The sequence below is a fragment of the Actinacidiphila oryziradicis genome (assembly GCF_005047355.1).
Classification (GTDB): Bacteria; Actinomycetota; Actinomycetes; order Streptomycetales; family Streptomycetaceae; genus Actinacidiphila; species Actinacidiphila oryziradicis.
Window position 1 is genome coordinate 168349 of sequence record NZ_SUMC01000008.1, and the last position, 57671, is coordinate 226019.

General features: G+C 68.8%; 51 protein-coding genes, 3 tRNA genes and 1 pseudogene (2 of these 55 only partly in view). 36 read left to right on the plus strand and 19 right to left on the minus strand.

Annotated elements, in window-relative coordinates:
• From dnaA to FCI23_RS11765, 11 genes and pseudogenes are all read left to right on the plus strand, one after another.
• Positions 1-1537, plus strand: partial view of a chromosomal replication initiator protein DnaA gene (gene dnaA, locus FCI23_RS11715; RefSeq protein WP_407645948.1) — the 3' portion only. The gene continues 137 nt to the left of window position 1, outside the view; the window shows 1537 of its 1674 coding nt (coding positions 138-1674); the start codon falls outside the window, past its left edge; the stop codon is at positions 1535-1537.
• 790 nt (positions 1538-2327) lie between these two features.
• Positions 2328-3458 (plus strand): DNA polymerase III subunit beta, encoded by a 1131-nt coding sequence (gene dnaN, locus FCI23_RS11720; protein WP_136723441.1) that lies wholly within the window; start codon positions 2328-2330, stop codon positions 3456-3458.
• A 91-nt stretch (positions 3459-3549) separates the two neighbouring features.
• Positions 3550-4452: pseudogene (gene gnd, locus FCI23_RS11725) on the plus strand (phosphogluconate dehydrogenase (NAD(+)-dependent, decarboxylating)); the annotation flags it as partial.
• A 28-nt stretch (positions 4453-4480) separates the two neighbouring features.
• Complete coding sequence (gene recF, locus FCI23_RS11730; RefSeq protein ID WP_136723443.1) at positions 4481-5623, plus strand: DNA replication/repair protein RecF; 1143 nt, start codon at positions 4481-4483, stop codon at positions 5621-5623.
• Entirely contained in the window at positions 5620-6183 is a 564-nt protein-coding gene (locus FCI23_RS11735; protein WP_136723444.1) for a DUF721 domain-containing protein, read from the plus strand. Before recF ends, FCI23_RS11735 begins: the two co-directional genes overlap by 4 nt.
• A gap of 246 nt (positions 6184-6429) precedes the next feature.
• Positions 6430-8463, plus strand: coding sequence for a DNA topoisomerase (ATP-hydrolyzing) subunit B (gyrB, locus tag FCI23_RS11740; protein ID WP_136723445.1), 2034 nt, complete (start codon positions 6430-6432; stop codon positions 8461-8463).
• A 52-nt stretch (positions 8464-8515) separates the two neighbouring features.
• Positions 8516-11113 (plus strand): DNA gyrase subunit A, encoded by a 2598-nt coding sequence (gyrA, locus tag FCI23_RS11745; RefSeq protein ID WP_136723446.1) that lies wholly within the window; start codon positions 8516-8518, stop codon positions 11111-11113.
• A 3-nt stretch (positions 11114-11116) separates the two neighbouring features.
• Entirely contained in the window at positions 11117-11836 is a 720-nt protein-coding gene (locus FCI23_RS11750; RefSeq protein ID WP_246143645.1) for a DUF3566 domain-containing protein, read from the plus strand.
• Between the two features lie 70 nt (positions 11837-11906).
• Positions 11907-11980: transfer RNA gene (locus FCI23_RS11755), tRNA-Ile, on the plus strand.
• A 163-nt stretch (positions 11981-12143) separates the two neighbouring features.
• Entirely contained in the window at positions 12144-12284 is a 141-nt protein-coding gene (locus FCI23_RS11760; RefSeq protein ID WP_211265287.1) for a DLW-39 family protein, read from the plus strand.
• A gap of 146 nt (positions 12285-12430) precedes the next feature.
• Positions 12431-13771, plus strand: a complete 1341-nt coding sequence (locus tag FCI23_RS11765; protein WP_136723447.1) for a hypothetical protein — start codon at positions 12431-12433, stop codon at positions 13769-13771.
• A 4-nt stretch (positions 13772-13775) separates the two neighbouring features.
• Here the strand turns inward: FCI23_RS11765 and FCI23_RS11770 are convergent, their stop codons facing one another.
• On the minus strand, positions 13776-14954 hold the full coding sequence (locus FCI23_RS11770) for a serine/threonine-protein kinase (RefSeq protein ID WP_136723448.1): 1179 nt from the start codon (positions 14952-14954) through the stop codon (positions 13776-13778).
• A gap of 27 nt (positions 14955-14981) precedes the next feature.
• The gene (locus FCI23_RS11775) at positions 14982-15530 is read right to left on the minus strand and encodes a helix-turn-helix domain-containing protein (protein WP_136723449.1); all 549 of its coding nucleotides are present in this window, start codon (positions 15528-15530) and stop codon (positions 14982-14984) included.
• Positions 15531-15630: 100 nt separating this feature from the next.
• Between FCI23_RS11775 and FCI23_RS11780 the strand changes: the two genes are divergently transcribed.
• Positions 15631-15703 (plus strand) — tRNA-Ala (locus FCI23_RS11780).
• A 464-nt stretch (positions 15704-16167) separates the two neighbouring features.
• Here the strand turns inward: FCI23_RS11780 and FCI23_RS11785 are convergent.
• Entirely contained in the window at positions 16168-16455 is a 288-nt protein-coding gene (locus tag FCI23_RS11785; RefSeq protein ID WP_136723450.1) for a hypothetical protein, read from the minus strand.
• 163 nt (positions 16456-16618) lie between these two features.
• Between FCI23_RS11785 and FCI23_RS11790 the strand changes: the two genes are divergently transcribed.
• Positions 16619-19453, plus strand: coding sequence for an ATP-binding protein (locus FCI23_RS11790; RefSeq protein WP_246143646.1), 2835 nt, complete (start codon positions 16619-16621; stop codon positions 19451-19453).
• A gap of 80 nt (positions 19454-19533) precedes the next feature.
• A complete protein-coding gene (locus FCI23_RS11795) occupies positions 19534-19815 on the plus strand; it encodes a hypothetical protein (RefSeq protein ID WP_136723452.1) in 282 nt (93 codons plus the stop codon).
• Positions 19816-19932: 117 nt separating this feature from the next.
• Here FCI23_RS11795 and FCI23_RS11800 read toward each other — a convergent pair whose 3' ends face one another.
• Positions 19933-20661: a DUF5324 family protein gene (locus FCI23_RS11800; protein WP_136723453.1), complete on the minus strand. Its 729-nt coding sequence runs from the start codon at positions 20659-20661 to the stop codon at positions 19933-19935.
• 206 nt (positions 20662-20867) lie between these two features.
• Between FCI23_RS11800 and FCI23_RS11805 the strand changes: the two genes are divergently transcribed.
• A complete protein-coding gene (locus tag FCI23_RS11805; RefSeq protein WP_136723454.1) occupies positions 20868-21395 on the plus strand; it encodes a peptidylprolyl isomerase in 528 nt (175 codons plus the stop codon).
• Between the two features lie 119 nt (positions 21396-21514).
• Positions 21515-22369, plus strand: a complete 855-nt coding sequence (locus FCI23_RS11810) for a rhomboid family intramembrane serine protease (RefSeq protein ID WP_136723455.1) — start codon at positions 21515-21517, stop codon at positions 22367-22369.
• A 286-nt stretch (positions 22370-22655) separates the two neighbouring features.
• On the opposite strand, the gene crgA is transcribed toward FCI23_RS11810, so the two are convergent.
• On the minus strand, positions 22656-22910 hold the full coding sequence (gene crgA / locus FCI23_RS11815) for a cell division protein CrgA (RefSeq protein WP_136723456.1): 255 nt from the start codon (positions 22908-22910) through the stop codon (positions 22656-22658).
• A 116-nt stretch (positions 22911-23026) separates the two neighbouring features.
• Between crgA and FCI23_RS11820 the strand changes: the two genes are divergently transcribed.
• The 6 genes from FCI23_RS11820 to FCI23_RS11840 are packed head-to-tail and all read left to right on the plus strand — an operon-like array spanning position 23027 to position 27559.
• Positions 23027-23815 carry a DUF881 domain-containing protein gene (locus tag FCI23_RS11820; RefSeq protein WP_136723457.1) on the plus strand — a complete coding sequence of 263 codons (789 nt, stop codon included), beginning with the start codon at positions 23027-23029 and terminating at the stop codon, positions 23813-23815.
• Positions 23816-23847: 32 nt separating this feature from the next.
• On the plus strand, positions 23848-24534 hold the full coding sequence (locus FCI23_RS11825) for a class E sortase (protein ID WP_136723458.1): 687 nt from the start codon (positions 23848-23850) through the stop codon (positions 24532-24534).
• A gap of 32 nt (positions 24535-24566) precedes the next feature.
• Complete coding sequence (locus FCI23_RS56325; protein ID WP_169316769.1) at positions 24567-24743, plus strand: hypothetical protein; 177 nt, start codon at positions 24567-24569, stop codon at positions 24741-24743.
• On the plus strand, positions 24740-25408 hold the full coding sequence (locus FCI23_RS11830; RefSeq protein WP_136723459.1) for an aminodeoxychorismate/anthranilate synthase component II: 669 nt from the start codon (positions 24740-24742) through the stop codon (positions 25406-25408). The genes FCI23_RS56325 and FCI23_RS11830 overlap by 4 nt, the downstream gene beginning before the upstream one ends.
• Positions 25405-26787, plus strand: a complete 1383-nt coding sequence (locus FCI23_RS11835) for a class E sortase (protein ID WP_136723460.1) — start codon at positions 25405-25407, stop codon at positions 26785-26787. The genes FCI23_RS11830 and FCI23_RS11835 overlap by 4 nt, the downstream gene beginning before the upstream one ends.
• A 34-nt stretch (positions 26788-26821) precedes the next feature.
• Positions 26822-27559, plus strand: coding sequence for a class E sortase (locus FCI23_RS11840; RefSeq protein WP_136723461.1), 738 nt, complete (start codon positions 26822-26824; stop codon positions 27557-27559).
• Positions 27560-27714: 155 nt separating this feature from the next.
• On the opposite strand, the gene pknB is transcribed toward FCI23_RS11840, so the two are convergent.
• From pknB to FCI23_RS11870, 6 genes are all read right to left on the minus strand, one after another.
• Entirely contained in the window at positions 27715-29742 is a 2028-nt protein-coding gene (gene pknB, locus FCI23_RS11845; protein ID WP_136723462.1) for a Stk1 family PASTA domain-containing Ser/Thr kinase, read from the minus strand.
• Positions 29743-29906: 164 nt separating this feature from the next.
• Entirely contained in the window at positions 29907-31367 is a 1461-nt protein-coding gene (locus FCI23_RS11850) for a peptidoglycan D,D-transpeptidase FtsI family protein (protein WP_136723463.1), read from the minus strand.
• On the minus strand, positions 31364-32764 hold the full coding sequence (locus FCI23_RS11855) for an FtsW/RodA/SpoVE family cell cycle protein (RefSeq protein ID WP_136723464.1): 1401 nt from the start codon (positions 32762-32764) through the stop codon (positions 31364-31366). Before FCI23_RS11855 ends, FCI23_RS11850 begins: the two co-directional genes overlap by 4 nt.
• Positions 32765-32792: 28 nt before the next feature.
• Complete coding sequence (locus tag FCI23_RS11860; protein WP_211265291.1) at positions 32793-34355, minus strand: PP2C family protein-serine/threonine phosphatase; 1563 nt, start codon at positions 34353-34355, stop codon at positions 32793-32795.
• A 60-nt stretch (positions 34356-34415) separates the two neighbouring features.
• Positions 34416-34940, minus strand: coding sequence for an FHA domain-containing protein FhaB/FipA (locus FCI23_RS11865; RefSeq protein ID WP_136723466.1), 525 nt, complete (start codon positions 34938-34940; stop codon positions 34416-34418).
• A 10-nt stretch (positions 34941-34950) separates the two neighbouring features.
• The gene (locus FCI23_RS11870; protein WP_136723467.1) at positions 34951-35808 is read right to left on the minus strand and encodes an FhaA domain-containing protein; all 858 of its coding nucleotides are present in this window, start codon (positions 35806-35808) and stop codon (positions 34951-34953) included.
• Positions 35809-36209: 401 nt separating this feature from the next.
• Between FCI23_RS11870 and FCI23_RS11875 the strand changes: the two genes are divergently transcribed.
• A tRNA-Leu gene (locus FCI23_RS11875) sits at positions 36210-36293 on the plus strand.
• 229 nt (positions 36294-36522) lie between these two features.
• Here FCI23_RS11875 and FCI23_RS11880 read toward each other — a convergent pair.
• A complete protein-coding gene (locus FCI23_RS11880) occupies positions 36523-37167 on the minus strand; it encodes a TetR/AcrR family transcriptional regulator (RefSeq protein WP_136723468.1) in 645 nt (214 codons plus the stop codon).
• A 182-nt stretch (positions 37168-37349) separates the two neighbouring features.
• On the opposite strand from FCI23_RS11880, the gene FCI23_RS11885 reads away from it, so the two are divergent.
• Positions 37350-38087 (plus strand): SDR family oxidoreductase, encoded by a 738-nt coding sequence (locus FCI23_RS11885; RefSeq protein WP_136723469.1) that lies wholly within the window; start codon positions 37350-37352, stop codon positions 38085-38087.
• 220 nt (positions 38088-38307) lie between these two features.
• Entirely contained in the window at positions 38308-38883 is a 576-nt protein-coding gene (locus FCI23_RS11890; RefSeq protein ID WP_136723470.1) for a TerD family protein, read from the plus strand.
• A gap of 122 nt (positions 38884-39005) precedes the next feature.
• Here the strand turns inward: FCI23_RS11890 and FCI23_RS11895 are convergent, their stop codons facing one another.
• Complete coding sequence (locus tag FCI23_RS11895; RefSeq protein WP_136723471.1) at positions 39006-39650, minus strand: FMN-dependent NADH-azoreductase; 645 nt, start codon at positions 39648-39650, stop codon at positions 39006-39008.
• 134 nt (positions 39651-39784) lie between these two features.
• On the opposite strand from FCI23_RS11895, the gene FCI23_RS11900 reads away from it, so the two are divergent.
• Entirely contained in the window at positions 39785-40195 is a 411-nt protein-coding gene (locus FCI23_RS11900) for a winged helix-turn-helix transcriptional regulator (protein WP_136723472.1), read from the plus strand.
• Here FCI23_RS11900 and FCI23_RS11905 read toward each other — a convergent pair.
• Positions 40120-40620 carry a MarR family winged helix-turn-helix transcriptional regulator gene (locus tag FCI23_RS11905; protein ID WP_136723473.1) on the minus strand — a complete coding sequence of 167 codons (501 nt, stop codon included), beginning with the start codon at positions 40618-40620 and terminating at the stop codon, positions 40120-40122. The genes FCI23_RS11900 and FCI23_RS11905 overlap by 76 nt on opposite strands.
• Before the next feature lie 115 nt (positions 40621-40735).
• Positions 40736-43312 (minus strand): ATP-binding SpoIIE family protein phosphatase, encoded by a 2577-nt coding sequence (locus tag FCI23_RS11910; RefSeq protein WP_136723533.1) that lies wholly within the window; start codon positions 43310-43312, stop codon positions 40736-40738.
• A 342-nt stretch (positions 43313-43654) separates the two neighbouring features.
• Here FCI23_RS11910 and FCI23_RS11915 point away from each other — a divergent pair, with 342 nt between their 5' ends.
• The 3 genes from FCI23_RS11915 (at position 43655) to FCI23_RS11925 (ending at position 46519) form a co-directional block, all read left to right on the plus strand.
• Entirely contained in the window at positions 43655-45043 is a 1389-nt protein-coding gene (locus tag FCI23_RS11915) for a DUF2252 domain-containing protein (protein WP_136723534.1), read from the plus strand.
• Between the two features lie 201 nt (positions 45044-45244).
• Positions 45245-46054 (plus strand): hypothetical protein, encoded by an 810-nt coding sequence (locus FCI23_RS11920; protein ID WP_246143648.1) that lies wholly within the window; start codon positions 45245-45247, stop codon positions 46052-46054.
• A 132-nt stretch (positions 46055-46186) separates the two neighbouring features.
• Positions 46187-46519 (plus strand): rhodanese-like domain-containing protein, encoded by a 333-nt coding sequence (locus tag FCI23_RS11925; protein ID WP_136723475.1) that lies wholly within the window; start codon positions 46187-46189, stop codon positions 46517-46519.
• Between the two features lie 45 nt (positions 46520-46564).
• Here FCI23_RS11925 and FCI23_RS11930 read toward each other — a convergent pair whose 3' ends face one another.
• Positions 46565-47659: an acyl-CoA dehydrogenase family protein gene (locus tag FCI23_RS11930; RefSeq protein ID WP_136723476.1), complete on the minus strand. Its 1095-nt coding sequence runs from the start codon at positions 47657-47659 to the stop codon at positions 46565-46567.
• Between the two features lie 316 nt (positions 47660-47975).
• Here FCI23_RS11930 and FCI23_RS11935 point away from each other — a divergent pair, with 316 nt between their 5' ends.
• From FCI23_RS11935 to FCI23_RS11945, 3 genes are all read left to right on the plus strand, one after another.
• A complete protein-coding gene (locus FCI23_RS11935; RefSeq protein ID WP_136723477.1) occupies positions 47976-48569 on the plus strand; it encodes a DUF5819 family protein in 594 nt (197 codons plus the stop codon).
• On the plus strand, positions 48566-49837 hold the full coding sequence (locus tag FCI23_RS11940) for an HTTM domain-containing protein (protein WP_246143649.1): 1272 nt from the start codon (positions 48566-48568) through the stop codon (positions 49835-49837). Before FCI23_RS11935 ends, FCI23_RS11940 begins: the two co-directional genes overlap by 4 nt.
• 116 nt (positions 49838-49953) lie before the next feature.
• The gene (locus FCI23_RS11945) at positions 49954-50724 is read left to right on the plus strand and encodes a TrmH family RNA methyltransferase (protein WP_136723478.1); all 771 of its coding nucleotides are present in this window, start codon (positions 49954-49956) and stop codon (positions 50722-50724) included.
• Positions 50725-50800: 76 nt separating this feature from the next.
• On the opposite strand, the gene paaN is transcribed toward FCI23_RS11945, so the two are convergent.
• Positions 50801-52483, minus strand: coding sequence for a phenylacetic acid degradation protein PaaN (gene paaN / locus FCI23_RS11950; protein ID WP_136723479.1), 1683 nt, complete (start codon positions 52481-52483; stop codon positions 50801-50803).
• A gap of 166 nt (positions 52484-52649) precedes the next feature.
• Here paaN and FCI23_RS11955 point away from each other — a divergent pair, with 166 nt between their 5' ends.
• The gene (locus tag FCI23_RS11955; protein WP_136723480.1) at positions 52650-54212 is read left to right on the plus strand and encodes a 3-hydroxyacyl-CoA dehydrogenase; all 1563 of its coding nucleotides are present in this window, start codon (positions 52650-52652) and stop codon (positions 54210-54212) included.
• A gap of 8 nt (positions 54213-54220) precedes the next feature.
• A complete protein-coding gene (locus tag FCI23_RS11960; protein WP_136723481.1) occupies positions 54221-54829 on the plus strand; it encodes a TetR/AcrR family transcriptional regulator in 609 nt (202 codons plus the stop codon).
• A 33-nt stretch (positions 54830-54862) separates the two neighbouring features.
• Here the strand turns inward: FCI23_RS11960 and FCI23_RS11965 are convergent, their stop codons facing one another.
• Positions 54863-55399 carry an Lrp/AsnC family transcriptional regulator gene (locus FCI23_RS11965; RefSeq protein WP_169316770.1) on the minus strand — a complete coding sequence of 179 codons (537 nt, stop codon included), beginning with the start codon at positions 55397-55399 and terminating at the stop codon, positions 54863-54865.
• Between the two features lie 159 nt (positions 55400-55558).
• Between FCI23_RS11965 and pdhA the strand changes: the two genes are divergently transcribed.
• The gene (pdhA, locus tag FCI23_RS11970; RefSeq protein ID WP_136723482.1) at positions 55559-56686 is read left to right on the plus strand and encodes a pyruvate dehydrogenase (acetyl-transferring) E1 component subunit alpha; all 1128 of its coding nucleotides are present in this window, start codon (positions 55559-55561) and stop codon (positions 56684-56686) included.
• Between the two features lie 17 nt (positions 56687-56703).
• Here pdhA and FCI23_RS58200 read toward each other — a convergent pair whose 3' ends face one another.
• Positions 56704-56937, minus strand: a complete 234-nt coding sequence (locus tag FCI23_RS58200; RefSeq protein WP_211265288.1) for an IS110 family transposase — start codon at positions 56935-56937, stop codon at positions 56704-56706.
• Positions 56938-57176: 239 nt separating this feature from the next.
• Between FCI23_RS58200 and FCI23_RS11980 the strand changes: the two genes are divergently transcribed.
• Positions 57177-57671, plus strand: partial view of an alpha-ketoacid dehydrogenase subunit beta gene (locus tag FCI23_RS11980; protein WP_136723483.1) — the 5' end (the start) only. 519 nt of this gene lie beyond the right edge of the window; 495 of the gene's 1014 nt are visible here — the first part of the coding sequence; the start codon lies at positions 57177-57179; its stop codon lies off the right edge, out of view.

Genomic DNA, 57671 nt, shown 5'->3' on the forward strand with positions numbered 1-57671 from the left:
CAAAAGCGTGCTGGAAGGGCGTCTCCTTCCACTGATCACCGAAGTGCTCAGCCGTGAGTTCGGTCACCCTGTCGGCATCGCCGTCGCCGTGGCCTCCGGCGGCGACCAGGACGCCGGCCCCGGGCCGCAGGAGCCTCCTGCCCCACCACAACAGTCCCCCTACGACGACCAGCCGTACGGGGCGCCCGAGCCGTCCCCGTACGGCGGCCAGCACCGCCGTGAGTACGACGAGGCCTACGACCGCCCGGGCCCCGGCCCCGCCGACGACGGGCCGCGGATGCGCCGCGCCTACCCCGACCACCCGGCGGGGGGTCCGATGGCGGGCGGGGCCGGTGGCTGGCCGCCACGCGAGCCCGAGCAGCCACCCTGGCAACAACGCCCCGCCAGCCGCTACCCCGAGCACGACCCCTACCGGTCGGCCCCCCAACAGCGTTACGAGCCGCAGCAGCAGGCGGTACGCGCCGAGCAGTCGGCGAAGCCCGCGCCGGGCTCCGGTCCCGCCGAGCCGACCGCCCGGCTGAATCCGAAGTACCTCTTCGACACCTTTGTCATCGGCGCGTCGAACCGCTTCGCGCACGCCGCGGCGGTCGCGGTCGCCGAGGCGCCGGCCAAGGCGTACAACCCGCTGTTCATCTACGGCGAGTCCGGCCTCGGCAAGACCCACCTGCTGCACGCCATCGGGCACTACGCGCGCCGCCTCTACCCGGGCACCCGGGTGCGCTACGTGAGCTCCGAGGAGTTCACCAACGAGTTCATCAACTCCATCCGGGACGGCAAGGCTGACGCGTTCCGCAAGCGGTACCGGGACATGGACATCCTGCTCGTCGACGACATCCAGTTCCTGGCGAGCAAGGAGTCGACGCAGGAGGAGTTCTTCCACACCTTCAATACCCTGCACAACGCCAACAAACAGATCGTGCTCTCCTCCGACCGGCCGCCCAAGCAGCTGGTGACCCTGGAAGACCGGCTCCGCAACCGCTTCGAGTGGGGCCTGATCACCGATGTCCAGCCGCCCGAGCTGGAGACCCGGATCGCGATCCTGCGCAAGAAGGCGGTGCAGGAGCAGCTCAACGCGCCACCGGAGGTGCTGGAGTTCATCGCCTCCCGGATCTCGCGGAACATCCGCGAACTGGAGGGCGCGCTGATCAGGGTGACCGCCTTCGCGAGCCTGAACCGGCAGCCGGTGGACCTCCAGCTCACCGAGATCGTGCTGAAGGACCTGATCCCGGGCGGTGAGGATTCGGTGCCGGAGATCACCGGGGAGGCGATCATGGCGGAGACCGCCTCGTACTTCGGGCTGGACGTGGAGGACCTGTCCGGCTCTTCCCGCAGCAGGGTGCTCGTCACGGCCCGCCAGATCGCCATGTACCTCTGTCGTGAGCTCACGGACCTCTCACTGCCGAAGATCGGCGCGCTGTTCGGCGGCCGCGACCACACGACGGTGATGCACGCAGACCGGAAGATCCGCTCGCTGATGGCCGAACGGCGGGCCATCTACAACCAGGTGACCGAGCTGACCAACCGCATCAAGAGCTGAGCGGACGCCCTTGAAGGGGCCCCGCGATGCCCTGCACGGACGAGTTACAAACGAGCGCCCCGGGAGTCGAACTCCCGGGGCGCTCTTGCTTGTTCGATTCCCCGGCGGGCAGGAGCGTTTCTCCACATGAGTGGCCCCAAGTCACTGTCCACACCCTGGGGATCAACCCCGTTGTCCCGGCTCCCTCCACAGGTACGGTGCCTTCGGTGGCGTATGGCCAGTTGGTAGGGGTGTGGAATTGTGGGAAACCGTTATCCACAGCCTGTGGACAGAGTCGGCGCCCACAAGGACGCCGATCGGTTGTCCACCGGCTGCCCACAGCCGCAGGCCAGTTGTCCCCAGCTTCTCCACAGTCTTGTCCACTGTTCGGCAACACGGACCCCTCTCTCCCCGATGAGAGTGAAAGGCGTCACACCAAGTTGCCGGATTGGCCTGGGGAGAACCGGGGTATTCCTGGGGACAGGGCTGGGGACAACTGGCATGCCCCTGTGTACGCCGTGTGCAGAACTTCCGGCCGTCCACAGAAGAGGCTGGTTATCCACGGGCGCCATCCACAGGCGCGGTGGACAAAAAACGTGGCCTGACCTGCGCAGGAACCACTTATCCACCGTATCCACAGCCCCTACTACTACTACGACACTTAGAGAGCCTGGAACCTGCTTGAAAGCGGGGGCTGTGCACAACCGGGGACCTGGGCCCCAGACCCGACTTGACCCCAAGCAGCATCAGGTGTCAGTGGAGTGCGTCAGACTGGTCTCCGACAGCCAGCGACAAGCAGGAGGCGGTTCCGGTGAAGATCCGGGTGGAGCGCGACGTACTCGCCGAGGCGGTGGCTTGGGCAGCCCGCAGCCTCCCGGCCCGTCCCCCGGTGCCGGTCCTCGCCGGACTGCTGCTGAAGGCGGAGGAGGGCCTGCTGAGCCTCTCCGGCTTCGACTACGAGGTCTCGGCCCGGGTCTCGGTCGAGGCGGACGTCGAGGAGGAGGGCACCGTCCTCGTCTCGGGGCGGCTGCTCGCCGACATCTCGCGGGCACTTCCCAACAGGCCTGTGGAAATCTCCACCGAGGGCGCACGGGTCGTTGTGGTCTGCGGCAGCTCCCGGTTCACACTCCACACACTGCCTGTGGAGGAATACCCGGCACTGCCCGCGATGCCCGTCGCCTCCGGCACCGTCCCCGGGGAGGTCTTCGCCTCCGCGGCGGCCCAGGTCGCCATCGCCGCGGGCCGCGACGACACGCTTCCGGTGCTGACCGGCGTACGGATCGAGATCGAGGGCGACACCGTCACCCTGGCCGCCACCGACCGCTACCGCTTCGCGGTCCGGGAGTTCCTGTGGAAGCCCGAGCAGGCCGACATCTCCGCGGTCGCCCTGGTGCCCGCCAAGACCCTGCTGGACACTGCCAAGTCCCTCACCAACGGCGACACCGTGTCGATCGCCCTGGCCGGCTCCGGCGCCGGTGAGGGCCTGATCGGCTTCGAGGGCGCGGGCCGCCGCACCACCACCCGCCTCCTCGAGGGCGACCTGCCGAAGTACCGGACGCTCTTCCCCACCGAGTTCGCCTCCGTCGCGCTGATCGACACCCCGCCCTTCGTCGAGGCCGTCAAGCGTGTCGCGCTCGTCGCCGAGCGGAACACCCCGGTGCGGCTCAGCTTCGAGCAGGGCGTGCTCACCCTGGAGGCCGGTTCCAGCGACGACGCACAGGCTGTGGAGCGCGTCGACGCCGACCTGGAGGGTGACGACATCTCAATCGCCTTCAACCCGACCTTCCTGCTCGACGGCCTGAGCGCCATCGACTCGGCGGTCGCCCAGCTCTCCTTCACCACCTCGACCAAGCCCGCCCTGCTCAGCGGTCGGCCCGCCAAGGACGCCGAGGCCGATGACGCGTACAAGTACCTGATCATGCCGGTGAGGCTCTCGGGCTGAGGCGCCCGGCGCGCGCCGGAAGCGTGGGCGCACTGGGGCCGACCGGTCGGGCAGCGCCCGCAGGGCCGTCGTAGGCTCGACTCAGGTCAGGCATGCTTCGAACGAAGGATCAATGATGGAGCTCGGTCTCATCGGTCTCGGCAAGATGGGCGGCAACATGCGCGAGCGGATCCGCCGCGCAGGCCACACCGTCATAGGCTACGACCGCAATCCGGACCTCGCGGATGTCCACAGCCTCCAGGAGCTTGTGGACAAGCTGGAAGCCCCGCGGGTCGTGTGGATCATGGTCCCGGCCGGTGCCGCCACCCAGTCGACGATCGATGAGCTCGGCGAACTGCTCTCCCCCGGTGACACCGTTGTGGACGGCGGGAACTCCCGCTGGACCGACGACGAGAAGCACGCCGAGGAGCTCGCTGCCAAGAGCATCGGCTTCGTCGACTGCGGTGTCTCCGGCGGCGTCTGGGGCCTGGAGAACGGCTACGCGCTGATGTACGGCGGCGACGCCGAGAACGTCGCGAAGGTACGCCCGATCTTCGACGCCCTCAAACCCGAGGGGGAGTCCGGCGCTGTCCACGCAGGCAAGGTCGGGGCCGGCCATTTCGCCAAAATGGTCCACAACGGCATCGAGTACGCCATGATGCAGGCCTACGCCGAGGGCTGGGAGCTGCTGGAGGCCGTGGACTCCGTCACCGACGTCCGTGAGGTCCTGCGCTCCTGGCAGTCGGGCACCGTCATCCGTTCCTGGCTGCTCGACCTGGCCGTCAACGCCCTCGACGCCGACGAGCACCTGACCAAGATCCGCGGCTACGCGGCCGACTCCGGCGAGGGCCGTTGGACTGTCGAGGCCGCCATCGATCACGCCGTACCGCTCCCCGCGATCACCTCGGCGCTCTTCGCCCGCTTCGCGTCGCGTCAGGACGACTCTCCGCAGATGAAGATGGTCGCCGCGCTGCGTAATCAGTTCGGCGGACACGCGGTCGAGAACACGAAGTAGCCATCAGCAGGGAGGCCGGCGCACAGCCATGCACGTAGCGCACCTGTCGCTTGCCGACTTCCGCTCCTATGCCCGGGCCGAGGTCCAGCTCGACCCGGGCGTCACCGCCTTTGTGGGCCCCAACGGGCAGGGCAAGACCAATCTCGTCGAGGCCGTCGGCTATCTCGCGACCCTGGGCAGCCACCGGGTCGCCGCCGACGCCCCCCTGGTGCGGATGGGCGCCGACCGTGCGATCGTCCGGGCGGCGGTCGTGCAGGGCGAGCGCCAGCAGCTGGTCGAGCTGGAGATCAATCCGGGCAGGTCGAACCGTGCGCGGATCAACCGGTCCAGCCAGGTCCGGCCGCGCGACGTCCTGGGCATCGTCCGCAGTGTGCTCTTCGCCCCCGAGGACCTCGCCCTGGTCAAGGGCGACCCGGGCGAGCGCCGGCGTTTCCTGGACGAGCTGATCACCGCCCGCGCGCCCCGGCTCGCCGCCGTGCGCAGCGATTACGAGCGCGTGCTGAAGCAGCGCAACACCCTCCTCAAGAGCGCCGCGATGGCCCGACGCCACGGTGGCGCCGCCGGCGGCGGTTCAGCTCTCGGCACCCTCGACATCTGGGACCAGCACCTTGCCCGGGCCGGTGCGGAGCTGCTCGCCCAGCGCCTCGATCTCGTCCAAGCCCTTCAGCCGCTCGCCGACAAGGCGTATGAGCAGCTGGCCCCCGGCGGTGGCCCGGTCGCGCTGGAGTACCGCGGTTCGATCGGGGAACGGCTCGACGGGGCGAGCGGTCGTGAGGAGCTGTGCGGGCTCTTTCTGGAGGCGCTCGCCGAGTCGCGCAAGCAGGAGATCGAGCGCGGGGTGACCTTGGTCGGCCCGCACCGCGACGATCTGGTCCTCAAGCTCGGCCAGCTTCCCGCCAAGGGATACGCCAGCCATGGCGAGTCCTGGTCGTACGCACTGGCGCTGCGGCTCGCCTCCTATGAGCTGCTGCGCGCCGACGGCGCCGAGCCCGTCCTGGTGCTGGACGACGTCTTCGCGGAGCTTGACGAAAGGCGTCGCTCGCGACTGGCGGAGCTGGTCGCGCCGGGTGAGCAGGTGCTGGTCACCGCGGCGGTGGACGACGACGTGCCCGGGCTGCTGGCGGGCGCGCGCTATAGCGTCGAGAACGGGAATGTGGTGCGCGTGTCGTGACCGAGAAGCCTCAGGATCCCCAGCCGCAGGCCCAGCCTCAGCCCGATCCCAAGGCCGCCCCGGAGCTCTCCGGGGTCGACCTCGCCCGGGTCGCGCTGCGCGCGGCCAAGGAGCAGGCGCGGGAACGGGGCGCTGCCGCGCAGCAGAAGAAGCAGGCGCGCCGTGGCGGCCTGCGCAGTGGCGCGCGCGCCGACGGCCGTGACCCGCTGCCGCTCGGTGCCGCGATCAGCCGTCTGATCACGGAGCGGGGCTGGGAGGCGCCTGCCGCGGTGGGCGGGGTGATGGGTCGTTGGCCACAGCTGGTCGGCGACGATGTGGCGCTGCACTGCGAGCCGCAGAAGTACGACGAGGAGGCGCGGGTGCTGACTGTGAGCTGCGACTCCACGGCTTGGGCGACGCAGCTGCGGCTGTTGGCGCCGACTCTGGTGGCCAGGTTGAATGCCGATCTGGGGCATGGCACGGTCAAGTTGATCAAGGTTCTCGGGCCGGCCGGCCCGGCCCGTTCTTACGGCCGGTTGCGGGCTCCGGGAAGTAAGGGTCCGGGCGATACGTACGGGTGATGCGGGCGGGGCAGCGCACCGTAGTGGAGGGTTGACAGTCGGAAGCCCTGGAGGCCCGTGTGAGCCGGTTTGGGGCCTGTCCCGTATATAGGGAGTCGGCAGGAGGCGGTTTCGGACGGCACATGGGAACTCAGGTACCGGCAAAGCCCCATCGATGTCGGCGCTACCGGTAGACTGGTAGGCACACCGCCCAATCGCGGAACATGTCGATCGACGCAGCCGGTCCCGCACCGCGGGAGACGGCTCGTGCTGTGCCAGAAAGGGCGCTTCGTGGCCGATTCCGGCAACTCCAACGAGAACCACAAATCCACCGCCGGTTCGGACGCGCCGCCCAACGGGTCGTCGTACGATGCCAGCCAGATCACTGTCCTTGAGGGCTTGGACGCGGTCCGCAAGCGTCCGGGTATGTACATCGGCTCGACGGGCGAGCGTGGTCTGCATCACCTGGTCCAGGAGGTCGTCGACAACTCGGTCGACGAGGCGCTCGCGGGATATGCGGACACCATCGAGGTCACGATCCTCGCCGACGGCGGCGTGCGCGTGGTCGACAACGGCCGCGGCATCCCGGTGGGGATCATCCCCTCCGAGGGGAAGCCGGCGGTCGAGGTCGTGCTGACGGTGCTGCACGCGGGCGGCAAGTTCGGTGGCGGCGGTTATGCCGTCTCCGGCGGTCTGCACGGTGTGGGCGTCTCGGTCGTCAACGCGCTGTCGTCCAAGGTGGCGGTGGAGGTCCGGACGGAGGGTTTCCGCTGGACGCAGGACTACAAGCTCGGTGTGCCGACAGCTCCGCTGGCGAAGAACGAACCGGTCGACAGCACCGGTACCACGGTTACCTTCTGGGCGGATCCGGATGTCTTCGAGACGACGGAGTACTCCTTCGAGACGCTGGCGCGGCGCTTCCAGGAGATGGCGTTCCTCAACAAGGGGCTGACCATCTCGCTCACTGACGAGCGCCTGGAGCACCTCGACGAGGAGGGCAAGCCGCTGTCGGTGACGTATTTCTACGAGGGCGGCATCGTCGACTTCGTGAAGTACCTCAACTCGCGCAAGGGCGAGATGATCCACCCGACGGTGATCGACATCAACGCCGAGGACAAGGAGAGGATGCTCTCCATCGAGGTGGCGATGCAGTGGAACACCCAGTACACCGAGGGTGTCTACAGCTTCGCGAACACGATCCACACCCATGAGGGCGGCACTCACGAGGAGGGCTTCCGCGCGGCGCTGACCAGCCTGGTCAACCGATATGCACGGGACAAGAAGCTGCTCCGTGAGAAGGACGACAACCTCGCAGGCGAGGACATCCGCGAGGGCCTGACGGCGATCATCTCGATCAAGCTCGGCGAGCCTCAGTTCGAGGGTCAGACGAAGACGAAGCTGGGCAACACCGAGGCGAAGACCTTTGTGCAGAAGGTCGTGCACGAGCACCTGACCGACTGGCTGGACCGTAATCCGAACGAGGCCGCGGATATCGTCCGCAAGTCCATCCAGGCCGCTACGGCCCGGGTGGCGGCCCGCAAGGCGCGTGATCTGACCCGACGCAAGGGCCTGCTGGAGACGGCGTCGCTGCCGGGCAAGCTGAGTGACTGCCAGTCCAACGACCCGACGAAGTGCGAGATCTTCATCGTCGAGGGTGACTCGGCCGGCGGCTCGGCCAAGTCCGGCCGTAATCCGCAGTACCAGGCGATCCTCCCGATCCGCGGCAAGATCCTGAATGTGGAGAAGTCGCGGATCGACAAGGTGCTGCAGAACACCGAGATCCAGGCGCTGATCTCGGCCTTCGGCACCGGTGTGCACGAGGACTTCGACATCGCCAGGCTCCGCTATCACAAAATCATTCTGATGGCGGACGCCGATGTCGACGGCCAGCACATCAACACCCTGCTGCTCACCTTCCTCTTCCGCTTCATGCGGCCGCTGATCGAGGCGCAGCATGTCTATCTCTCCCGTCCCCCGCTCTACAAGATCAAGTGGGGCCGGGACGACTTCGAGTACGCCTACTCCGACCGCGAGCGGGACGCCCTGATCGAGCTGGGCCGCCAGTCCGGCAAGCGGATCAGGGAAGACTCGATCCAGCGCTTCAAGGGCCTCGGCGAGATGAACGCCGAGGAGCTGCGGATCACCACCATGGACGTTGACCACCGGGTGCTCGGCCAGGTCACCCTGGATGACGCAGCCCAGGCCGATGACCTGTTCTCGGTGCTCATGGGCGAGGACGTCGAGGCGCGGCGTTCGTTCATCCAGCGCAATGCCAAGGATGTCCGCTTCCTCGACATCTGAGTCGGCCGCCGCCCGCATCCGACGCCGCAGCTCGAAAGGATTTTGACCAGCAATGGCCGACGAGATCACCCCAGCCACGCCCGAGGGCGCCGAGCCCGACATGACCGTTCGTATCGAGCCGGTCGGCCTCGAGACGGAGATGCAGCGCAGCTATCTCGACTACGCGATGAGCGTGATCGTGTCGCGTGCGCTGCCTGATGTCCGTGACGGCCTCAAGCCGGTGCACCGCCGCGTCCTGTACGCGATGTATGACGGCGGGTACCGGCCCGAGAAGGGCTTCTACAAGTGCGCCCGTGTCGTCGGTGACGTCATGGGTACGTACCACCCGCACGGCGACTCCTCCATCTATGACGCGCTGGTGCGGCTGGCCCAGCACTGGTCGATGCGGATGCCGCTGGTGGACTCCAACGGCAACTTCGGTTCCCCGGGCAATGACCCGGCCGCAGCCATGCGGTACACCGAGTGCAAGATGATGCCGCTGTCGATGGAGATGGTCCGGGACATCGACGAGGACACCGTCGACCTCCAGGACAATTACGACGGCCGTAACCAGGAGCCGACGGTGCTGCCGGCCCGGTTCCCGAACCTTTTGATCAACGGCTCGGCCGGCATCGCGGTCGGCATGGCGACCAATATCCCGCCGCACAATCTGCGTGAGGTCGCCGAGGGTGCCCAGTGGTACCTGGCGAACCCCGAGGCCACTCCTGAGGAGCTGCTCGACGCTCTGATGGAGCGGATCAAGGGGCCGGACTTCCCGACCGGGGCTCTGGTGGTGGGTCGCAAGGGCATCGAGGAGGCGTACCGTACCGGGCGCGGTTCGATCACCATGCGGTCGGTCGTCGAGGTCGAGGAGATCCAGGGCCGGCAGTGCCTGGTCGTCACCGAGCTGCCGTACCAGACCAACCCGGACAACCTGGCGCAGAAGATCGCCGATCTGGTGCGCGAGGGCAAGATGGGCGGCATCGCCGACGTCCGTGACGAGACCTCGTCCCGTACCGGCCAGCGCCTGGTGATCGTGCTCAAGCGGGACGCCGTCGCCAAGGTCGTGCTGAACAACCTGTACAAGCACACCGACCTGCAGTCCAACTTCGGTGCGAACATGCTGGCGCTGGTCGACGGTGTGCCGCGCACTCTCTCCCTGGACGCGTTCATCCGGCACTGGGTGAACCACCAGCTCGAGGTCATCATCCGGCGGACCCGCTTCCGGTTGCGCAAGGCCGAGGAGCGGGCGCACATCCTGCGCGGCCTGCTCAAGGCGCTGGACGCCATCGACGAGGTCATCGCGCTGATCCGGCGCAGCGACACCGTCGAGATCGCGCGCGAAGGTCTGATGGGCCTGCTGACCATCGACGAGATCCAGGCGAACGCGATCCTGGAGATGCAGCTGCGCCGGCTGGCCGCTCTGGAGCGGCAGAAGATCGTCGCGGAACACGACGAGCTGCAGGCGAAGATCAACGAGTACAACGCGATCCTCGCCTCGCCCGAGCGGCAGCGGCAGATCATCAGCGAGGAGCTGGCCGCGATCGTCGACAAGTTCGGCGACGACCGGCGCAGCAAGCTGGTGCCCTTCGACGGTGACATGTCCATCGAGGACCTGATCGCCGAGGAGGACATCGTCGTCACCATCTCGCGTGGCGGCTATGTGAAGCGTACGAAGACCGAGGACTACCGCTCGCAGAAGCGTGGCGGCAAGGGTGTGCGGGGCACAAAGCTGAAGCAGGACGACATCGTCGACCACTTCTTTGTGTCGACCACGCACCACTGGCTGCTGTTCTTCACCAACAAGGGCCGGGTCTACCGGGCGAAGGCATATGAGCTGCCGGACGCGGGCCGGGACGCGCGCGGGCAGCATGTCGCGAATCTGCTGGCGTTCCAGCCGGACGAGTCCATCGCCCAGATCCTCGCGATCCGGGACTACGAGGCCGCGCCCTATCTGGTGCTCGCCACCAAGTCGGGCCTGGTGAAGAAGACGCCGCTGAAGGACTACGACTCCCCGCGATCGGGTGGTGTCATCGCCATCAACCTCCGGGAGACGGAGGACGGCGGCGAGGACGAGCTGATCGGTGCTGAGCTGGTGTCGGCCGACGACGATCTGCTGCTGGTGAGCCGCAAGGCGCAGTGCATCAGGTTCACGGCCACGGACGATTCGCTGCGGCCCATGGGCCGGGCGACCTCGGGCGTGAAGGGCATGAGTTTCCGTGAGAGCGACGAGCTTCTCTCGATGAATGTCGTACGGCCGGGTACCTTCGTCTTCACCGCCACTGACGGCGGGTACGCGAAGCGCACCAATGTCGACGAGTACCGCGTCCAGGGCCGTGGTGGCCTCGGGATCAAGGCGGCGAAGATCGTCGAGGACCGTGGCTCGCTGGTGGGGGCGTTGGTGGTGGAAGCCACCGACGAAATCCTCGCCATCACGCTCAGCGGCGGTGTGATTCGTACACGGGTGAACGAAGTCAGGGAAACCGGACGTGACACCATGGGCGTCCAACTGATCAACCTGGGCAAGCGGGATGCCGTCGTCGGTATCGCGCGAAACGCCGAGGCCGGCGAAGAAGCGGAATTGGTAGAGGCGGCCGAGGCTGCTGACGCCGAGCAGCCGGCCGAGGGCGTAGAGCCTGTGGCCGTAGAATCTGACGACTCCGAGGAGTAAGCCGTGAGTGAAGCCACGGGTGCCGCGGGCGGAACGGGCGTGGAAGGGTGGCAGCAGGCCGACCCGGCCGCGGCCGGCGGTGCCCTTGGCCCACCCACTGCCACCGGCCCTGAGCAGGGGGGATCCACTGTGACCGACACCCGTCCGCCGCACCACCAGCACGCGGCCCGCCAACAGACCTACGGGGCGTCGGCCGCGTTGCCGGCGGGCGTCCCCGAGCAGCCCCCGCACCAGCCCGCCCAGGCCTACGTACCTCCTGGGGCGCCTCCTGCGGCCCCCGCGCTCCATGCCGGGGCGGGGTCCACTGCCGGGGTGCGCCGACCCCGTCCGGCGGCTCGTACCGCGGCGCCCCGTACCCGCAAGGCGCGGCTGCGGGTGTCCCGGGCCGACCCGTGGTCGGTGATGAAGGTCAGCTTCCTGCTCTCCATCGCGCTGGGTATCTGCACGATCGTGGCCGTCGCCGTCCTGTGGATGGTGCTGGACACGATCGGCGTCTTCTCCACCGTGGGCAGCACCATAAGCGAGGCCACCAACTCGGGTACGGGCAAAGGTTTCGACCTGGTGTCGTTCCTGTCGCTGTCGCGAGTGGTGACCTTCACCGCGGTCATCGCGGTGATCGACGTCGTGCTGGCCACGGCGCTGGCCACCCTTGGGTCCTTCATTTACAACATGTCGGCCGGGATGGTGGGCGGTATCGAGCTGACACTGGCCGAGGACGAGTAGGCGGCGAGAGGGGGTCCGCTTACCGATTTTGGGACATGGCCCGGGGTGCGGTAATCTTTCCGTGCAGCGAGGGGCTATAGCTCAGACGGTTAGAGCGCTTCCCTGATAAGGAAGAGGCCCCAGGTTCAAGTCCTGGTAGCCCCACCGCGTGGAATGGCCCGTCCGGATCAATGATCCGGACGGGCCGTTTCCTTGTGGCCGGTGCGGGAGTTTGGGGTTTGAGCAGCAGGTCACCGTTCGGTATCGGCCGGTGTGTATAGTCGGGCCCGTCGGAGGACCCCCAACGCAAGAAGGACGAGGTCGCGCGGTGAAGAAGATTCTCCTGGTCGCACTGGCCGCCATCGGCGGTCTCCTCGTGTACCGCCAGATCCAGGCGGACCGCGCAGAGCAGGACCTGTGGACGGAGGCGACCGACTCCGTCCCGGCAAGTTCTGGCGCGAGTGTCTGAGTCGCAGCCTTATTGGTCGTATTGACTCTTCGGGAAGCCCCGGCCGCTTGGCGGCCGGGGCTTCTTTTGTCGGTGGGGCTCGGTACGGTGGCTGTGACGTGGAGCACCTGCCGGGGCGCCGGCGGGGGACGGCGGGGAGGGGCGGCATGATCGGCGGCAGGGCGCTGGTGGCGGTGGCGGGCGTGTGCGCGGTGCTGGCCGGGGCGGCAGGGCAGGCGTCCGCGGATTCCTCGGTGCCGTACTGGAAGCCGGGGGGTGAGGCGGTGGCGGGTTCGGCGGTCAGTACCGAGGCGCCGCCTCTCGCGGCGGGCTCGACGTACCGGGACACGATCAACAACGACGTCACCAAGTACTACGCGGTGACCCTGGACGCGAAGTCGTCGGCGTATCTGTCGGTGTTCGCGCTGCCGCCTCCGGGTACCAAGGTGGAGTTCCCGGACGACATGCGGCTGATCCTTGACGATTCCGCCGGTAATCGGTGTGACAGTGCCGATGTGCGGTTCGGTACGGACAGCACGGGGCGGCCGGTCGGCAGCTACGTACAGCGCACCATCGAGCCGAACGGGCGGTGCCAGGAGGCCGGGCAGTACAACCTGCTGGTGAGCCGTGGCGATTCGGCCGGTTCCGACCAGAGGGCGTGGCCGCTGGAGATCCGGTACATGCCCGAGCCGGGTCTCAAGACGGGGGCGGCTCAGGGACCGGTGGTTGTCAACGACTCGGCGTCGCCCGCGCCGGTCACAGGGACGCCGCAGAAGGCCCAGGGCGGCGTCAGTCCCGATACGGCGGTCGGAGTGAGTACCGGGGTCTGGGAGGACGCGGTAAGGCCCGGTGAGACCCGCTTCTACAAGGTGCCGGTCAACTGGGGCCAACGGGTCTTCCTCGTCGCGGACTTCGCCAATACCGAGACGACGAAATTCGGCGTTGTCGGCCAGGGCGTGCGGGTCGAGGCATACAACCCCGCTCGCGGGCTGGTGGAGAGCGGATCCGCGACCTATATGGGCGATGCGGCGTCGGTGCGGCTGGGCACGGTACGGGTCTCCTATGCCAACCGGACCTCGGACGACGCTGCGGTAGCCATGATGCGCTTCGCGGGCTGGTACTACTTCGCGGTGAGCGTGGACCAGGATGTCGCGGGTTTCATCACCGGTTCGGTGCCGGTCCGGCTGGCCGTGGAGGTCCAGGGAACGGCGATCTTTGGGCCCGGTTACGACGGTGACGCGGCGAAGGCCGGCTTCGGCGTCACCGGTACGACGGGTACGTCCGGCACAAGGGGCACGGTCGCGGCATCAGGCGGGACAGGCGGCGGTGGCGGCTCGGCGGACGGCACAGTTGGGTCCCAAACCGTTTCCGCCGCTACCGGGGGCCCGGACTCCGCACTGCGCGCCGTCGGCTTCACGGCGCTCGGTACGGGGACCGTCCTCGTGCTGTGGCTCGTGGTCTGGGCCATAGCCGCCCGTCGCCGGCAGCCCACGGACGCGGCCTGGTAGGCGTTCAGGCCGCGGCCAGGGCCCAGATGCCCACCGCGAAGCACAGAGCGGCGGCGATGAGCACCGGGATCACCACCCTGGCGGGTGGTCCTGGTCGCCGTACAGCCACCGGAGCGGTTTGAGGGCGGGTGGCCGGCGATGGTGGGGCGGTGGGCTGCTCCGGGAGCGGCAAGGGCTCCGGCAAGGGCTGGGCGAGCGGCTGTTCGAGCGGCTGGGCGGGGGGCTCAGAGAGGGGGGAGCGGGGTGCGGGAGGGGCGAGGTGGAAGCCGACGGTCCCCTCGACCGTGGGCTCCGGTCCGGCCGCCGCCGGACCTGTTGGCCCGAAGCCTTCCGGCAGTGGTCCGATCTGGTCGAAGACCTCGACCGGCTCGTCGTCGGCCGATCCCGGTTCCGGCAGCAGTTCCACGGCTGCCGCGAGCGCCTTGCGGGCGCCGGTGGCAGTGCGGAACCGGGCTTCCGGATCCGGCTGGAGCAGGGCGCCGATGACCTGCCACAGCGGTTCGGGTACCCCCAGCGGGGCGCGCGGCGTGCCGAATGAGTACTGCTTGTATATGGCCTCCGCGTCCGGTTTCTTGCCGCTGAGCAGATACAGCCCGACCAGACCCGCCGCGTAGAGGTCGGCGGGGAAGTCCGGTTCGGCGCCAAGCATCTGCTCCGGCGCGAAGTAACCGGGCGTGCCGACAATGTAGTTGGCGTCGGTCAGCCGGGGCTCGCCCTTGCGCATGGCGATCCCGAAGTCCGACAACCGCAGGTGCGGCTGCCCGGCGCCGGTCGCCTCGAGCAGGATGTTGGCGGGCTTGATGTCACGGTGCACCACCCCCTCGACGTGCACCGCCGCCAGCCCGGACAGCAGTTGGTCCAGGAGGGCGCAGACATAGCGTGGCGGCAACGGCCCGTAGTCCCCGATGAGGTGCGACAGCGACCCGCCGCGCACCAGATCCATGGTGAACAGCACCTTGTCGTCGTCCGCCGCCCAGCTCGCCGGTGCCAGCACATGCGGATGGTCGATCCGCAGTGCCTGCTCGCGTACGAAGCGCAGCAGCGAGTGCGCGTCGCTCTGCCGCAGCACCTTCGCCGCCACATAGCGGCCGCGCCGCCGGTCCCAGGCCCGCCAGACGGCGCCCGCACCGCCCCCTCCGATCGGGTCCACCAGCTCGTACCGGCCTGCGAAGACCTCACCCATGGTGTGCGTCCGCCCCCTGTCCTGCGGTCAGTCCCGATGTGCCTCGAAGTGAGCGACCGCGTCATCGGTGCGCCCGGCGCCGTACACACGGAGGAACTCTGCCAGTTCCGGATGGTCTGCGGCGAGGGTGTCGGCGGCTTCGGCGATCTCAGCGGCGGAGGCGACCGACCGCAACAGCGACTGGATCTCCCGTACGGTCCGCCGGGTCGGCGGCACCGGCGCGCCCGACGGCACGCTCTGCGTCGTACTCAGCACCGACGACGCCTCCGACTCGCGGATCTCCGCCATGCGTGCCGCCGCCTGTGCCGTCGTCCGCTCCCCCTCGGCGACCTGCGCCGCCAGTTCCCGCAGCGCCTGGAGCCGCTGCACCACCGCAGGATTCCCGATCTTCGCCCGCTGCCCGCTCATCAACTGGGACAGCATCGGCGCCGACAGCCCCAGCACTCCGGCCAGCCGTGCCTGGTTCAGCCCCAGGTCGTCGATCAGCCGCCGGAACAGATCTCCCAGCGGCTCCCCGTACCAGCCGCGCTGGAGTTCCTGCACACGAGCGGCGGCGTCCTGTGGCGCGGTGTCCATCCGGGCTCCCGTTTGCGGCTGTGAATCTTGCAAATCATCCTAGGGACCGCGATACCGGGTCGGGGATCCCCGCTGCACCGGGTACGCTGTTCTGCGACACGGGGCCTTAGCTCAGTTGGTAGAGCGCTGCCTTTGCAAGGCAGATGTCAGGAGTTCGAATCTCCTAGGCTCCACCCTGCTCAGTGGCCCTGCCGTATTCGAACGGCGGGGCCGCTTCCATGACCAGATTCCGCATGGAGTCCACATCCCCCTGTGATCCGAGGGGCATGCCGAGGGATGAGCGCCCGCTCCCGTCCGGGCCTGTGAGATGTGCCCTCGAACGGACCCGCACGCTCTCGATGGGGCGATCGAGACATGCGGGAAGAGCTCCCGCCGCGTAAAACGGCGTGGTCCGTCGCGCAGGTGGCGTGGCACGCGAACAGCTCGGGCAGCTCAAGGGGCGCTCACTGCCCAGTTCCTTCGGCCGCTTCGGGTAGGCCCGCCCGCGTCCGCCATTGGGCGGCCGTACAGTCGTTGGCGGCAGCCCGGGTGCGGACCTCGGCATGGCGCACACCACGGGCGACTGCGGCGACGATCCAGGCGCGGCGCAACCCGGTGGGGACGGGCCGAAGTTCGCGTTTTTCCGGTACTCGTATCCTCAGGCGTAGCTGGTGCCGTACAGGTAGTAGAGGTTGCCGACCTTCAGTACCGAACCGTCGTGCGCGTCCAGCGAGTTGCGGTCGACGTCGAAACGGCTGATCTGATGTCCGACGGCGTCGGCGTTGACGATCGTGGTATCGGCGGTCGCTCGCCCCTGTGCCGCCTGTGCGGGTGGCGGTGCCAGCCCGTAGGAGGCGAGGAGGGCGATGGCGGAGAGTAATGACGTCGTGACTAAGAGTCGCGGCCATCTCGCCGCTGGATTCCCGATGGAGGAGATGCCGTCCACTGGCCGTTGCTCCCTGCTGATGTGAGCGGCTGATCGTGAACGCGGTCGCCATCGGGCACAACCACAAGTAGATGAATCGTTTCATTCAGGGTCACGTGAGGCTTCCCCGCCGTCAAGAAACGCGACGAAAGCCGCGCGCACCGCGTGGCTGGAGGTTTCCCCAGTGGTGCGGCTGGAGGAGCTGCGGGGCGCGGTCACCGAGGACCGGATCGAGGCCGGGCTGAGGCTTGGCGGGCACCGGGAACTCGTCGGCGAGCTACGGGAACTGGTCGCCATGCACCCGCTGCGAGAACGGCTCCTCGCCCAGCTGATGCGCGCGCTGTGCGGCAGCGGGCGGCAGTCCGAGGCGCTGGAGGCTTACGAGGAGGCCAGGGGCAGTCCCGCCCAGGAGCTCGGCGTGGACCCGGGACCTGAGCTCGCCGCCGTGCATCTCGCAGTGCTGCGAGGGGAGGCGGGGTCGGCGGCGATCGTTGTTTCACGTGAAACGGACCCTTCGGCTGTTTCACGTGAAACAGCGCCTTCCCGTGGTTCACGTGAAACAGCGGTCGCGCCGCAGGGACTGCCCGCCCAGCTCTCCAGTTTCGTCGGGCGCGCCGAAGAGCTGGCCCGGATCGGGGGACTACTGGGCGGCGGAGCCCGCCTGGTCACGCTCGTCGGGCCCGGTGGCGCGGGCAAGACCCGGCTGGCGGTCGAGGCGGCGGGACGGTACGAGGGAGAGGTCTGCTTCGTCGACCTCTCCGCCGTCGATGATGGCGGAGAGGTGCCGCAGGCGCTGCTCGGCGCGCTCGGGATACGTGAGGCCCGGCTGATACCCCCTTCCGGGCCGGGCCGGACTCCGGACCCGGTGGCCCGTCTCTGTGCGGCGCTGGCCGACCGACCTCTGCTGCTCGTGCTCGACAACTGTGAGCACGTGATCGTGGAGACTGCGGCGCTCGTGGCGTGTCTGGGACGCAGCTGTACCCAGGTCAAAATTCTCGCGACCAGCCGCGAGGCGCTCCGTATCAGCGGCGAGATGCTCTGCCTCGTCCAACCGCTACCTCTGCCCCCGTCGGGCACCCCAGCCGAGCTGACTGCCGGCTTTCCGGTCTTGCGGCTGTTCGCCGAGCGTGCCGCCGCCGTACGGTCCGACTTCGACCTCGGTGCCGACCTGGAAGCCGTCCTGGAGATCTGCCAGGCCCTCGACGGGCTTCCCCTCGCCATCGAACTGGCCGCCGCCCGGCTGCGCTCCCTGTCCGCCGCCGAGATCGCCGGGCGGCTCGGCGCCGACCAGCGCTTCCGTCTCCTGTCCAGGGGCAGCCGCACCGCCCAGCCCCGCCAGCAGACGCTGCGCGGCGTCGTCGACTGGAACTGGGATCTGCTGCCGGCCCCCGAACAGGCCGTGTTGCGCCGTGCCTCGGTGTTCGCCGGCGGCTGGACCCTCGATGCGGTGGAGGCTGTGTGCGCGGACGGCGCGCGGGCTACCGGGGCCGCCGGGATCCATGCCGACGACGTACTCGAGCTCACCGAGTCGCTCGTTGACAAGTCACTGGTCGTCGCCCGCCCGGCAGATGGCGGCGGCACTCGCTACCGCCTCCTGGAGACCATTCGGGCCTACGCGGCCGAGCGGCTCGGCGAGTCCGGTGAGACGGCACGGCTGCGTCGGGCACATGCCGCGTACTTCCTCGGCCTGGCCGTCACCGCGGAGCCACATCTGCGTCGGGTCGGGCAACTGCAGTGGCTGCGCAGGTTGGCTGCCGACCACGACAACCTCCACACCGCGCTGCGCCGAAGCGCCGCCGACGCGGACAGTGCCACCGGACTACGCCTGACTGCCGCCCTTTCCACCTACTGGATGCTGCGCGGTCTGCGGTACGAAGGCGCCCAGTCCGCCCTCCAGCTACTGGAGCATATCGGCCCGGCCGCGCCCGATGGTCTGGGTGAGGAGTACGTGCTGACCGTTGTGGCCGCGGCGTCGGCCACCCCTGACCGGGAGGAGCTCACTGCCCACCTGGCGGCTGCCAGAGCGGCCTTCGACGAGTTGTTTGCGGCTCCGCGCCGCTACCCCGCCCTCGTCGTGCTCTGGGCACCCTTCGCGGGAGTCCCTGACAGGGAGACGTATGAGCGGTACCGGGCGGGCTTCGAGCTGGTGGACAACGGCCCCTGGTACCTGGCGCTGATGCATGTCGGCGAAGGCTTCCAGAGATGGTGGGTCGACGCTCAGGCGGAAGAGTCGGAACGGGAGTTCACCGAGGCGCTGACCGTGTTCCGGGGCCTCGGCGACCGCTGGGGGATGGCGATGGCGCTCACCCAGCTGGCCTGGCTCGCCGATTTCCGGAGCGACATCCCGCGCGCCATCGACGAGGCGCTGGCACTCGACGCGGCTCTGGACGCCACCGAGAGCATCGCGGAACTGTTGTGCCAGCGCGGCGAGTGCCACACCCGGGCCGGAGACCATGAGGCCGCCCACGCCGACCTCCAACAGGCCACCGAACTGGCCCGCAGAGCCGGCGCCCCCGAATACCTGGCCCGCGCCCATATGGCCCTGGGCGAGTCCGCCCGGCTGCGCGGCGATCTGACCGAGGCGCGGCGGCTGTGCGAGCTGGCGCTGGAGGAGTCCTCGGCGGGGTGGTTCTCCGGCCGCGGTACCCGTTCGTCCGTCCTGCTGGCCCTGGGCCGGATCTGCGCGGCGGAGGGCCGCCCCGGGCAGTCCCGCGCCTACTACCGTCAGGCGTTCCGCCCCGAGCACGACGCCCGCAACCTCCCGTTCGCCGCCGCCACGGCCGAGGCCTTCGCCGGGCTCGCGCTGATCGAGGGCGACCCAGTCGGCGCCGCCGAGCTGCTCGGCACGGTACGAGTGCTGCGCGGCATGGACGTCCTGCCGGGCCCCGACGGGGCACGGGTCACGGTCGCAGCCCGCGCCGCTCTCGGCGACCAGCCGTACAAAGCCGCTTATGCCCGGGGCGCCGCACTCGGCCTGGAGCAGGCGCTCCAGGCCCTGGCCGGGGCCGGCACCGGGTAGACAACCGTCACCGCCCCGTCAGGGGCGTCGGATCCCTCGCGAGCGCCCTCTACCGAGGCGGCCTCGCGCTGCCCGCCGGGTTGTCTGCCGAGGCGGTGCACGCCGCCCGCCAATCAGTCGGCGGAGCCGTTGCCACCGGAGCGGCGCTTCCGGGCGCCACGGGCACGGATGTCATCGCCGCCGCGGGGCGGGCGTTCGTGGCCAGCATCCAGACCACCACCCTGGTCGGTGCCGCCCTACTCACTGTCGGCGCGGTCTTCGCGCTCTTCACCCTGCGCGGCGTGCCGGCCGAGATCCCGGGCCCCGAGGAGCAGGACCCGGCGGCGGAAGGTCCGGCGGTGCCGGCGCCTTTGGAGCGGTGAGCTGCCCGCCGAATCCGCTCATCTGTCCGGCCGATCCCGGGCCGCATGCCGGATGGCGGGAGACCCGAGAGGTCTCCGGCCATCCGGGGTCGCAGCGCGATATCTGTCAGGTCGGTCTTACGGATATGTATCGCCGCGACCCTCGCGGCCGCGCTCGGCTTCGGCTTCGGCCTGCTTGGCCTGGACCTCCGGGTCAAGGGCGTCGAGGGGAGCGCCGTCGACCTGGTCGAGCGGGGCGGTACCGGACTGGGCGCTGCCGTTGAGGGAAGAGCGGTCCGAGAGCTCCGTGGCGGGGGCGGGCTCGACGAGCCAGTCGGGGTTGGTCTGCTTGGTCCACCACCGCCAGCCCGCGAAGCCGGCTCCGCTGAGGGCGCCCAGCACGGTGAGGCGCTTGGCGATCCGCCCGGCGCGGACCCGGCGGGCCCGCTTGCGGGCGAACTTCTCGATGTCGGCGGCGGTCAGTTGGCTGCGGAGCGCGGCGAGGGCCGCGCCGCTGCGGGCGACGATCTCCTCACGTGCGGGCCCGGTGGCGGCGCGGGCGCTTTCCAACGCCTGCTCAACCTTCGGGATCGTGAAGTCGGCTGCCTGCTTAGTGCGTTTCGCGGCGGTGCCGACGGCCTGCTCGACCTTGGGCGGCACGGCGGCCCGTGCTTGCCCGACGGCCTCGCCGACACGGGACGCGAGATGAGCGTCATATTGGGTGCGGGCCGTCGCGCGGGCCTTGTCCGCGTAGACCGCGGCATTTTCCTTGGCCGTGCTGGCGTACGGCGACACCACCTCCGCGGCATGCCGCACGCTGTCCTTCGTCTGCTCGGCTGCGTGGCGCACGCTGTCGATGCGGGTCACGAGAACCTCCTCCTCGGTGGCGTACGGTTTTCGCCTTTCCACCCGGTTTGAAATCATGCCCGTACAGGCGGGGTCCGGCATGTGCGGGCGGGCATCCGGGTCACGGGGAGAGGTACCCCCAGGGTGCGTCTGCCCAGCGAGTACTCGTACGAACTCGACCCGTGCAAGGATTTGTCCCTGTCAGTGAAGACTAGGGAAGGTAGATCGTGGCCGAGCAGCTCTACGCCACCCTGAAGACCAACCACGGGGACATCGCCATCCGGTTGCTGCCGGACCACGCGCCGAAAACCGTGAAGAACTTCGTCGGGCTTGCCGAGGGCACCCTTGAGTGGACCGACCCGACCACGGGACAGCCGACCAGTAAGAACCTCTACGACGGCACGGTGTTCCACCGCGTGATCTCCGGTTTTATGATCCAGGGCGGTGACCCGCTGGGGAACGGCACCGGTGGCCCGGGGTACAAGTTCGCCGACGAGTTCCACCCGGACCTGTCGTTCAACAAGCCCTACCTCCTGGCGATGGCCAATGCGGGCCCGGGCACCAACGGCTCGCAGTTCTTCATCACCGTCTCGCCGACCACCTGGCTGAGCGGCAAGCACACCATCTTCGGTGAGATCGTCGACCCGGCCAGCCAGAAGGTCGTGGACGGGATCATCAACACCCCGACCAACCCGCGCACCGACCGCCCGCTGGAGGCCGTCGTCATCGAGTCGGTCGTAGTAGAGCGCCGGTAGACTCGCAAGCCGTTTTCGGTAACCGATGTCGGCCCATACGGGAACTGAACCGCCCCGCCCGTCCGTCAGACGGGCGGGGCGACGTTTGTACGATGTATGAAGTTGCACGAAGGGGAACCATGGAAGACCAGGCGGTCTGCTGCTACCTGCATCCGGATCGCGAGACCGGGATCCGTTGCACCCGCTGCGAGCGGCCGATCTGCCCGGAGTGCATGGTGAGCGCGTCCGTCGGTTTCCAGTGTCCGGAGTGTGTGCGCGAGGGCAATGCCAGCGCCCGCAGGGTGCGACCGCGTACGGTCGCCGGGGGGAGCGTCGCCCGGGACCCGCACCTGGTCACCAAGATCCTCATCGGGCTGAATCTGGCGGTCTTCCTCGCGGTGAAGGCCTTCGGCAACCAGGTGGTCACCGATCTCGGGCTCTACGGCCTGTGCTCGAAGTACGCCAGTCAGTGCATCGGCGTCGCGGCGGGGCCGGACCAATGGTACCGGCTGGTCAGTGCGGTCTTCCTGCATGAACAGGTAGCGCACATCGCCTTCAACATGCTCGCTCTGTGGTGGGTGGGAGCTCCGCTGGAGGGCCTGCTCGGGCGCACCCGGTATTTCGCCCTGTACATGCTTTCCGGGCTGGGCGGCAGCGCGCTGGTGCTGCTGTTGGCGCCGAGTTCGCTCACGCTGGGTGCTTCCGGCGCGATCTTCGGCCTCTTCGGGGCCACCGCCGTCTTCGTACGGCGGATGCGGTACGACATGCGACCGGTGCTGATCCTGCTCGCCCTGAACCTGTTCTTCACCTTCACCTGGTCGAACATCAGCTGGCAGGGCCACATCGGCGGCCTGGTCGCCGGGTCGCTGATCGCGGTCGGGATGGCGTACGCACCACAGGAACGGCGGGCGCTGGTGCAGTGGGGGACCTGTGCGGCGGTGTTTGTGGTGACGCTCGTGGTGACGTGGATCGGCGTGACCCAGATCACTGGCTGATCCCGCTGACGTGGGGCGGGAGCCCGCAACCCCTGGCGTTGATCTGACGTTATCCACAGCGGAGAGGGTGCCCCTGTGTACATCGGGGAACGTCTGTGGGCGCCTGTCCTGCCCGCCCATTTGCCCTGCAAGATCAACGAATGACCGGTGGCCCGTACACCGGACCACCGGTCACACCGGCGTCAATCCCGCAGGGGTTATCCACAGATCTTCCGACCTTTTCAACATTGTGGATCGAGCTGTGGATAACCCTGGGGACAAGCTGTCGCGCGGGTGGTGGGCGCGGCTACTTCCACTGTGTGGAGACGACGAACCCGCCCGCGATGAAGCCGAAGCCAACCACGATGTTCCAGTTGTTCAGCGCCGCGATGGGCAGGCTGCCCTGCGTCACATAGAAGAGGACGATCCAGGCCAGTCCGAGGAGGAAGAACGCCAGCATCAGCGGCGCGACCCAGCCTCGACCGGTCCTGAGCTTTATGGCGGTCGTCTTCGACGGTGGCGGGGTGAAGTCGGCCTTCTTGCGGATCCGTGACTTCGGCACGAGGAACTCTCCTGTCGATGCGCTGCGTAACCGCGCGGATGATGTGATCGAGCCGGGCGGGCGGGGTACTGCTCACTGCCGCTACCAGGCGTCCGTTAGCGTAGTGCTTCCTCGGGTTGGAAGGAGATAAGGGTACGGTGAGCAAAACCGTTGATGTCTCCCCTGCCCGCGTTTCTGCCCGATCTGTGGTACTTCGTTCACTCAGTGCGGGGATCTTCGCGCTGGCCGGGCTGATCTTCTGGATGAGCTTCGACACCGCCAAGGGTGTCGATATCCGCACCGACGACCCGCTGCTGCGGCTGTCGGACCGGGCCCAGGAGAAGAGTACCGAGAACCAGCAGCTGGAAAGCGAGATGTCCGCCGTACGCAAAGACGTCGACGGCCTCTCCCACTCCGGCAGCGGCACCGGCACGGCCACCCGCAAGAACCTCGACGGCCTCGCCAACGCCGCCGGCACCGAGGCGCTCTCCGGCTCCGCCGTCAGCGTCACCCTCAACGACGCGCCCGCCAACGCCACCCCCCTCGTGCCCGGCGTGCCGGACCCGCAGCCCAACGACCTCGTCATTCACCAGCAGGACCTGCAAGCTGTCGTCAACGCTCTCTGGGACGGCGGGGCGACCGGCATACAGGTCATGGACCAGCGCCTGATCTCCACCAGCGCCGTGCGCTGCGTCGGCAACACGCTGATCCTCCAGGGCCGCGTCTACTCCCCGCCGTACAAAATCACCGCTGTGGGTGACCGGAACGCGCTGCACAAGGCGCTGGACCGCAGCCCGGCGATCCAGAACTACCTGCAGTACGTCAACGCCTACGGACTCGGCTGGAAAGTCGAGGACCACAAGCGGGTGACTCTTCCCGGGTACTCGGGCACAGTGGATCTGCACTACGCCAAGCCCGTGGGCTGAGACCGGGCCCGGGCCGAGTGAGGGGATGGGCCGTGCGCCTGGTGCTGCGGACCCTGAGCGAGTTGTGCGTCACCACGGGGGCGCTCATCGTGCTCTTCGTCGTCTATGTGCTCTTCTGGACCGGAGTACGCGCGGACAGCGCCATGAACGGCGAGATAAACCAACTCCAGGACCGCTGGTCCACCGGGTCCGTCGTTAGTTCGAGCCCCAGCCCCACACCTGCCGGGACCCCGGCCGCCGCCGCATATAGGGACGGCAAAGCTTTTGCCGTCATGTACATCCCCCGGCTCGGCGCCGGCTGGCACAAGCCCGTCCTGCAGGACACCCAGGTCCCCACCCTCAGGAAGGGCCTCGGCCACTACGCCTCCACCGCCCGCCTCGGCGCCCGGGGCAACTTCGCCGTCGCCGGCCACCGCCGCACATATGGCGACCCTTTCAAGGACTTTCCCAAGCTGCGCAAGGGCGACAAGGTCGTCCTCACCGACGGCACCGCCTGGTACACGTACGAGATCGACCGCGGCCCGTACCGCACCCTGCCGACCGATGTAGGCGTCATCGACCCCGTGCCGCGCGAGTCCGGCTTCACCGCTCCTGGCCGCTACCTGACGCTCACCACCTGCGACCCCGAGTGGGGGCACAGTCACCGGCTCATCGCCTGGGGCCATCTGGAAGCCACCCAGGCTGTGGAGAAGGGCATGCCGACGGCCTTGTCCGGCTAATCTTGGTGCCGGAACCGGAAGGAAGGCAGCACATGTACGGCTGGATCTGGCGACATCTGCCGGGCAACGCGTGGGTGAGGGCGACGATCTCGCTCGTGCTGGTGCTGGCCGTCGTCTATGTGCTGTTCCAGTACATCTTTCCCTGGGCGGAGCCGCTGCTGCCGTTCAATGACGTCACCGTCAACAACGGGATGGCCAGCGTCCGATGACCGCACGGATCCTCGTCGTGGACAACTACGACAGCTTTGTCTTCAACCTCGTCCAGTACCTCTACCAGCTCGGCGCCGAGTGCGAGGTGCTCCGCAATGACGAGGTCGACCTCCGGCACGCCCAGGACCGCTTCGACGGTGTCCTCCTCTCCCCCGGCCCCGGCACGCCCGAGGAGGCCGGGATCTGTGTCGATATGGTCCGGCACTGCGCGGACACCGGGGTGCCGGTCTTCGGCGTCTGCCTCGGTCTGCAGTCCATGGCCGTCGCCTACGGCGGCGTGGTGGACCGGGCGCCCGAGCTGCTGCACGGCAAGACCTCCCTTGTGACGCACGAGGGCGCCGGGGTCTTCGCCGGACTGCCGACGCCCTTCACCGCCACCCGGTACCACTCCCTCGCCGTTGAACGCGACACGGTGCCGCCGGAGTTGGAGATCACCGCCTGGACCGACACCGGCGTCATCATGGGCCTGCGGCACCGCGAGGCCCTTGTCGAGGGAGTCCAGTTCCACCCCGAGTCGGTGCTTACGGAATGGGGCCACCTCATGCTTGCCAACTGGCTCGCCCAATGCGGCGACACAGGCGCGGTCGGACGCTCTGAGGGCCTCGCGCCCGTCGTCGGCGCCGGTCTGGGTGCGGGTACCGCTCTCGGCAAGGCCGGGGCGTGACTGCGCTCCGCCCCGAGCGCGACGCGGCCGACTTCGCCGCGGCAATAGAACAATTGGCCGACCCGCTCAGCGATCCCCTTCCCCAGGGGGCAGCGGGCGGCCCCGCCCCGGCTGCCGAGTTCCGGCCCCGTGAGGCGCCGGTTCCGCCGCCGCCCGCGTACGAGCAGCAGCAGTACGCCCAGGCCGCCCACGGCACCGGTTACGGGGCTCCTGGCCTCTACCAGCCACAGGCCCCCGGCACCTGGCAGCCCGCGCCCGCACCGGCACCGGCACCGCCACCGGCGCCGGAATCCTGGGGCCGGGCCGAACCGCTGCCCGACGGCGGGCGCGTCGTACGACGAAGCGGCGGCCAGGCCGAGACCGCGGTCCTCCCGGCCGTCGACCCCGGCTCAGAGCCGCAGCCCGCACCCGGTGGCCGTGCGGCCCGGCGCAGAGCTGCGGCTGCCACGCCCGAGCCGACCGGGGCCGCCGCAGCCGCACCTACCGCTGCCGCAACCACGGCCGCCGAACCGGACGCCCTACCCGGCGGCCGTGCCGCGCGCCGTAAAGCCGCTCAGGAAGCCACCAGGCGGGGCGGGAGGCGCACAGCCCGGCCCGAGCCCCCGGATGCCGCAGAGGCCCCGGAAACGGCCGCTACGGGCCGCACCGCCGCCACCGGTCGCACCCGGCTGGAAGCCCGGCGAGCCGCCCGGGCGGCTCGGGAGAGCCCCGCCGTCATCGTCAGCCGGATCGTGGGCGAGCTGTTCATCACCTTCGGCGTGCTGATGCTGCTCTTCGTCACCTATCAGCTCTGGTACACCAACATCCTGGCCCACCAGCAGGCCGGCGGCGCCGCCAAGTCCCTGGAGAAGCAGTGGGACGGCAACACTGGCGCCAGCCGGGACCCCGGCACCTTCTCGCCGGGCCAGGGCTTCGCCATCATGTACATCCCCAAGCTCGACGTGAAGGCCCCCATCGCCGAAGGCACCAGCAAGACCAAGGTGCTCGACAAGGGCATGATCGGCCACTACTCCGGCACCCAGGAGACCGCCATGCCCTGGGACAAGCAGGGCAACTTCGCTCTCGCCGCCCACCGCAACACCCATGGCGAACCGTTCCGTTACATCAACAAGCTCGTCAAGGGTGACAAGGTCGTCGTGGAGACCGCGAGCGAGTACTACACCTACGAGATCACCAGCACGCTGCCTTCCACCCCGCCCTCCAACACCTCCGTCCTCCGGCCGATCCCCGTGGGCTCCGGTTTCACCAAGGCGGGCCGCTACATCACCCTCACCACCTGTACTCCGGAGTTCACCAGCACCAACCGGCTGATCGTCTGGGGCAAGATGGTCGACGAACGTCCCCGCAGCAAGGGCAAGCCCGACGCCCTGCTTGGATGACGCACCAGAGTCCACAGAGGAAGCGGAGCATCCGGTGACCACCACCGAGCACGGCGAGGACGTCCAAGCCACCCCGCCGCGGCGCAAGCCGGTCACCGTACGCGACAGCATCGCCGCCGCAGTCAGCCTGATCGGCGAGCTCCTGATCACCGCAGGCCTGATCCTCGGCCTCTTTGTCGTCTACTCGCTGTGGTGGACAAACGTGATAGCCGACCGTCAGGCGCAAAAAGAGGGCGACAAGGTCCGCCGCAGTTGGGCCGCCCCGGTGAGTCCCGGGAAACTCGACACCAAGGACGGCATCGGCTTTCTCCACGTGCCCGCCATGGGCAAGAACTTCGAGGTGCTCGTGAAGAAGGGCACCTCGACCGACGTCCTCAACCAGGGTGTCGCCGGCTATTACACCTCCCCGGTCAAGGCGGCCATGCCGTGGGACACGAAGGGCAACTTCACGCTCGCCGCCCACCGGGACGGGCACGGCGCGAAGTTCCACAACATCGACAAGATCAAGGACGGCGATCCCGTCGTCTTCGAGGACCGCGACACCTGGTACGTCTACAAGGTCTACAAAATCCTTTCGCAGACGTCCAAGTACGACGTCAAGGTCATCAACCAGATCCCCAAGGCCTCGGGTAAGCAGACCGCCGGCCGGTACATCACCCTGACGACCTGCACGCCGGTGTACACCTCCCTCTACCGGTACATCGTTTGGGCCGAGCTGGTACGCACGCAGAAGGTGAACACGGACCGGACGCTCCCGGCGGAGCTGCGCTGACGGCGAGTGCGTGGACAGCGTGTGGGACGACGCGCTGAACCAGCCGGCCGCGCGCTGAACCAGTAGCCGATCCGCTGAACCAGCCGGACGAGGGCGCATCGCAAAGGGCGTGGACGCTGTTGGGCATCCACGCCCTTTGAGGAAGCGGGAGCGGCTCAGCCGTTGTTGCCGCCGAAGATGCCGCCGACGCCGCCGTTGTTGCCGCCGCCGTTGTTGCCGCCGCCGTTGGTGTCCACCGTGGTGAGGTTGATCGTGGTGCCGCCGGGGTCGGTCTCCTGGGTGTTGGCGGCCGGGTCCTGGCTGGTGACTATGGCGTTGTCATCGCTGGGGCTGTTGTTGGGGAACTGGATGTTGTTGAAGCCGCTGGCCTGGAGGAGCTGCTTGGCCGCCTTCACCGACTGGCCGACGACATTGGGCACGGCGGTCTGCTGCTGGCCGCTGGAGACGGTGAGGGTGATCTTGGTGTCCGGGGTGTAGCTCGCGGCGTTGCCGGGGGGGGTCTGATTCGTGACCTGGTTCTGGGGCTGTGCCGAAGACTCTTGCTGGGTGATGACGTTGGTGAAGCCGGCGTCGGAGAGGGTCTTCTTGGCATCGGAGATGTTCTGGCCGATGACGTTGGGAAGCGGGATCTTCGACGGGGGGACGGCGATGGTGAGGGTGACGGTCGAGGCCTTGTCGGCCTTCTGGCCGCCGGGCGGATTCTGGGCCAGCACGCTGCCGGTGTCCGCCGTCGTGGATTCCTTGTTCTTCGTCACCACGTTGAAGCCCTTGCCCTCAAGGGTCTGTGTGGCCTGGTCCTGGGTGTCGCTGGTGACGTCGGGGACCGTGACCTGGACCGGGCCCGAGGAGAGGTGCAGGGTGACGGTCTTGGTCTTCGCGATGGTGCCGTTGTTGACGTACGTCGGGTCCTGGGAGCAGACCAGGCCCTTCTTCTGGTCGGCGCAGGTTTCGTCACTGCCGAAGGTGATTTTGACGCCGCCGTTGGTGGACGCGCTCTGCGCCTCGGACTTGGTCATGCCGACGAAATTGACCATGGGGGCCGTGGCGTCGCCCGAGTTGCTGCCGAAGAAGGACTTGCCGATGAAGATGGCGCCGACCAGGACCAGGATGCCGGCCACGACGAGCAGGATGGTCGAGGTGTGGTTCTTCTTCGAGGGCTGCTGCCGACGGCGGTCGGGGCGCTCCCCGTAGCCGTAGCCGCCGTCGTCGTCCCGCATGGGCGGGAGCATGGAGGTGGCGGGGTCCTGCTGGGGCAGGGCGGTGGTGGCACCGCCGTCGCCGTATCCGCCGCCGTAGCCGGTGGCGTAGCCGACGGAGCCCATGGCGGCGGTGGCGGCGACCGGCTGGCCGTCGAGGTAGGCCTCGATGTCGGCGCGCATCTCGTCGGCGGACTGGTAGCGGTAGTCGGGGTCCTTCGCGAGGGCACGCAGGACGATGGCGTCCAGCTCGGGGGTGATCTCGGGGTCCCAGACCGACGGCGGCTGCGGTTCTTCGCGTACGTGCTGGTACGCGACCGCGACCGGGGAGTCGCCGATGAAGGGCGGCCGGACGGTGAGCAGCTCGTAGAGGAGGCAGCCGGTCGAGTAGAGGTCGGAGCGGGCGTCGACCTGCTCGCCCTTGGCCTGCTCGGGGGAGAGGTACTGGGCGGTGCCGATGACGGCGGCGGTCTGGGTCATCGTCATGCCGGAGTCGCCCATGGCGCGGGCGATGCCGAAGTCCATGACCTTGACCTGGCCGGTGCGCGTCAGCATGACGTTGGCCGGCTTGATGTCGCGGTGGACGATGCCGCTGCGGTGGGAGTACTCCAGGGCCTGCAGGATGCCGCCGGTCATCTCCAGCGTGCGCTCGGCCAGCAGCTTGCGGCCGGAGTGCAGAAGCTCGCGCAGGGTGGATCCGTCGACGTACTCCATGACGATGTACGGGATGGAGACGCCGTCGACGTAGTCCTCGCCGGTGTCGTAGACCGCGACGATCGACGGATGGTTCAGGGAGGCGGCAGATTGGGCTTCGCGGCGGAACCGGGCCTGGAAGGACGGATCGCGGGCAAGATCTACCCGGAGCGTCTTCACGGCGACGGTGCGGCCGAGCCGGGTGTCATGCGCGAGGTAGACCTCGGCCATTCCACCGCGGCCGAGCACCGAGCCCAGCTCGTACCGGCCGCCGAGGCGACGCGGCTCTTCCATGGCGCTTACCCTTCCCTTAACCATTCGTATGGCTGCTCGGGCATACCGTACCCGTCGTGTGTTGTCGATCCTTGCCCTGACCGGCAGCCGATATCCGACCGGTATCGCTACATGCTCACAGACGTGCGACAACGGGTGCGGGCGTGACCGGCGTCACTCCTGCCTCACTTGTTCAGTACGGCCTCCATGACCTTCTTGGCGATCGGGGCGGCGAAGCCGCCACCGGTGATGTCGCCGCGGTTGGCGCTGGCGTCCTCGACGACGACGGCGACGGCGACCGGGGAGCCGCTGCTGGTCTTGGCGTAGGAGATGAACCAGGCGTACGGGCTCGCGTCGTTGTTGATGCCGTGCTGGGCGGTGCCGGTCTTGCCGCCTACGGTGACGCCGTTGATCTGGGCGTTCTTGCCGGTACCGGTCTGTACGACGGTCTCCATCATCTGCTGGAGCTTCTGCGCGTTCGCGGCGGAGAGTGGCTGGCTGAGCTGCTCGGGGTTGGTCTGCGCTATGACGCTGTTGTTCGAGGCGCGCAGTTCCGAGACCATGTAGGGCTTCATCAGCTTGCCGTCATTGGCGACCGCCGAGGCGATCATGGCCATCTGCAGCGGGGTGGCGGCTGTTTCGAACTGGCCGATGGAGGAGAGGGCGGTCTGCGGCTTGTCCATGGTCGTGGAGAAGTTGCTGGCCGCCGTGCGGACGGGGATGTACTGCTCCTTGTTGAAGCCGAACTTCTCCGCCTCCGCGACCATCTTGTCCCGGCCGAGGTCCGAGCCGATCTTGCCGAAGACTGTGTTGCAGGACACTCGCAGAGCTTCCCGGAGGGTGGCGTTCTGGCAGTTGATGCCGCCCTCGTTCTTCAGCTCAGTGGTGGTGTTCGGCAGGATGAAGGGCACCGGCGAGTTGGTCTTGGCGTCGATGTCCGTGTACAGACCGTTCTCCAGGGCCGCCGCCGCGGTGACGATCTTGAAGGTCGAGCCGGGCGGGTAGGTCTGGCGCAGCGCCCGGTTGAGCATCGGGTCGTTGGCGTTGTTCGCCTTCTGCAGGGAGACCCAGTTCTTGGAGTCCGTGGTCGAGTTGCCGGCGAAGCTGGAGGGGTCGTACGAAGGGGTGCTGGCCAGCGCGAGGATGGCGCCGGTCTTGGGGTCGATCGCGGCCACCGCGCCCTTCTTGTTGCCCAGCCCGTCGAAGGCGGCCTGCTGGGCCTTGGCGTTGAGGGTGGTGACGACGTCGCCGCCCTGCTTGCCCTTGCCGGTGACGATGTCGATGGTGCGGTTGAAGAAGAGCCGGTCGTCGTCACCGGTAAGGATCTTGTTATCGACGCCTTCGAGCATGTTGGAGCCGAAGGCCTGCGAGGCGTACCCGGTCACGGGGGCCCACATCGGGCCGTTGGTGAAGGTGGCCTTGTATTTGAAGTCGCTGCCGGTGGTCGTGGTGTGACCGGTGATGGCCTTGCCGTCGACGATGATGTCGCCGCGCGGGGTGGCGTACTGGTTGATGGTGACCCGCCGGTTGTGCACGTCGTTGGCCAGTGCGCCAGCATCGACGAACTGGACGTAGTTCACCCTTATCAGCAGGGCGAGGACGAGCAGGCCGCAGAAGACGGCCACCCGCCTGAGGGGCTTGTTCACTGGACGCGCACCACCTGGGTCGGTTCGGCATCGGGAGACGGGGCAGGTGCCGGGGCCGGGCGGCGGGCGGTGTCGCTGATCCGCAGCAGGATCGCGACCAGGGCCCAGTTGGCGACGACGGAGGAGCCGCCCTGCGCGAGGAACGGCAGGGTCATACCGGTCAGCGGAATGAGGCCGGTGACGCCGCCGGCGACGACGAAGACCTGGAGGGCGAAGGCGCCGGACAGGCCGATCGCGAGCAGCTTGCCGAAGGGGTCGCGGGCGGCGAGGGCGGTGCGGATGCCGCGCTCGATGAGCAGCCCGTAGAGCAGGATGATGGCCATGACGCCGGTGAGGCCGAGTTCCTCGCCGACGGTGGCGAGGATGTAGTCGCTCTTGGGGGCGATGCCGCCGATGAGGCGGGAGTAGCCCTGGCCGAGTCCGGAGCCGAAGATGCCGCCGGAGCCGAAGGCGTACATGGCCTGTGCGGTCTCGGTGACGCCCCCGTTCTGGAGGGCGAGCGGGTGCAGCCAGTTCTGGACGCGGGTCTGGACGTGCGACTCGAAGGTGGCCACGAAGACCGCGCCGCCGGATGACAGCAGCAGACCGAAGACGATCCAGCTGGTCCGTTCGGTGGCGACGTACAGCATGATCACGAAGAGGCCGAAGAAGAGCAGCGAGCTACCCAGGTCGGTCTCGAAGACCAGGATGAAGAGGCTGAGCACCCAGATCACCAGAATCGGACCGAGGTCGCGGCCGCGAGGGAGGTACAGGCCCATGAAACGGCGGCTGGCGAGCGCGAGTGCGTCTCGTTTCACCATCAGATAGCCGGCGAAGAAGATCGCGAGGATGATCTTCACGAACTCTCCGGGCTGGATCTGGCCGACACCGGGGATTTTGATCCAGATCCGCGCGCCGAAGACGGGCGGGAAGAACACCGGAAGGATCAGCAGGACCAGCCCCACCACCATCGAGATGTAGGTGTAGCGCTGAAGGACCCGGTGGTCCTTGAGGAAGACCAGGACGGCGACGAAGAGCGCCACACCGAGGGTGGACCACATCAGCTGCTTGGGGGCCATGGCGCCGCCGAGATTGGGGGTGGTGATGGCCGGCTCAAGGTCGAGCCGCCAGATCAGCACCAGCCCCATGCCGTTGAGCAAGGTAGCCACCGGCAGCATCAGCGGGTCGGCGTACGGGGCGAATTTACGCACCAGCAGGTGCGCGACGCCGGCGAGTGCGCCGAGCCCGGCGCCGTACGCGAGCATGCCGGCCGGGAGCTTGCCCTCCTTGGCCAGGCCGACGTTCGCGTAGGCGAACACCGGGATGATCACTGCGAAGACAAGCAGCGCCAGCTCGGTGTTGCGCCGGTTGGGCGCGCCGACTGACGTAATGGTGGTGGTGTTGCTGATGACGCTCATGGTCGCAAAACCGCCCCTCCTGAGGGTGTTACTGGCCGCTGGGGCATTGCTGGGCCAGCTTCTGGTCATCCTCGGAGAGGGTGGGGCTGGACGATGGACTGGAAGACGTGGACGGCTTCGGTGTGGTAGAAGGCGCCACGCTGGACGTTGCCTTAGGGGTGGCGCTCGGCTTGACGGAGGCAGAAGCTTTGCCGGTCTTCTCGGTCTTGGGCTTCGAGGCGGCCTTGGCCTGGGCGTTGGCAATGGCCTGCTGCGTCTGGCAGACCTTGGCCTGTTTGGCGTAGTCGTCCGCGGATTTGCGGGCGTCGGTGAGGCTGCCGGCGGTGACGGTGTCCTCGACCGAGTTGCGCTGGTATTCGGGTAGGTACTTGAGTTCGATGTCGGTGCGGTCCTCGAAGACCTTGGACAGATTGATCCAGGCCAGCTTCTGGTCGATGCCCTGGTAGATCGCGGCGTGGTCGCCGTTGGCACCGACGTAGTACTGGGTCTGGGTCCAGCGGTGGGCGCCGTAGAGGGCGCCGCCGATGACGCCGATGACGACGAGCAGGACAGCGGAGCGCTTGAGCCACTTGCCTCTGCGGCGGGGCTTGGTAAAGCCCTCGGCATCCAGGTCCGAGTAGTCGCCGAAGCTGCCGATGGGCGCGCCGGCCATGGTCAGGTCGCCGCTGCCGGGCGGCCCGAAGGAGCCCTCCGGGGGCTGGGGGCGCCGGCCGAGTTCGGAGGCGCGGCCGGCGGGCGTCTGGAGGTGCCGCTGGTCGTGGAGCGGCAGCTGGCCGTCGGCGACGGCGCCGACGACGACAGGGGCGTCGTGAAGGCGGCCGGCGACGGTGCCGTTGTCGTCGATGTCGAGGACGTCGGCGACGATGCAGGTGATGTTGTCGGGGCCGCCGCCCCGCAGGGCGAGCTGGATGAGCTGCTGGATGGTCTCACCGGGGTCGTGATAGCCGGCGAGGGTCTCCTCGAGCGTCTGGTGGCTGACGACGCCGGAGAGGCCGTCGGAGCAGATCAGATAGCGGTCGCCGGCCCGGACCTCGCGGATGGACAGATCGGGCTCGACCTGGCCGCGGCCGTCGAGGGCGCGCATGAGGAGGGAGCGCTGCGGGTGCGTCCCGGCTTCCTCCTCGGTGATGCGGCCCTCGTCGACGAGGCGCTGTACCCAGGTGTGGTCCTGGGTGATCTGGGTGAGGATGCCGTCGCGGAGCAGGTAGGCGCGGGAGTCGCCGACATGGACGAGGCCCAGGCGCTGGCCGGTCCACAGCAGGGCGGTGAGGGTGGTGCCCATGCCTTCGAGCTGCGGGTCCTCCTCGACCATGATGCGCAACTGGTCGTTGGCGTGCTGCACCGCGGTGGCGAGCGAGGTGAGGATGTCGGAGCCGGGGACGTCGTCGTCGAGCGTCACCAAGGTGGAGATCACCTCGGAGGAGGCGACCTCGCCGGCCGCCTGCCCGCCCATGCCGTCGGCAATCGCGAGCAGACGGGGGCCGGCGTAGCCGGAGTCCTCGTTACCCTCCCGGATCATGCCCTTGTGCGAGCCGGCGGCGAAGCGCAGCGACAGAGTCATGCGCACCTCGCCCGTTGGCTCCGGGTACATCCGCACGCTGCCCACCCTCTCGCTCGCTGGCTCCGCTCGCTTGGCTCGCCCATTGTGCGACTACTTCCGCAGCTCGATGACGGTCTTGCCGATGCGGATCGGGGCACCCAGCGGAATCGGTACCGGCGCGGTGAGCCGGTTCCGGTCCAAATAGGTGCCATTGGTGGATCCCAGGTCCTCGACGATCCACTGGCCGTCGCGGTCCGGGTAGATCCTGGCATGCCGGCTGGACGCGTAGTCGTCATCGAGCACGATTGTCGAGTCGTGTGCACGGCCCAGGGTGATGGTCTGCCCCTGGAGCGCGACTGTGGTACCCGCCAGTGAGCCCTCGGCGACCACAAGTTTTGTGGGGGCTCCTCGGCGCTGGCGGTTGTTGCTCTGCGGCGGCTGTTGCTGCCGTTGGGGTGCTTGTTGCTGCCGCTGTTGCGGCGGACGGGCCTGGTCGTTGTTACCACGCCGTGCGGCGCGTTGGGTCACTTTGGTGCCGAACAGGTCACTTCGGATGACCTGGACGGCCACGATGACGAACAGCCACAGTACGGCGAGGAAACCCAACCGCATGACCGTCAGGGTCAGCTCTGACATTGCCCCCGCTTCACCCTTCGGCTTGCCGGTAAATGATGGTGGTCTGGCCCACGACAATCCGCGAGCCGTCGCGGAGCGTAGCGCGGGTGGTGTGCTGTCCGTCGACCACGATGCCGTTGGTCGACCCCAGATCCTGGACCACGGAGGGCGATCCGACCCGGATCTCGCAGTGCCGGCGGGAGACGCCCGGGTCGTCGACCCGCACATCCGCCTCGGTGCTGCGGCCGAGGACAAGTGTGGGGCGTGAGATCTGATGGCGGGTGCCGTTGATCTCGATCCAGTGGCGTAGGCGTCCGGAGCCCGCGGGGGCTCCGCTGTCGCTGCCGGTGCCGGCACCGGGCAGCCGGGTCACGGGGGACGGGCCGCCGGCCGGCGGCCGGGCGCCGGGCGGCGGCCCTGCGGGCATGGGCGGCGCCCCGGCCGGGCGCCGGGGCGCCGAGGAAGGCGTGAGGTACGACGCCGCTCCTGGGCCGCTCTGGGGCCCCTGGGACTCGCTGGAGGCGAGAGTGCGGCTGCGGACCCGGTACAGGCCGGTGTCGAGGTCCTCGGCCTTCTCCAAGTGGACCTTGACGTCGCCCATGAAGGCGTAGCGCTGCTGCTTGGCGTAGTCCCTGACCATGCCGGACAGTTCGTCGCCGAGCTGGATGGCGTACGGGCTGAGGCGCTCGAAGTCGGAGGCGCTCAGCTCGACGATGAAGTCGTTGGGCACCACGGTGCGGTCGCGGTTCCAGATGGTGGCGTTGTTGTCGCACTCCCGCTGGAGTGCACCCGCGATCTCCACCGGCTGGACTTCCGACTTGAACACCTTGGCGAAGGTGCCGTTCACGAAGCCCTCGAGTCGCTGCTCGAACTTCTTGAGTACTCCCACGGTGCACCTCCCTCCTCGAGGTCCTGCGGTGGATCGCCGCGGTCCGCGCTGCGATCCTTCCGATACTGCTTGCCGATAGTGCTTACTGATCGTATCCACGCGTCAGGAAAACGGCTGGTTCCCCGGACGGGCCGGGCAGGCCAGTGTCAACCCTCACACCGCTGTCTGTCGTTCTCCTCGTAGGGATGGTAGAGGCGGCTCCTCTCAGTGTCCCGCAACAGTGGAGGGTTCCCGCGCGAGGGGCGGCTGCGGGGGCGGTCAGGGGGGCGGTGTGTCGCGGTGGGAAACAGATGTGATTCCACCCTGAGCCGCGTGCTAATCTTCTGGATGTCGGGAGGCGCTCCCACACTGGTCGGACGGAGAGTCCGGCGGGTGTGTGGGAATCGAACGGCGACACCCATGCGCGGGTGGCGGAATAGGCAGACGCGCTGGATTCAGGTTCCAGTGCCCGAAAGGGCGTGGGGGTTCAACTCCCCCCTCGCGCACATAGAAGCACCATGGAAGGTGCCTCTCGCTGGTGACGGAAGTCACTGGTGAGGGGCACCTTTCCTTGTGTCGTCATGTGTCGTCAGCGGTGCTGACACCGTGCGCCCGCGGGGGCCCGGCCTCGGGTGAGGCCGGGCCGCACCGATAGGCGGCTCCGCCATCCGGCGTAGCGGCCACTGGGCGGTATCCCGCCGCAGGGCGCCGGGGGCGCGGCGGGAAGTCGGTCCCTCAGCCGTGGTCGGTCCCTGCGGCCTGGGCTTCAGGTGTACCCCGCAGAAGAGCCCGGCTGGCAGCCACAGCGAGATCTGCGATCGTGTCGATGCTCTCCTGACGGCGAAAGAATCCGTCCGAGTGGAGCGTGACGTATCCGTGGGCGGCCGCCACGTGCTGCCCCACCAGCGCCAGGGACGTTTCCGGGCCCTGGCCGGTGGCCTGCTGGGTCAGTTCCAGCAGCAAGTCCATCAGCCGCCGCCCCGCGTCGGCGAGAGCACGGTCCTGCAGCCGCTCCAGATCGGCGGCGAAGATGACGTCGAACCCGGCACCTCGGGTGCCCACGAACCGAACGTAGGCCCCGGCGGTCGCCGCGAACCGCTCAGCCGCGTCGTTCCCGGCGCGTTCCGCTGTCTGCCTGAACTGCTCCGCCAGTTCTGCGGCGGCCTGCGTTGCCACTGCGGCCATCAAGTGGTCACGGTCGGGAAAGTGCCGGTAAGGCGCCGCTGTGCTCACCCCGAGCTTGCGAGCTACCTGCGCTACGGAAAAGGCGGCCAGTCCCGATTCCGCGAGCAGCTCGAAACTGGCCTCGATCAGCGCCGCACGCAGCTCACCGTGGTGGTAACGGCCCCGCTGCGGCTGGCTTGCCGGACTCGTGGTCACGGACGCCTCCTGTCGAACTGGACGTGATAGCCCTCTTACCGTACCGTTGTGATAGGCCACTTACATGACTTTCGTGCCTGGTGGCATTGGCCGCGCCGGGTGGGTGTGCCCGCTGCTGCCGGGGCGGCGCTGGTCGGGAGGATGCAAACCTCCCGATCGCAGAGACTGGGAAGAGGAACTTCATGTCGGGAATCGAAGGCAAGGTCGTCGTCATCACGGGAGCGAGTAGCGGAATCGGTGAGGCGACTGCGCTTCTGCTCGCTGAACGCGGCGCGAAAGTCGTACTCGGGGCGCGCCGGTCGGACCGCCTTGAGGCTCTGGCGTCCCGTATCGCGGACATGGGCGGCGAAGCCGCCTTCGCGCGCACGGATGTGAGGCAGCGCAAGGACCTGTCCGAGCTCGTCGCATTGGCAGGTGAACGGTACGGCAAGCTTGACGCTCTCGTCAGCAATGCCGGTATTGGCCTAATTTCTCCCCTAGGCGAGCTGCGCGTCGAGGACTGGGAGGAGATGATCGATGTCAACCTCAAGGGCGTTCTGTACGGCATCGCCGCAGCGCTGCCTGTCTTCCGCAAGCAGGGCTTCGGGCATTTCGTCAACACCCTTTCCACGGCTGGGCTTCGCATCGTGCCGCTCCAGTCGGTCTATGCCGGTACGAAGAACGCCGTGCGCGCCATCTCCGAAGGTTTGCGCCAGGAGGCCGGCGATAAGCTGCGCGTGACAACCGTTTCGCCGGGCTTTGTCCACACTGACTTCGCGCAATCCATTTCAGATCCGGAGGCGAAGAACCAAATAATCGAGCAAATGCACAAGATCGCGATCCCGCCGGATGCGATCGCCCGCGCTATTGTGTTCGCGATTGAGCAGCCGGCCAATATCGATGTGGGCGAGATCGTTGTCCGTCCCACCGCGCAGGGTTGACCCGGGTTGTCACGCCCCCAGCGGGCGCGGCCCGTCGGTGCCCGACGTGTTGAGATCCCGCAGGTCCTCGGATCTGCGGGATCTTTTTTGTGCTGCACGTGGGTGACGGTCCGGCGGGTGTGATGTGGGCGGGAACCGGGGCGGGTACGTGCGCGTTGGAAGTGTTGGGCAAAGGAATCGTCAAGCGGCGCGGCCCGCGCCGGATTGAGCAGGGAGAGCCATGGGTGTCAGCCTTTCCAAGGGTGGCAATGTCTCGCTGACCAAGGAGGCCCCGGGACTGACCGCGGTCACCGTCGGTCTGGGCTGGGACGTGCGCACGACGACCGGGGCGGACTTCGACCTGGACGCCAGCGCGCTGCTGCTGGACACGAGCGGCAAGGTCGTCTCGGACAAGCACTTCGTGTTCTTCAACAACCTCAAGAGCCCGGACGGATCCGTCGAGCACACCGGTGACAACCTCACGGGTGAGGGTGAGGGCGACGACGAGCAGGTCAAGGTGAGTCTCGCCACTGTCCCCGCCGAGGTCGACAAGATTGTCTTCCCGGTGTCGATCTACGACGGCGAGAGCCGCCAGCAGAGCTTCGGCCAGATCCGCAACGCGTTCATCCGCGTGGTGAACCAGGCGGACAACAAGGAACTCGCACGCTACGACCTCACCGAGGACGCCTCGACAGAGACCGCCATGGTCTTCGGTGAGCTGTACCGCAATGGTGCCGAGTGGAAGTTCCGCGCGGTCGGCCAGGGGTACGCCTCCGGCCTGCGGGGCATCGCGCAGGACTTCGGCGTCACCCTCTGACCTGGCCGGCCGCGCCATCTGGCCGGCAGTACCAGCTGCAGCCGCCTACGGCGAGCGGCGCGGGAAGGGCCACCCGGCAGATATGTGCCGGGTGGCCCTTCCTTTTTGCAGGTGCCGGTCCGTCAGGCGACGCGGGCGGCGAGGGCCTTGGCCTTGTCGACCGCGTCCTCGTGGGCCTTGACCTTGGACGCCTCGAACAGCGGGATGAGCTCGGCCATGGCCGGGTTGGCCGGGGCCGCTGTCAGCTCGGGGACGATGAAGTGGACCTCCAGGCCCAGGAAGTCGCCGAGCAGCTTCTGCAGGTAGTTCTGGACGAACTCGAAGCTCTCGCGGGGGGTGCCCGGGGCGTAGGAGCCGCCACGGCTGGCCACAACGGTGACCGGGGTGCCGGCGGCTGAGGGCGTGTCACCCACGGTGCGGCCCGCGATGACCACGTGGTCCACCCACGCCTTCAGGGTGGAGGGGATGGCAAAGTTGTACATCGGGGCGCCGATCAGAACGGCGTCGGCCTGCTCCAGCTCGGTGGCCAGGGCGTCGCGCAGCGCGAAGGCGGCCGTCTGCTCCGGGGTGCGGTCAGCCGGGGCGACGAAGGCGGCGCTGGCGCCGTGGAGGTCCAGGTGCGGCAGCGGCTCGGCGGCGAGGTCGCGGTATATGACGGTGCCGTTCGGGTGCTGGGCCTCCCATTCCTTGCGGAAGGTGGTGGTCACGTCGCGGGAAGCGGAGCCCTGGGGGAAGACGGAGGAGTCGATGTGCAGCAGCGTGGGCATGAGGTGTCTCCATGTTCGGACCCCTGAGGGGCCGAGGGCTGGTCGGAGGGGGTAATGATTCGTACGTAGCTATTGATAACACAGGTGCTTACTTTTCTGCAGCTTCATGGCCGGAAGGCGGTAGTCTGTACCGCATGGGACAGCAGCGGGGGCAGCCCGGGCCGGAGAGCGAGCCTTGTGCGGGCGTGGATATCGCCCTGACTCGGGTCTTCGAACTACTCGGCAAGCGGTGGACGGGCCTGATCGTGGCCGTGCTCCAGCCTCGGGCGGTGCACTACGCCGATCTGCGCCGGTCGATTCCCCGGATCAGCGAGAGGATGCTGTCCGACCGGCTGGCCGAACTGGCAGAGGCCGGTCTGCTGGTTCGGGAGGTCGATTCGGGGCCGCCGCTTCGGGTCAGCTACCGGCTCACCGAGGCGGGCAGGGCGCTCGGACCGGCGCTGGAGGCGCTGGGGAAGTGGGCGGAAACCTATCTGCCGGGGGCGCTGCCCTGCCCCGGGGAGGCCGCAGCGGAGACCGCCGAGGAATCCTCGGGCGCCCTCTGATCGGCAGCGGCCTCGTTGAAGCTGACCAGGTACGACGCGAAGCGGTCGAGGTCGGCCTCGTCCCAGCCGGCGAAGCGCCCCCGGAACGCCTCACGGCGGGCGGCGGTGGCGGCGGCCAGCACCGCGGCGCCGGCCGGAGTGGGGTGCAGCACCTGCACCCGGTGATCACGCGGATCGGGACGGCGTTCGACGAAGCCGAGCTGCTCCAGGCCACTGACCTGGCGGCTCACCGTCGACTTGTCCAGGAGGAATTCGGCGGCGAGGTCGGTCGCGCGCGAGCCGGGACGGTCGTCGAGATGCGCGAGCAACGTGTACGACACCAGGGAGAGTTCCGGGTGCATACGCGCGGCGGCGGCTCGAGCCCGGCGAGCGAAAGCAGCCATCTCGCGCTGGATGGTCTCGACGGCCTCGTCCCGGTCTCCCATGGTTGCATCGTACAAGGGCGTGCGCTCGCGGGGTCGTGCGGCACGGGGCGAATGGCTCCTCTGGGCCACCGCCTTCGGGCCGCCCACCTCTGGGCCGCCCACCGCGAGGCCACCTCTAGGCGGCCGGCAACGCCAGCTCGAACCAGACGACCTTGCCGACGGCTTTGCGGCTGGTGCCCCAGCGCCGGGAGAGGTTGCTGACGAGGGCGAGGCCGCGGCCCTCCTCGTCGTGGGCGTCGGCGCGTCGTAGCTGGGGGAGATTGTGGTCGTCGTCGGTGACCTCGACGAGCAGTTTGCCGACCCGCATCAGGCGCAGCTCGACCTCGTGGGACCCGGCCCGCAGGGCGTTGGTCACCAGTTCGCTGACCAGCAGCTCGGTGAGGTCGGCGAGGCTTTGCGGCAGGTCCCAGGCGGCGAGTTGGGCGCGGGTGAGCTCGCGGGCTCTTCGGACCTCCCGGAAGTCCATTTTCAGCTTCCATTCGGCGACGTCCTCGGAGGGGATGCCCTGGAAGTTGGCGACCAGCAGCGCGACATCGTCGCCACGGTCGTCGTAGTGGACCCTGCTGAGGATCTGCTCGCAGACGTCCTCCGGGGTCTGCTGTGGCTCGATGACGTTGGAGCAGAGGGCGGCGAGCCCGGCGTCTATGCCCTGTCCGCGGACCTCGACGAGGCCGTCGGTGCACAACACCAGCCAGCTGCCGTCGGGGACCGGGATCTCGACGGTCTCGAAGGGGACGCCGCCGACGCCGATGGGAGCGCCCTTGGGGATCTGCAGCAGTTCGCTGCGGCCGTCGTGACGGGCGAGGACCGGCGGGATGTGGCCGGCATTGGCGAGGGTGAGCGAGCGGTGGATCGGGTCGTAGACGGCGTAGACGCAGGTGGCGAGGTGTTCGGCACCGAGGCGGTGGGCGAGGTTGTCCAGGTGGCGCAGGAGCTGGGCGGGCGGCAGGTCGAGGCCGGCCATGGTGATGACGGCGGTGCGGAACTGGCCCATGACGGCGGCGGAGAGCAGGCCGTGGCCCATGACGTCGCCGACGATCAGGGCGACCCGGCCGCCGGGGAGCTGGATGGCGTCGAACCAGTCGCCGCCGACCTGGGCCTGGCGGTCGCCGGGGCGGTAGTGGTGGGCGATGCGGACGCCGGGGATCTTCGGCGGGCGGGTCGGCATCATGCTGCGCTGGAGGGTGGCTGCGGCGCGGGACTCCAAGCGGTGCAGCCGGGCGTTGTCGAGGTGGACGGCGCCGCGGGAGACGACCTCGGCGGCGGTGGCGGCGTCCTTGGCGTCGAAGGGGAGCCGGCCGGGGTGGCGCAGGAAGCACATCCGGCCCAGGACGGTGCCGCGTGCGGTGAGCGGCATGACGATCAGGGAGCGGTCCGGGAGGAGCGGGCCCAGAGCGGGTACGCCCAGGTCGTCGGCGATGTCCTGGGCGATGGCGGGATCGATCACCGGGACGAGCAGCGGGTCGGCGAGGCGCGGGACGATCTCGTCGACCGCGAGCTGGATCAGCTCTCCCTCGGGGAGCGCGCTCTCCCAGAAGTCTCCGGGCGGGCCCGAGTGGGCGATGGCGACCCGGCGGGTGACGACGCTGTCGGAGGGGCGGTCGTCCTTGGGGGGCTCGTTGTCGGAGAAGAGCTGATCGACGATGAGGATGGCGGCGAAGTCCGCGAAGCGGGGGACGGTGACGGCGCACAGCTCCCGGGCGGTGGTGCCCAGGTCCAGGGTGGAGCCGACCTTGGCGCCGGTCTCGCGGAGCAAGGCGAGCTGCTCGTCGAGGGTGTGGCCGGGGGCGGGCGTGGCGTACTCCGCGAAGCCGTAGGGGGTGGGAGAGGCCAGGGCCCCTGTGCGCGGCCCGGGGAGGGCGCGGGGGTGGCCCACGCGGCTTTTGGCGCGGTTGGCGCCGGCGGGGCCCTCGTATTCGTACTCCTGTGGGAGAACGGGGAGCGGGAGAGCGCCGTCCACTTCCAGGACCGGATAGCCGAGCGCCGAGATCTGCCGCATGATCCTCTCGAGCCGGCCGGCGCTCACTCTGGGCAGTACGGAACCGAGCCGGGCGGCGAGGTGTTCGGCGTGCGCCGGGTCGGAGACCGGGGCGAGGCGGGGGGAGATATGTACGCCGGTGCGCGAGTGCGGATATCCCGGGCCGGAGGCCGGGGGAGCCTCGGGGGCGTACGGGAGCATCCGCTCGCCGAGCGCGATCCGCAGTCCGCCGGCGCGGAGGGGTTTGGCGTTGGCGGCGATGATGAGCAGGCTGCGGCCGGCCGGTTCCATGATCCGGTACGACCACCACAGGGCATCGCGGACGGTGCCGTCGCGGTCGATGGCGGCGAGGGACCCCGCCCAGGCGGACTGGGTCAGGTCGTCGAGGAGGTCGAGGGCGTCCTGGTCCTCGGCGGTGGTCGGCGTGGGGCGGGGGATGGGAAGCAGGCCGGAGGCACGCTGGCCGAAAACCCCTTCCCAGCGGTGGCCGAAGAGCTCCTCGGCGCCGCGGTTCCAGTAGGAGATGCGGCCGTCGGGATCCACGGAGAGGACTGCGAGGCGCAGTAATGCGGACACGCCGGTGAGAGCCAGCGGGGGCGCCGTGTCGGCTGCCGCCGGGGCCGGTGGGCCGACAGGGCCTGCTGGGTGGGTGAGCGGGCTTGCTTGGCTGCTTGAGTCGGCGGCTTCGTTGTCCAGTCGGCTGGGCCGGGTCATCTCGTCCAACGTCGGGCACCTGCGGTTCGGCGCTGAGGGGTTTCCAGGGTCTTCAGGCAAGCATGAAACATGGGACGAGGTCGGGTAAATAGCTAGATTGCCCTCCGATGGGGGTCGGGCCGCGGGTGGTTACCGACGAGTTATCCACAGGCTTCGGAGCAGCTGCCCCGCTTGTCGGCGGGGGCGGGTACCGTTTTCGTCAAGTCGATCAGCTGGATCGGTTCGATCGCCTGTGCGAAATCGTGTGGAGCTCCAGGGGAGCTCCACGGGGAGCTCAACGGACAGCTGTACGGGGAGCGTGACGGGGAGGGGTTCGTGGTGGGGCAACTCGTGGCGGAGCAGATGGATCAGAGGGTTCCGCAGGTGGCGGGGTTCGCGCGGTGGCCGCACGCCGGCTCACCGAAGGCGGAGGGCAGGGCGTTGCGGGAGCGGGTGCCGAGGGCATCGCACGCGCTCCTCGGGCCGGCGGACGGGAGGCCGGGCGCGGTCGAGTCCGTCGAGGCGTCGAGCGCCGGGCGCATCGCCGAGTTGGTGCCGCTTCGGGTGGGCCGGATGGCGGCGAGCCCCTTCGCCTTCCTGCGTGGTTCGGCGGGGCTGATGGCGGCCGATCTGGTCGGCACCCCCGTCACCGGGATCGGCGCGCAGATCTGCGGGGACGCGCACGCGGCGAACTTCGGGCTGTACGGGGACGCCCGGGGCGGCCTGGTCATCGACATCAACGACTTCGACGAGACCGCACACGGCCCCTGGGAGTGGGACCTCAAACGGCTGGCGGCCTCCCTGGTGCTCGCCGGACGAGAGGCGGGCGCCGGTGAGGACGTCTGCCGCCGGGCGGCGTTCGACGCGGTGGGCGCCTACCGGCACACCATGCGGCTGCTCGCCCGGCTGCCGGTGCTGGAGGCATGGAATGCCATCGCGGACGAGGAGCTGGTCGCGCACGCCGACGCACGGGACTTGATCGGCACACTGCGCCAGGTATCGGCCAAGGCTCGCAAGAACACCAGTGCCAAGTTCGCTGCCCGGGCCACTGAAGCGGCACCTGGCGGGGGCAGGAGGTTCACCGACGCGCGGCCGGTGCTGCGGCGGGTGCCGGACGCCGAGGCGGCGGCCGTCGCCGGGTCGCTGGAGGGGTATCTGGCCACGGTGGCGGAGGACCGGCTGCCGCTCCTCGCCCGGTACGCGGTGCACGATGTGGCGTTCCGAGTGGTCGGCACTGGGAGCGTCGGCACCCGGTCGTATGTGGTGCTGCTCCTGGACCACCTGGAGGAGCCGCTGGTGCTCCAGGTGAAGGAAGTACGCGCCTCGGCGCTCGAGCCCTATCTGGCCAAGGCCGGCTTCGACGTGCCGGTCGTCGAGCACGAGGGCCGGCGTGTGGTGCTGGGCCAGAAGCGGATGCAGGTCGTGAGCGACATCCTGCTCGGCTGGGCCACCATCGACGGCCGGCCTTTCCAGGTGCGGCAGTTCCGCAACCGTAAGGGCAGCGTCGACCCGGCGGCCCTGGAAGCCGGGCTGATGGACGAGTACGCGCGGATGACCGGTGCGCTGCTCGCCCGGGCGCACGCCCACAGCGCTGACCCCCGGCTGATCGCGGCGTACTGCGGCAAGAGCGAGGAGCTGGACGAGGCGGTCGCGTCCTTCGCGGGGGCGTACGCGGACCGCACGGAGGCGGACCACACAGAGCTGGCCGCGGCGGTGCGAAGTGGCCGGATACCGGCCGAGCTGGGAATCTGAGTCCTGCGGACCGCGGCCCGGGTGCGGTCGGCAGCGGGCTGCGGCGCCATGGGCGGCCGTGCTCTCACCGGGTGCGTGGCGGCCGGTTCGGGACCTGGCTCTTGCGGAGGCGGGGGCAGCGGGGACGGCAGAGCGGTCGGGTACCGGCCCTGAGATCCCGGTAGCGTGCCGCAGGCGCTGAGCCTCTCGTAGGCTGTGCCGGTGACGAACTCCTCCGGAACCAATGCGGACGCAGGCCCACAGGAGCGCCTGGCGCGGGCTGTGCGCGCCGCTGAGCAGGCGCTGATCGAGTTCGAGATCGCGGTGGAGACCTACCGGGTCGAGGTGGAGAACTTCTCCCGGCTGCACCACCAGAAGCTCGGCCCGATGTACGCACGGCTCGACGAACTGGACGCACTGATCGCGGAGGCGGTCGCTGCGAACAGCGGCGACCGGGAGGACATCAAGCGGGCCTGGGAGGCGCGGGCCATGGTGATGCCCATGCCGGGGATCGAGGAGCTCTTCGGGGGGATGCTCGGCTCCGACGGGGTCCGGCCCGTCGAGGACCCGAATCCGCCGCGCCGGGTGCGCCCCGGTAAGGAAGCGCAACGGCTCTACCGCGAGCTGGCCCGCAAGGCCCATCCGGACCTGGCGCAGGACGAGGACGAGAAGAAGCGCCGCAGCGAGTTCATCGCGCGGGTCAACGAGGCGTACGCGTACGCCGATGAGGAGCGGCTGCGCCAACTCTCCGCCGAGTGGGAGGCGGGTCCCGCGGTCGAGGAGGAACTGCCGAGCGAGGCCGAGGTGCTGTACGCGCGGCTGGAGTGGCTGGCCGAGCGCAAGGAGAAGCTCGCCGCGATCGCCGCCGACCTCGAGGGCAGCGCCATCGGGCAGATGATGAGGCTGGCGCCGGACGACCCGGACGGGCTGCTGAACGAGATCGCCGAGAACCTGCTCAACCAGGTCGCGCACCGCGAGGCCCGGCTGGAGGCGCTGGTCCACTCGCAGGAGGGGCCTCCCCGCGACGAGTGACCTGCCGGGATCTTCTCGGGTCCTGCTGGGCGGGCTGTTCCTGCTCGTGCGGTGTCCTGCGGAGGCTGCGCGTGGCGGGCTGCGGCTCAGGTACGTTCGGGGGGTACACCATGTCGTCAAGGAGGCCAGCTCATGTTTCACGCCCAGCTGCCTGCGGTGGATGCCGCGGCCGTGCCGTCCGACGGGTTCCTGCTGGACGTCCGGGAGGACGACGAGTGGACCGCCGGGCATGCCGAGGGTGCGCTGCACATCCCCATGGGCGAGGTCGTGGCCCGGTCCGGTGAGCTGCCGGCGGACAAGCGGGTGCATGTGGTGTGCCGGGTCGGCGGACGGTCCGCGCAGGTCGCGCAGTATCTGATCGCGCAGGGTGTCGACGCGGTGAACGTGGATGGCGGAATGCTGGGCTGGGAAGCCGCCGGGCGCCCTTTGGTCGCCGACGCGGACGGCCAGGCGTTCGTGCTTTGAGGGCCTGACCGGCGGCTGCGGCCGATACGGGCGGCCGGACAGGCCCTAGGCCTGGGCGGCGAGCAGATCGCCCAGAACCTCCTCGTGGGCGGCGGCGGGTCCCAGCGACAGCTCCAGATGCTTGGCCCAGGCGTGATAGCGGTGCAGCGCGTAGTCGGTGTCCGCGCCGAAGCCGCCGTGGAGGTGCTGGGCGGTCTGCACGACCCGTCGTACGCCGTCCGAGGCCCACATCTTGGCCACAGACACGTCCAGGGGGTGCAGCCGCCAGGCGGCCTGCCAGAGGGTGACCTCCATGGCCCGGAGGTCGATGTAGCGGTCGGCGGACTGCATGGCGACGGCCTGGAAGCTGGCTATGGGGTGCCCGAACTGCTCGCGCTTGCTGGCGTAGTCGCTGGTCATACGCAGTACGGCGGTGCCGAGCCCGAGGGCGAGCGCGCAGGTGCCGGTGGCGAGGAGATCGCGGAGGTGATTCCAGGCGCCGTCGGCGGTGATCACGTCGGTGGCCGGGACATGGACGCCGTCGAGCCGCACTTCGGCGAGCCGTTCGCCACTGGTGGAGACCTGCTCCGCCAGGGTGACGGCCTCGCGGGGCACCAGCGCGACGAGGGTGCGGCCCTCGGGGGTATGCGCCGGCACCAGGATGTGGTCGGCATGCTGGGCCCAGGGGACGGCGGTCTGTATGCCGTCGAGTACCTGGTCCGGGCCCTCCGGGCGGGCCTGGACGGCGAGCTCGGCCGCGTCGTGGCCGGTGCGGCCGGCGGCGGCGACGGTGAGGACGAGTGCGCCGCGTGTGACGTCGGGCAGCAACCGGGAGCGCAGGGCGGCGGGGCCGTAGGACTGCACCGTCAGCGCGGCGGCGCAGGTCTCCAGGAGCGGGACGCGGGCGAGCACCGCGCCGGCCTCGCGCAGCACCAGGCAGAACGCGACCGTGTCGAGGCCGGCCCCGCCGTACTCCTCGTCCAGGACCAGGCCCAGCAGGTCGGCGGCGGCGAGCTGCCCCCACAGCCGGCGGTCGAAGTCGGCGGCGACAGCCCCGGCGGTGAGTGCCGGGCTCGGCACATCGTCCGGGGACGTGCCGGAGAAGACCGCCCGCGCTGCCTCTACGGCGGCCAGCTGTTCCTCGCTGAAGCTGAAATCCATGGTCCTGTCCTCCCGCGACATTTACTGACGGTCAGTCAGATTAGGTGTGCGGGGCGGCGAAGTACACAGATAAGCCGGTTGGCTGTACTGACGCTGTGAGGCATGAGTACCGTTCCGTGCGGAACGGCACACGGGGACGAGGAGCGGAAGCGACATGGAGCCACCCGAGGAGACGACGGTACGGCCGGGCGGTGGCCCACAACCGGACAGCACGGACAGCACGGGTGGCACTGACGGCACGGACGGCGCGGAGGGTGCCCGCGGTACGGACGGGGAGGATACCGGAGGGGCCGTTACAGACGTAGGTGCCCTTTCGGTGCCCTCGCGCGTCGCGGTCGCGCTGGCCGTGGCCGTCGTCACGGTCGGCGTAGCGGTCCACCTCACCATGGTGTTCCTGCACGTGGCGCCGCAGAACACCCTCAGCAAACAGCACGGCAATCTGGTCGCCGACTACATCTACCCCGAGTTCGAGCAGAACTGGAAGCTCTTCGCCCCCAACCCGCTGCAGCAGAACATCCACGTCTGGGCCCGCGCCGAGGTCCGCAAGGGAGACGGGAACACCGAGACGACTGGCTGGGTCGATCTGACCGCGATGGACATCGCCGCCATCCGCCACAACATCGCCCCCAGCCACGCCCAGCAGAACGAGCTGCGCCGAGCCTGGACCTTCTACACCCAGACACACGGCGAGCAGAACAAGGCGATCGGCTTGCGGGGCCTGCTCAGTGAGCAGTACGTCCGGCGGATCGTGGAGAGGCGTTTTGGTCCCCGGCTCAACGGCGGGGACGTCGAGCGGGTCCAGGTCCGAACCGGGACCACCGCTGTCGCCGCGCCCGTCTGGAGCGGCGAGAAGACCGATACCAGGACCTCCTTCCAGGTCCTGCCGTGGTGGACGGTGAGCGGCGCATGACCGGACAGACCAGCGTTCCCTCCTCCGCTGCCTCTCCTTCCCCCGCCCCCTCCCCCTTCGCCGGGCTGGCAGGCAGGATCGAGGCCGGGGTCAGCTCAGGCCTCGCCCGTATGACCGGCACTGCGGTCGGCCCGTACCAGACAGCGGTCATCCGCATCGGCTTTTCGCTGACCTGGCTGCTCTTCCTGCTGCGCGAATGGCCGCACCGCGCCGAGCTCTACGGCCCGGACGGCCCGTTCAGCTGGGACATGGCGCACCAGCTGACCGCCGACAACGGCGCCTTCAGCGTGCTGATGTGGACCGACAGCCGGGTCTGGTTCGAGTTCGTCTACGGGGCCGCGATCGTCGCGAGCGCGCTGCTGCTGGTGGGGTGGCGGACCCGTACGTCCTCGTTGTTGTTCATGATCGGCGTGCTGTCGCTGCAGAACCGCAGCGTCTTCATCGGGGACGGCGGGGACAACGTCATCCACCTCATGGCGATCTACCTGGTCTTCACCCGGTGCGCCCAGGTGTGGTCCCTGGACGCCCGGCGCACAGCTCGCGCGCAGGACGCTCTGCCGGACAAAGGGAAGGACCCCGTCGGCGTCGTCCTGTGGGCGGTGCTGGGTGCGGCGCTGCTGTTGGTGACGGCGCTGGGGCTCTTGAGCGGGGGCTGGGCCGCGATCTTCTTCGGTTTCTGGGTCGCGCAGGCCGCCTGGTGGGTCGTACGGCGGTACACACCCGGCGAGCCCCGGACCGTGCTCGACATCTTCGCCAACCTCGCGCACAACGGCGCCCTGCTGGTGATCATCGTCGAGGTCTGCCTGATCTACGCCACCGCCGGCTGGTACAAGATCCAGGGCTCCCGCTGGCAGGACGGCACCGCGCTCTACTATCCGCTCCATCTAGATGACTTCAGCCCCTGGCCCAACCTGTCGCACGCCATGGCGAGCAGCGGCCTCATGGTGATGGTCATCACCTACGGCACGGTAATCGTGCAGGTCGCCTTCCCTTTCACCCTTTTCAACCGCCGGGTGAAGAATTGCCTGCTTGTGCTGATGATGGCCGAACATGCCTCGATCGCCGTGGTGCTCGGGCTGCCCTTCTTCTCGCTCGCCATGATCACCGCCGACGCCATCTTCCTGCCCACTGGTTTCCTGCGCTGGGCCGGCGACCGGCTCTACGGTTCGGTACGACTTCGCCGGCGGCGGCCAACCGCCGAGGCCGGGCCCGATCCGAAACTGCCTCAGCCCGCCGCCGAGCCTGCCCCCTCCGATCTCGTGCGATGAGCACCGTGAGCACCGCGAGCACCACGAGCACCACGGCACGCAGCCCCCGGTTCCGGCTGGGGCTGTAGCTCCAACTGGCGGATCTTGTCCGCTCCGGTGGGCCGTAGGCTGAGATCGTGAGCGATGACGAGGCCGAAACCGCTGTGCGGCAGTGGCGCGAGACCGCCCCTGACGCTGTATTGCTGGATGGTTTCCACGCGCTCAAACACGCACTGCGCTTCGGCGCGGATGTGCGTCTGGCGGTCACCAGCGACAAACAAGCCGTGTTGGGTCTCGCCGCAGAACTGGCCGACGATCTGACGGATGTGCTCAGTGACTCCGTCATTGAGGTTCCGGCACCCGTCCTGCGGGATCTGGTGCCCCGGGTTCACCCGACAGCAGTAGCCGCGCTGGCGTTCCGGCCCAGTGCTCGGGCCACCTTGGACACCCTGTCCAAGGTGCCCCGCCAGTCCCCCATCGTCCTACTGGACAACCCTCGCAACCTTGGCAATGTGGGGGCTGTGGTCCGGTTGGCCGCTGGATTCGGGGCCACGGGCGTAGTGACGACCGGCGACATGAACCCATGGCACCCGAACGTCGTCCGTGCTGGTGCGGGGCTCCACTACGCTACGGCTGTGGAGCGGCTGTCCCTTGCTGACTTGCCGCCCGGCCCGCTTTACGTTCTGGATCCGGAAGGGCAGGACATCAGGTCCGTAGCGATCCCCGATGATGCGCTGATGGCCTTCGGCTCCGAGCGCCACGGGATCTCACCGGAGCTGCGGAGCCGGGCGACCACGCTGGTGGCCCTCCCCATGCGGCCACAGGTGTCCAGCTACAACCTTGCCACCAGTGTGGCCATGGCTCTGTTCCACTGGGGAGGACCAGCCCCGATGCCCATGCCTTCCTGACCAATCAGTACCAATCAGTTGCCGCAGGCCCCGGGCCACCTGCTTGCTGCGCGGGCCTGAGCAGACCTACGCGAGGCTACGCAGGCCTGCGAACCTCGATCACCCGGAATCGGTTCGCGACAAACGCGCCGTCGCACAGGGCCGCATTCGCCGCCGGGTTGCCGCCGGAGCCGTGGAAGTCGGAGAAGGCGGAGGTCTGGTTGACATAGACGCTGCCGGTGAGGTTGAGCGACAGCTGGGCGGACTCCTCGAAGCAGGCGTCTTCCAGCAGCCGTTCCACCTCAGGGGAGGTGGTGTAGGCGCCGACCGTCATCGCGCCCTTCTCACGCACCGTGCGGCGCAGCAGATCTACCGCGTCCGCAGTGGAATCCACCGCCACGGCGAAGGAGACCGGCCCGAAGCATTCGGACATGTATGCCGCTTCGTCGTCCGGCTTGGCTCCGTCCAGCTTGACGATGACCGGGGTGCGGACCATGGCGTCGGGGAAGTCGGGGTGGGGCACCGTGCGCGAGGCGAGGGCCACCTCGCCCAGGGAGGGGGCGGAGTCCAACCGGGCTTTGACATCGGGGTTGACCAGAGCGCCCAGCAGAGCGTTCGCGCGAGCGTCGTCGCCGAGCAGCCCGTCCACGGCTGCCGCGAGGTCCCTCACGACCTCGTCGTAGGTCTTGGGCCCGGCGTCGGTCTGGATGCCGTCGCGGGGGATGAGGAGATTCTGCGGGGTGGTGCACATCTGGCCGCTGTAGAGGGACAGGGAGAAGGAGAGATTGGCCAGCAGGCCGCGATAGTCGTCAGTGGAGTCGATCACCACTGTGTTGACCCCGGACTTCTCCGTGAAGACCTGGGCCTGGCGGGCATTGGTCTCCAGCCAGTCCCCGAAGGCGGTCGAGCCGGTGTAGTCGATGATGCGCACTTCGTCGCGCAGGGCCAGGGTCTTGGCGAGCCCTTCGCCGGGCTGCTCGGAGGCCAGAGCCACCAGATCGGGGTCGTAGCCGGCCTCGGCGAGCACCTCACGGGCGATGGCGACCGTGAGGGCGAGCGGCAGTACGGCACGGGGATGCGGCTTGACCAGCACCGGATTGCCGGTGGCCAGGGAGGCGAAGAACCCGGGGAGCCCGTTCCAGGTCGGGAAGGTGTTGCAGCCGACGAGCAGCGCGATGCCGCGCGGCACGGGGGTGAACGTCTTGCGCAGCCGGATGGGCTCCCGTTTGCCCTGCGGTTTGGTCCAGTCGGCGGTGTCCGGGGTGCGGGTCTGCTCCGCATACGCGTAGGCGACGGCCTCCAGACCGCGGTCCTGGGCGTGTGGGCCGCCTGCTTGGAAGGCCATGGTGAACGCCTGGCCGGAGGTGTGCATCACAGCGTGCGCGAACTCGTGCGAGCGGGCGTTGATGCGGGCCAGGATCTCGAGGCAGAGCATGGCCCGGGTGTCGGGGCCGGCGTCGCGCCAGGCCGGGACGGCGGCGCGCATCGCGGGGAGCAGCACATCGGGATCGGGGTGCGGATACTCCACGCCGAGCTCGATGCCGTACGGCGAGACCTCGCTGCCGGTCCAGCTGTCTGTGCCGGTTTGGTCGAGCAGGGGCTGGAAGGGGTGCCCGAGGAGGGCGTCGAAGGCGGCTTTGCCGGCCTCTCCGTCACCGTAGGCCTTGGGGTGTTCGGGATAGGGGGACCAGAAGTCGCGGGTACGGATTGCGGTGAGCGCCTTGTCCAGCGTCTCGCGATGCCGTTCGATCAACGGGGCAGCGGTGAGATCGGCAGCCATGGGCCAACTCCTCGTCGAGCTGGGCGGTGGGTGGGCAGTGGGGGCGGTACTGGGCGGTTGGGGTGTGCAATACCGCTAGATTAACCGAATGTTCGGTCGGTTCAAGAGGACTGGCCGGGCCTGTGGATAACGACCTGTGGATAACTCGGAGGAAGGCAGCGTTCAGATGACCGCGATCGACCCGGGCAGCACCGTAGCTGTCGTCGGCACCGGCACGATGGGCCAGGGAATTGCCCAGGTCGCCCTGGTCGCCGGGCATTCCGTACGGCTGTATGACGCCGCTCCCGGCCGTGCCGAGCACGCGGCCAGGAGCATCGCCGCGCGCCTCGACCGGCTGGTGGGCAAGGGCACGTTGGACGCCGCCGAGCGGGACGCGGCATGCGGTCGGCTCAGTGCCGCGGAGAAGCTCGTGGACCTTGAGGGCGCCGAGCTTGTGGTGGAGGCGATTCTGGAGGATCTCGGCGCCAAGCAGCAGGTCTTCTCGGCCCTGGAGACCGTCGTCGCCGACAGCTGTCTGCTCGCCACCAACACCTCTTCCCTCCCGGTCACCGCCGTCGCCGGGGCGCTGCGCCGTCCGGGCCGTTTTGTCGGTCTGCACTTTTTCAATCCGGCGCCGCTGCTGCCGCTCGTCGAGGTTGTCTCCGGCCACGCCACCGAGGAGAGGGCCGTCACGGCGGCGTACGAGACGGTCGCCGCCTGGGGCAAGATCCCGGTCCGTGCCGCCGACATGCCCGGTTTCATCGTCAACCGTGTCGCCCGCCCGTTCTACGCGGAGGCTTTCCGCCTCTATCAGGACCGGGCCGCTGATCCGGCCACGATCGACGCGGTGGTACGCGAGTGCGGCGGTTTCAGGATGGGGCCCTTCGAACTCACTGACCTGATCGGCCAGGATGTGAACGAGGCTGTCACCCGTTCGGTGTGGCAGTCGTTCTTCCACGACCCGAAGTTCGCCCCGTCGCTCGCGCAGCGGCGGCTGGTGGAGTCGGGGAGGCTGGGCCGGAAAACGGGGCGCGGCTGGTACGTGTACGAGGGCAAGGAGGGGGCGGCGGCGGAACGCCCGCTGCCGCGCACGGCTCCGCCGGAGAGTCCGCCGGCCGAAGTGGTGCTGAGCGGTGACCTCGGTCCGGCCGAGGAGCTGACCGGGATGATTCGTGAGGCCGGGATCAAGGTGTCGTCCAGCCATGAACCGTCCGAGCGGCACGGTGCCGTCCTGCTGCCGGACGGCACTCGGCTGGGGCTCACCGGGGGACGGATGGCGGCCCAGGAAGCCCCGGTGCGCCAGATCCTCTTCGATCTCGCCCTCGACTACCGCGCCGCCACACGGATCGCTCTCGCGCCGTCCAATGTCGTCGAACCCCGCTCGCTGGCGATGGCGGTAGGCCTCTTCCAGGCGCTGGGCATGCAGGTCAGCGTCATCGAGGACACACCTGGCCTGATTGTCGCGCGGACGGTCGCGATGCTCGTCGACCTCGCGGCGAATGCCCTGGCGCAGGGCGTCGCCTCGCAGTCGGACATCGACAAGGCCATGCGGCTCGGAGTGGGTTACCCGATGGGGCCGCTGGAATGGGGCGAGCGGCTCACCGCCAGGTGGGTGAGTGACTTTCTCCGGGGGATGCATGGGGAATGCCCGGACGGCCGCTATGCGCCGTCGCTCCTGCTGCGGCGTTGCGCCGCTACTGGGCGCCCGTTGCGGCACCGGGCGGCGGTCGGACAGCCGTTCGTTGGATAATCATGGTCATGGCGCAGAGCGGCAACGAGACCCCGGTCCCCAAGAGGTACACCTACACCCCCGAATCGCTGCTCGCCGTCGCCGTGGAGGTCTTCAATGAGCGTGGCTACGACGGCACCTCCATGGAGCACCTCTCACGCGCCGCCGGGATTTCCAAGTCGTCGATCTACCACCATGTCCGGGGTAAGGAGGAGCTGCTCCACCGGGCCGTCAGCCGCGCCCTGGACGGGCTTTTCGGCATCCTGGAGGAGCCGGGGGCACACCGGGGCCGGGCGGTCGAGCGGCTGGAGTATGTGACCCGTCGTACCGCTGAGGTGCTGATGACGGACCTGCCGTATGTGACCCTGCTGCTGCGCGTACGCGGGAACACCGACACGGAGCGGTGGGCGATGGGGCGCCGCCGGGAGTTCGACCAGCGGGTCACCGACCTGCTGGAGGCGGCGGCCGGGGAGGGGGATCTCCGTGCGGATGTGGATCTGCGGCTGGCGACCCGGCTGCTCTTCGGGATGATCAACTCGATGGTGGAGTGGTACCGGCCCGAGGCCGGTGGGGCATCCGCCGTGGAGCAAGTCGCGGACGTGGTGGTGCGGCTGGCCTTCGACGGGCTGCGTAAGTAGACCGCTGCGTCAGACCGGCGCCGGGCCGCCGGGTCAGTCGCCGACCACGCGATCGGTCTCCTCGAAGACCAGCAGCGTCCGGCTGCTCAGCACTTCGGGGATCGCCTGGAGCCGGGTCAGGACGAGCTCGCGCAGGCTGCGGTTGTCGGGGGTGTGCACCAGCATCAGTACGTCGAAGTCGCCGCTGACCAGGGCGATGTGGGCGACACCGGGCAGGTCGGTGAGCTTGTCGCGGACGGTGCGCCAGGAGTTCTGCACGATCTTGAGGGTGATGTACGCGGATGCCCCCTGGCCTGCTCTTTCGTGGTCGACGCGGGCGGTGAAGCCGCGGATGACACCGTCGTCGATGAGCCGGTTGATACGGGCATAGGCATTGGCGCGCGATACGTGCACGCGGTCGGCCACGGAGCGTATCGAGGCGCGGCCGTCCTCTTGGAGCAGCCGCAGGATGGCGCGGTCGATGGAGTCCAGCGGACGTCCCGGCTGCCCAGATGGTTCTGCGGGTTCCGACGGCTCCGCTGATGGGTTGGCCGTTTGTTCATTTGTCACGCCCCCGAGCCTCCCTAGCATGGACGTACTGATCCCATCTCAGGGTGTGGAGAACCGTTTGTCCACAGGCGGAAAGCACCTGTAGCCAAAATGCCTCCTCCGACCGAACAATCGGTGGAAGAGCGATACCCGCTCTGCCCTTTGATAATTCGGACACCTGTCCAAGAGGAGGTGCTCGCGATGACAGTCGTGGACCAGCCCGTCTGGCGCCCCCGCACCGATGCCGGGCCGCTGCTGCCCGACCCCGAGCCATACCGGCTGCTCGGCACTCCAGCCGCCCGCGAGCTCGATCCCGGGCTGCTGACCGAGCTGCACGTACAGCTGCTGCGCGGCCGCCGCTACAACCGGCAGGCCACCGCCCTCACGAAGCAGGGCCGTCTCGCCGTCTACCCCTCCAGCACCGGCCAGGAGGCCTGCCAGATCGCCGCCGCGCTCGCCCTCCAACCGCAGGACTGGCTGTTCCCCAGCTACCGCGACACCCTCGCCGTCGTCGCCCGCGGTGTCGACCCCGTCCAGGCCCTCACCCTGCTGCGCGGCGACTGGCACAGCGGCTACGACCCGCACCAACACCGCGTCGCCCCGCTCTCCACCCCTCTGGCCACCCAGCTGCCCCACGCTGTCGGCCTGGCCCACGCCGCCCGCCTCCGGGGCGACAGCGTCGTCGCGCTCGCCATGGTCGGGGACGGCGGCACCAGTGAGGGCGACTTCCACGAAGCGCTCAACTTCGCCGCCGTATGGCAGGCGCCGGTCGTCTTCTTCGTACAGAACAACGGCTTCGCCATCTCCGTACCGCTCGCCAAGCAGACCGCCGCGCCGTCCCTCGCCCACAAGGCCGTCGGCTACGGCATGCCGGGCCGGCTGGTGGACGGCAATGACGCCGCCGCCTTGCACAAGGTCCTCGGAGACGCCCTGCGACACGCCCGGGAAGGCGGCGGCCCGACGCTTATTGAGGCCGTCACCTACCGGATCGATGCACACACCAACGCCGACGACGCAACCCGCTACCGGGACGACGCCGAGGTCGAGGCCTGGCACCAGCATGACCCGATCGCCCTGCTCGAACGGGAGTTGCGCGAGCGCGGGCTGTTCGACGAGCCGTCGGTACGGGCCGCCGAGGAAGCCGCCGAGCGGATGGCGGCCGATCTGCGGGACCGGATGAACCAGGATCCGCTCCTGGACCCGCTGGAACTCTTCTCGCATGTGTACGCGGAGCCGACTCCCCAGCTCCGTGAACAGGCCGCCATGCTGCGCGCCGAGCTGGCCGCCGAGGAGGAGTCCGCCGAGGGACTTGACGAGGTGCGGTCATGAGTTTCCTGAGTCGACCTCTATGCCGCCAAGGGCGCCTCAGCGGTCGTGTCGATCTTGCCGTTGGCTTGGTGGGTGGCGGGGTCGTAGCAGGTTCCGTCGCGCCAGCAGGCCCACATCACGCGCAGCCTGGCCAGGGTCGCGGCGAACCCCTCCTCGGTCTGGGCCAGTTCCCACCGGTCGATGCGCTTGCCGGTCTCGTCCATGACCGTCACGTCATGGGTCTCGGTCGCCCAGTCCCATCCGACGAACACGAAGGTCGTACTCCTGTGGCTCTGAAGGAGCACCTGCTCGGGGGTGAGGACGTCTGCCGGGAGCTCATTAATCGGCCCTCTGCGGGGCGTGTCCCTGAAGCCGATCAGACGGCCTCGGTCCGGCGGGGCTGGCGGAACTCATGCTGGCCGTCGAACGGCTCGCACTACTGGCCATGCACCCACCGGGACCGAGAGGTCACAACCCTACCGAAGAGGGCTGCAGAAGGGATGGTCCTCTAATGAGCACCGCCGTCGCAGCCGGGCGCAGACCCGCCACGATGGCGCACGCGCTCAACCGCGCGTTGCGCGACGCCCTCGCCGACGATCCGGCCGTCCACCTGCTCGGCGAGGACATCGGCACGCTGGGCGGTGTCTTCCGCATCACCGACGGCCTCGCCCAGGAGTTCGGCGACAGCCGCTGTACGGACACCCCACTCGCCGAGGCCGGCATCCTCGGCACCGCGGTCGGCATGGCGATGTACGGGCTGCGGCCGGTCGTCGAGATGCAGTTCGACGCCTTCGCCTATCCCGCCTTCGAACAACTCGTCAGCCATGTCTCCCGGATGCGCAACCGCACCCGGGGAGCGGTGCCGCTGCCTATTGTGGTTCGAATCCCCTACGGCGGCGGCATCGGCGGTGTCGAGCACCACAGCGACTCCTCCGAGGCGTATTACACGCACACCCCCGGCCTCCATGTCGTCACCCCGGCGACCGTCGCCGACGCCTATGGGCTG

Bases quoted from the DNA above. Each gene is read 5' to 3' on its own strand.
- recF (WP_136723443.1), top strand. From the start codon at position 4,481: ATGCACGTAGCGCACCTGTCGCTTGCCGACTTCCGCTCCTATGCCCGG.
- gyrA (WP_136723446.1), top strand. From the start codon at position 8,516: ATGGCCGACGAGATCACCCCAGCCACGCCCGAGGGCGCCGAGCCCGAC.
- FCI23_RS11765 (WP_136723447.1), top strand. From the start codon at position 12,431: ATGATCGGCGGCAGGGCGCTGGTGGCGGTGGCGGGCGTGTGCGCGGTG.
- FCI23_RS11770 (WP_136723448.1), bottom strand. From the start codon at position 14,954: ATGGGTGAGGTCTTCGCAGGCCGGTACGAGCTGGTGGACCCGATCGGA.
- FCI23_RS11775 (WP_136723449.1), bottom strand. From the start codon at position 15,530: ATGGACACCGCGCCACAGGACGCCGCCGCTCGTGTGCAGGAACTCCAG.
- FCI23_RS11810 (WP_136723455.1), top strand. From the start codon at position 21,515: ATGGAAGACCAGGCGGTCTGCTGCTACCTGCATCCGGATCGCGAGACC.
- FCI23_RS56325 (WP_169316769.1), top strand. From the start codon at position 24,567: ATGTACGGCTGGATCTGGCGACATCTGCCGGGCAACGCGTGGGTGAGG.
- FCI23_RS11830 (WP_136723459.1), top strand. From the start codon at position 24,740: ATGACCGCACGGATCCTCGTCGTGGACAACTACGACAGCTTTGTCTTC.
- pknB (WP_136723462.1), bottom strand. From the start codon at position 29,742: ATGGAAGAGCCGCGTCGCCTCGGCGGCCGGTACGAGCTGGGCTCGGTG.
- FCI23_RS11855 (WP_136723464.1), bottom strand. From the start codon at position 32,764: ATGAGCGTCATCAGCAACACCACCACCATTACGTCAGTCGGCGCGCCC.
- FCI23_RS11860 (WP_211265291.1), bottom strand. From the start codon at position 34,355: ATGTACCCGGAGCCAACGGGCGAGGTGCGCATGACTCTGTCGCTGCGC.
- FCI23_RS11865 (WP_136723466.1), bottom strand. From the start codon at position 34,940: ATGTCAGAGCTGACCCTGACGGTCATGCGGTTGGGTTTCCTCGCCGTA.
- FCI23_RS11885 (WP_136723469.1), top strand. From the start codon at position 37,350: ATGTCGGGAATCGAAGGCAAGGTCGTCGTCATCACGGGAGCGAGTAGC.
- FCI23_RS11890 (WP_136723470.1), top strand. From the start codon at position 38,308: ATGGGTGTCAGCCTTTCCAAGGGTGGCAATGTCTCGCTGACCAAGGAG.
- FCI23_RS11895 (WP_136723471.1), bottom strand. From the start codon at position 39,650: ATGCCCACGCTGCTGCACATCGACTCCTCCGTCTTCCCCCAGGGCTCC.
- FCI23_RS11900 (WP_136723472.1), top strand. From the start codon at position 39,785: ATGGGACAGCAGCGGGGGCAGCCCGGGCCGGAGAGCGAGCCTTGTGCG.
- FCI23_RS11905 (WP_136723473.1), bottom strand. From the start codon at position 40,620: ATGGGAGACCGGGACGAGGCCGTCGAGACCATCCAGCGCGAGATGGCT.
- FCI23_RS11910 (WP_136723533.1), bottom strand. From the start codon at position 43,312: ATGACCCGGCCCAGCCGACTGGACAACGAAGCCGCCGACTCAAGCAGC.
- FCI23_RS11915 (WP_136723534.1), top strand. From the start codon at position 43,655: ATGGATCAGAGGGTTCCGCAGGTGGCGGGGTTCGCGCGGTGGCCGCAC.
- FCI23_RS11925 (WP_136723475.1), top strand. From the start codon at position 46,187: ATGTTTCACGCCCAGCTGCCTGCGGTGGATGCCGCGGCCGTGCCGTCC.
- FCI23_RS11930 (WP_136723476.1), bottom strand. From the start codon at position 47,659: ATGGATTTCAGCTTCAGCGAGGAACAGCTGGCCGCCGTAGAGGCAGCG.
- FCI23_RS11940 (WP_246143649.1), top strand. From the start codon at position 48,566: ATGACCGGACAGACCAGCGTTCCCTCCTCCGCTGCCTCTCCTTCCCCC.
- paaN (WP_136723479.1), bottom strand. From the start codon at position 52,483: ATGGCTGCCGATCTCACCGCTGCCCCGTTGATCGAACGGCATCGCGAG.
- FCI23_RS11955 (WP_136723480.1), top strand. From the start codon at position 52,650: ATGACCGCGATCGACCCGGGCAGCACCGTAGCTGTCGTCGGCACCGGC.
- FCI23_RS11960 (WP_136723481.1), top strand. From the start codon at position 54,221: ATGGCGCAGAGCGGCAACGAGACCCCGGTCCCCAAGAGGTACACCTAC.
- FCI23_RS11965 (WP_169316770.1), bottom strand. From the start codon at position 55,399: ATGCTAGGGAGGCTCGGGGGCGTGACAAATGAACAAACGGCCAACCCA.
- pdhA (WP_136723482.1), top strand. From the start codon at position 55,559: ATGACAGTCGTGGACCAGCCCGTCTGGCGCCCCCGCACCGATGCCGGG.